Raw genomic sequence first — 47,032 nt, 5'->3', positions numbered from 1 at the left:
GCATCAACGGTCAATGCTGAATCGTGGATCAATTACCCCACTCAAACCGAAACACAAACCGCCGCCTAATCCCTCAAACAGGTTGACATGTTCCGGGACCCGACAATTCACGACACTTCAGTTCTGGACCCGACAAGTCACGGCGCCACGGAGCCCGAAGGACCGCGATAGGGCGACAATCCGCCCCTTTCCTGCCCCGGGCCCGTTCTGCGAGACTGCAGGTAATTCTGCGGCCGGAAGGAGTGCTGATGTCGCGATGGCGGGCCCGGGCGACATCCGCCACCACCACGACATCCACCCCCACCACCACGACATCCACCCCCACCCCCACCACCCCGACATCCATCCCCACCTCCAGCACCCCGACATCCACCACCGCCACCGCCACCGCACGCACCGACACCCGCGTCGACGGACTCTTCTTCCTGCTCGGCGGCGTAGCGGCGGTGTGGCTGTCCTACCTGCTGTTCCGCGAAAGCTTCTCGCTCGGGTGGGGGCAGGTGTGGTTCTCGATTGTCTACTGGGGGCTCCTCGCCTACCTCGTGCTGCCGCGGCTGCACCGCATCCTTACCTCCATCTACGTGCCGCCGTACTTCATCGGACGCGCGCGCACCAGCGACGGGCTGCTCGGCGACCCTGTCAACGTGGCCTTTCTCGGCTCGGAGGAGCACGTCCACGAGGCAATGACCCGCGCCGGGTGGGTCAGGGCCGACGACCTGGCTCTGGCAACCGGCGGGCGGATCGTGCGCGCCACCCTGACGCGGCGCAGCTACGCCGAAGCGCCGGTGAGTCCGTTGACGCTGTTCGACCGGAGGCAGGACTTCGCCTATCAACAAGAAGTTGACGGCACTCCGGGCAAGCGCCACCACGTTCGGTTCTGGCGCTGCCCGGCAGGGTGGAAACTTCCGGGTGGGCGCAGCACCGACTGGCTCGCGGCCGGAACCTACGACCGCAGCGTCGGCCTGTCGCTGTTCACCCTCCAAGTGACCCACAAGATCGAAGCCCGCACCGACACCGAACGCGACCATATTGTTGCCACCATCACCGCCGCCATCCCCTCCGTTCGGGTAGATACCATCGAGGACTTCTCCACCGGTTATCACGCGCGCAACGGCGGGGGTGATTCCATCCAGACAGACGGTGACCTCCCCGTGGTTGACCTTGCCCACATCCCCGTGGATCCGGCGAATACCCTCCCGATCCCCACGGACAGCAGGGACGTGCGCCCCGCCCAGACCGTCGTCGCCGCTATCCTCGTCGGCGCTCGGGCGATCGTCGCCCTCTCCACCGTCGCGGTTGTTCTGCTGTCGTGGAACTCGGTGCTTCCTGGCGTCGAATGGGACCCTGAGGCGGATGTCGGCGCCGCCACTTCCTCCGGACAAGCCACCCTCTGGGTGGTGACAGCAGCAATCGCGGCGTTCGGTCTCGCCGAAGCAGTCATCGCGTGGCGGGTGTACCTCGGCGCCAACTGGGCGCGGGTGGTGGCCATGACTTTGAGCACGGTGTCGATCGCCGCACAGGCGGCAGGCCAGGCGGTAGGCCAGGCGGCAGGGGCGGCGGCGCTCACCCTCGACACGACGATTACCGGGCTATCGCTCGACGTGCTGCTCTTACTCGCGCTCTCGAGCGACCGCGCCCGTGAATATGCGCGGCGTCCCCACAAGGCGAAGAAGCGAGTCTCCGGGCGGCGCTAGAAAGCGCACTCGAACTCGGAGCCTCCGGTCCACCGGGCGGGTCTCGACCTACCGGGCGGGTGGCTGCGTCAGAACGATGTTGAGGCTTCTGTCGATCACCGCGGCAGCGACCACCGACAGCGGTGTTTGGGTCGAGCGGGAATGGTGTCGGAGCAGCCGGAAGGCGGCGGCCATGTCGAGACGATGGGTTGGAATAGGACGCCGCCTGGCCCAGCCTCGCCCGCCCTGGCCGGGCCTCGCCGGGCCTGGCCGGGCCTGGCCGGGCCTGGCCGGGCCTGGCCGGGCCTGGCACCGGCCGGGCCTGGCCGGGCCTCGCGCGAATGTCTTTTGAGAACTTGCGGCAGGAGCGGAACGGCCCCAAATCTAGTGCACGGCCACCCCAGACCTTAGGCAGCCGGGCATCCCCGAAATGACCGTGCTCCGCCCCGCTCGCCAGCCAGCCGTCGATATTTCCATGTTCCCGCAATCGCCCAGCCAGAGACAGGACGCGGCAGAGGCGATGCACTGAACCACGTTCTCGGCGCTGCCCGTTGGGGCCTTGCACGGAGCAGTGCGGCCTGGCGTTGTTCCCCGTTAGCGGACGGTCTCGAGGCCCAGTTCGATCAGCTCGTCGATGAGCTCGGGGTAGCTCATGCCGCTTGCCAACCAGCACTTGGGAAACATCGAGATCGGCGTGAAGCCGGGCATCGTGTTGACCTCGTTGAGCACGAATCCGGCATCGGTCAGGAAGAAGTCCGCGCGCGCGAGACCCGCTCCGCCGATCGCGTCGAAAGCGAGTGCCGCGAGCCGCTGGAGCTCGGCCAGCTGTTCCGGGGTGATGTTGGCCGGGCACACCAGGCCGATTCCGGGAGCGTCGAGGTACTTGGCCGCGAAGTCGTAGAACCCACGACCGGTCACCTCGATCTCCCCGGGCAGCGACACCCGCGGCGCAGCTCCGGCGCGGCCACTGAGCACGCCGCACTCGATCTCCCGGCCGACGACGGCCGTTTCGATGAGCACCTTGGAGTCCTCGGCCAGCGCGATGTCCATGGCGCCCGACAGCTCAGCAAGCGACGCCACGCGGGTGACTCCGACGCTGGAGCCGGCGCGGGCCGGCTTCACGAAGACAGGCCAGCCAAGGGCGGATGCCGCGGTCTCGACGGACGCGGGATCGGTGAGCCAATCGCGGGCGGTGACCGTGGTGCCAGGCGCGACGGGAATGCCCGCGGCGGCAAACACGATCTTGGCGTAGTGCTTGTCCATTCCCAGGGCGGAGGCGAGAACGCCGTCGCCCACGTAGGGCAGGCCGATCAGCTCGAGCATGCCCTGCACGGTGCCGTCCTCGCCGAACGGCCCGTGGAGGATCGGAAAGACGATGTCGACGTCACCGAGGCTGTGGGTGTTGCCCGCGGCGTCGGTGTACGACAGCTCCCGGGTGGCCGCGGACGACGGCCAGTTCACCCGCGTGCCGTTGTCCAGAACTTGGGGCATCGCCTCCGGGTTCAAGGTGAACTTCTCGGCGCGGTCCTCCTCGAGCACGAACGCGCCGTCCGCCGTGATCCCTACGGGAATGACGGTGTACTTGGCGCGGTCGATGGCCTCGAGCACCCCGCCGGCGGTTGCGCAGCTAATGGTGTGCTCTGACGAGCGACCGCCGAATAGAAGAACGACGGTCTGTGTGGGCACGGGTGCTACTCCCCCTGGGGCATCGGATCGGTGGTCAGGTGCGGAGCGATGTCCCGCGGGTTCAGCGTACCGGCCAGCACCTCGCCGACCTGCCGCACGATCGGCATGTCGACGCCCTTGGCCCGGGCGAGCTCCAGAATGGGTGCCACCGACGCCAGCCCCTCCGCGGTCTGGTTCATCTGCTTGATCACGTCAGAGAAGCTGTAGCCCTGGCCGAGCAGGCGTCCCGCGGTGTTGTTCCGGGACAGCGGTGACTCGCAGGTCGCGATCAGGTCGCCCAGTCCCGCCAACCCCGACAGTGTCTCGGCCCGCGCGCCGTACGCCACCGCAAAGTCGGTCATCTCGACCAGCCCGCGCGTGATGATCGAAGCCTTGGTGTTCTCGCCGTACCCGACGCCGTCGACGATGCCGATCGCCACAGCAATGAGATTCTTCAGCACTCCGCCGAACTCAGTGCCGATCACGTCGGTGTTCACGAACGAGCGAAAGTAGGGGTTGGTCGCCGTCAGCGCGACCGCGGTCGCCGTGTCCAGGCTGGCAGACGAGATGACGGCGGCGGTCGGCTGTTCCTTTGCGATTTCCAGGGCCAAGTTGGGTCCGGATGCCACGGCAATACGGTCCACGCCAATCCCCAGTTCCTGCTCGATGACCTGGCTCATCCGCGCGCCGCTGCTCTTCTCGACGCCTTTCATCAGCGACACGACAACGGCGTCTGCGGGGATCAGGTCGCCGAACTGGCGGAGGTTCTCGCGCAGGCTCTGGCTGGGCACGGACACGAAGACCTGCGTGGCGCCGTCGAGCACCTCCGCGAGGTGCGAGCTGGCACGCAGAGACCGGGGAAGGTTGATTCCCGGGAGGTAGTCGCTGTTGCGCTTGGACTCGGCGATCTCGCGGGCAAGTTCAGGGCGCCGGGCCCAGACGCTCACGTCGGCGCCGCCGTCCGCGACGATCTTCGCGAACGTCGTTCCCCAGGAGCCCGCACCGAGCACGGCGACGCGGGTCACAGCGACACCCCGCCGAATGGAACGTGTGCGGCCCGTGTGTTGTCGATGGTGAGGGTGGGGTGGATGGTGCGTCGGTTACTCAAAGCGTCCCGTTTCGGTTTGCTGATGTTTGGCTGGATCCCAGCGCACGGCCGGCGCGGGCTCTCCGCGAAGCTCTGCCACGAGCGCCGTGACTGCCTGCATCACCACCTCCGTTGCCTCGGTGAGGGTCTTGGTGTCGAGACCCCGGCCGGCGAACGCCGAGAGGTCTACCGGATCACCGAAGCTGATGTGAACGGTCTTCCGCGGAAAAAGGCTGATCCGCTTGGCGTAGCGGGGCATCACCAGCTGCGTTCCCCAGTGGGCTGCGGGGATGATCGGGATGCCTTCCTGCAAAGCAATGCGCACCGCCCCGGTCTTTCCCCGCATGGGCCAGAGGTCGGGGTCGCGGGTCAGCGTGCCCTCGGGGTACACCACCACGGCGAGGCCCTCGTGCGCGATCTTGCGCGCGGCCGTCAGCGGGTCGCTGCCGCGAGTGCCGGCGCGCTCGACGGGGATCTGCCCAGCCCGGCGCAGCAGCCACCCCGCCACGGGGATCTTGAACAGCGACGCCTTAGCCAGGTAGCGCGGCATCCGCCCCACCCTCCACATCGCCAGCCCGATCACAACTGGGTCGATCTCGCTGAAGTGATTGGGCGCAAGCACGAAGGCCCCGCTCTTCGGCACCCTTTCGGGGTTGTGGATGACGTAGCGCGCAAGCACGTTCATCAGCGGCAACAGCAGCATCGCCAGGAACCGGAAGATCGGCGTCTTCTCCGAGCGGGCAGGCTTCATCGCCGACGCAGGGGGCATTGTCGGGCTATCCCTCGTAAATGAAGTCGGCTCCGAGCATCCTGAGCTTGTCGACGAAGTGCTCGTACCCGCGGCTGATGATGCCTACGTTGCTGATCGTCGACTGGCCCTCCGCGGTCAGTGCCGCGATCAGGTGACTGAATCCCCCACGCAGGTCGGGAACCCGGATGTCGGCACCGTGCAGCTTCGTCGGACCGGTGATCACGGCCGCCTGCTCCAGCGGACGCTGGGGAACGCGGCGGGTGATGGCGGCGAGGCCGTCCTTATGCACGACGATGTCAGCGCCCATCTCGATGAGAGCGTCGGTGAAGCCGAACCGGTTCTCGTACACCGTCTCGTGCACCACCGAGACGCCGTGCGCCTTGGTGAGCGCGACAATGAGCGGCTGCTGCCAGTCGGTCATGAAGCCGGGGTGAACGTCGGTCTCCACCACGACGGGCTTGAGCTCGCCGCCGGGGTGGTAGAAGCGGATGCCGTCTTCGTGAATGTCGAACGCGCCGCCGACCTTACGGAAGATATTGAGGAAGGTCATCAGTTCCTGCTGCTTGGCGCCGCCGACGAAGATGTCGCCCTCGGTGGCGAGAGCGGCGGAGGCCCAGCTTGCGGCCTCGTTGCGGTCGAAGAGCGCGCGGTGGTTGTAGCCGTAGAGCTTCTCGACGCCCTCGATGAAGATGACGCGGTTGGGCTCCACGTTGATGATCGCCCCCATCTTCTGGAGGATGGCGATGAGGTCCATAATCTCGGGCTCGATCGCGGCGTTCTTCAGCTCGGTGACGCCCTCGGCGCGGACCGCGGTGAGCAGAACCTGCTCGGTGGCGCCGACGCTCGGGTAGGGGAGCTCAATGTTGGCGCCCTTGAGACCGTTGGGGGCGGTGAGGCGGATGCCCTCGTAGCTCTTGTCGACGACAGCACCGAAGGCGCGGAGCGCGTCCATGTGGAAGTCGATCGGACGGTCACCGATGCGGCAGCCCCCAAGGTCAGGGATCAGCGCTTCACCGAGACGGTGCAGCAGCGGGCCACAGAACAGGATGGGGATGCGGCTGGAGCCGGCCAACGCGTCGATCTCGGCGAAATGCGCCTTCTCCACGTTGGTGGGATCCAGCAGCAGCTCGCCGGGCGCGGTGCTCGTCACCGAGACACCGTAGGCGCCCAGCATTCCGGTCACTACGCCGACGTCGCTAATGTCCGGAACATCCTTGAGAACACTCGGGGTCTCACCCAGCAGGGCCGCAACCATGGCCTTGGTCGCCAGGTTCTTCGCCCCGCGCACCTCGATGCGCCCGCGCAGCGGCTTGCCGCCGTTGATGATGATGCTGTCGGACGTCAAACCAACCCGCTTTGCGGCCCTTTGGGCGTCTTCGAGGAGCGAACTCACTTATTTCACCGGCAATGTTTTGGGCCGCCAGGACTGGCGGCGAGATTCAAATTCTGTAATGTGCGCTTCGTCACGCATTGTTAACCCGATGTCATCCAGGCCTTCAAGCAAACGCCACCTAGTGTAATCATCGATCTCGAATGGCACGGTCAGGTTGCCGATGGTGGCGTTTCGCGCCACCAGGTCTACCGAGATCGTTATCCCGGGGTTTTCCCCGATGATTGCCCAGATTCGCTCGGCGTCTTCTTCCGTGATCTGAGCCGCCAAAAGGCCCTGTTTGCCCGAGTTGCCCCGGAAGATGTCTCCAAACCTGGGGCTCAGAACCGCGTTGAAACCGAAGTCACGCAGCGCCCAGACGGCGTGTTCGCGGCTGGATCCGGTGCCGAAATCTGCTCCGGCAACGAGCACCCCGCCGTGGGAGTACGCGGGTTGGTTGATGACAAAATCGGGCTCCTGGCGCCACGAGTAAAACAGGGCGTCATCGAAGCCGGTTTTGGTGACCCGCTTGAGGAACTGCGCGGGGATGATCTGGTCGGTATCGACGTTGGAACGCTGCAGGGGCACCGCGACGCCGGTGACCACGGAAATCTTGTCCATCAGGCGTCCACCTTCACGGTTGTCGAAGTATCAGTCATGCCGTCCTCGTTGCGCTGCCCGGCGATCAGGTCCCACGGACTCGACAGGGTGCCGCGGATCGCGGTCGCGGCGGCAACCAGCGGCGACACCAGGTGGGTGCGCCCTCCCTTGCCCTGGCGACCCTCGAAGTTGCGGTTCGAGGTCGAGGCGCAGCGCTCCCCCGGTGCGAGCTGGTCGGGGTTCATCCCGAGGCACATCGAACATCCTGCAAATCGCCACTCTGCTCCGAAGTCCTCGACGATCTTGTTTATTCCTTCGGCTTCGGCCTCGATGCGCACCCGGGCGCTGCCGGGAACGACCATGACCCGAACGCCGTCGGCTTTCTTCTGCCCCTTGATAATGGAGGCGAAGGCGCGAAGGTCTTCGATGCGACTGTTGGTGCAGGAGCCCATGAAGACGGCATCCACGCGAATGTCCTTCATCGGGGTGCCCGCGGTGATGTCCATGTACTCGAGGGCACGCTCGGCGGCCGAACGTTCGTTCGCGTCGGCGATCACCGACGGGTCCGGGACGGGCTCACTGAGAGAGACACCCTGTCCGGGGTTTGTTCCCCACGTGACGAAGGGCTCGAGTGTGTTCGCATCGAGGAAGACCTCGGCGTCGAACACTGCGTCGGCGTCGGTGGGCAGGGTGTCCCAGTAGGCGACGGCCTCATCCCAGTCCGTGCCCTCGGGTGCGTGTGGCCGACCCTTGAGGTAGTCGTAGGTGGTCTGATCGGGCGCGACCATTCCGGCCCGGGCGCCCGCCTCGATCGACATATTGCAGATGGTCATACGGCCATCCATCGAGAGAGCCCTGATGGCACTTCCGCGGTACTCCAGCACGTATCCCTGACCGCCGCCGGTGCCGATCTTGGCGATGACAGCGAGGATGATGTCCTTGGCGGTCACGCCGGGACGCAGTTCGCCCTCGACCGTGATGGCCATGGTCTTGAACGGTTTCAGCGGCAGGGTCTGGGTGGCGAGCACGTGCTCGACCTCGCTGGTGCCGATGCCGAACGCCATCGCGCCGAAGGCGCCGTGGGTGGACGTGTGCGAGTCGCCGCAGACGACGGTGATGCCCGGCATGGTCAGGCCGAGCTGCGGACCAACCACGTGCACGATTCCCTGCTCGATGTCGCCGAGCGAGTGCAGGCGCACGCCGAATTCGGCGGCGTTGTTGCGCAGGGTCTGGATCTGGGTGCGGCTGGTCAGGTCGGCGATCGGCTTATCGATCTGCAGCGTCGGGGTGTTGTGATCCTCGGTCGCAATGGTCAGGTCGGGGCGACGCACAGGGCGGCCCGCCATCCGCAGTCCATCGAAGGCCTGGGGGCTGGTGACTTCATGCACGAGGTGCAGGTCGATGTAGAGCAGGTCGGGGCTGCCGTCTTCACCCTTGACGACGAGGTGATCGTCCCAGACCTTCTCGGCGAGAGTGCGTGGCCGTACGTCGGGCGCAGCGCTGCTTTCAGTGGATTGCATGTTCATGGGAGCGGTCCTTCTTCAATTCTCGAGGGTAAGCCAACGACAAACTCCGCGACGAGGGAGGCCAGAAGGTTAGGACTCGTCGCGGCGAAGAAGGAGAAGCCGCTCGAACTGCATGGCCCCAGAATACCACCGACTGCCCCGGGCGTGTCTGACTGCCACGCCCGGCATCACGCTGCTGTGATCGCCATGCGAGCACGCGCGGTGCTGGCGACGGCTGGCCCGCGTCGGGCCCAGCTCACACGGCGATGAGCAGCAGCACTATCGCGATCAGCGGCAGAGTGCCCTGGGTAAGCGCGGAGCGCAGGCGGCCGGGACCCGCCGTGGTCAGGACGACGGCGGCGAGCACCATTGAGCCGAGGCCGAAAAACATCAGCGCCGCGCCAGCGTCGCGCGGGCCCGCGAAGAAAAGCGCGATCCCGACAGCGGTGCCAATCGCGAGAAAGAGATTGTAGAACCCCTGGTTGTACGCCAGCACACGCGTTGTCTCCGCCTCGGACTGGCTGGCGAGCCCGAATCGCTTCCAGATCGCGGGCCTGGTCCACCAGGCGCTTTCCATAACGAAGATGTAGACGTGGAGGAGGGCGGCGAGGGCGGCAACCACCGCGGCGAAAATGCTCATGCCTCGAGCCTAGATGCGGTGCGGCCTGCCGCTGATGACGGTCGTTCGCTGCTGGCCTGCTCGGACTACTTGCCCCAGCCGCTCGGCTTATCGGTGGGGTTGCCAATACACGGCGAGTACACCGTCATCTTGAGGGTGGTGCCGCCGTTGCCGTCGTCTCCTCGGCTGACCGAAAGCCCGAAGTCTTCTGGGCTACGGAGAGTCTGCACGTAGGTGCTTTCTGGGTCTTGTTCCTCCCCGAGATCTTCCTCGAGGCTGCTAGCGCGATCCCACCCCTCAGCGACATAGGTCTCGCGGATATCGTCGATGAGGGCGATCTCATCGGTACCGTCCACGAGGTAGTAGCGCACGATGTTCGTGTACTGGCTTGTGGTGTCGCTGCAGCTCATTCGGTGGCGGTCGGTCTCGAGGTCAACGACCGTGGGCTCGACCTTGACGATCACGGACTCGGGGACGAACTCTTCTGCGGCGTCAGCAACGACTTGCTCCGCAGCATCCACAACAACCTGATAGTCCTCGGAAGTCGCACCGCTCTGCGGCAGCTGCGGATCGTCAGCCGGGGCCGCGATGAACCCAACGCACGACGTGAGGGTGAGGGTGAGCGTAACGGCGCTGGCGAGCAGCACGAGGGGCAGTTTTCTCATGAGTACCTAGAGTCCAGTCAGGTCGGGTGGCATTGTTCCACCCTGTTCGCGGGCATGGTGACGAGCGCGTCGCCACCAGGGCAGACGAATCGCGCCAACGACGGCGGCGGCGATGCTCGCGAGGATCAGCAGCACACCGACAGCGACGAGGGCGATGAGCTCCACCAAGTTGGAGGCGGCGAGGATTGAAGACAGAATGCCGAGCCCGCAGAGTGTGCCGACCGCAGCGATCCCGAACATGATCCACGGGTTGTTGGTGCGCATCACCATCGCATTGCCGAAGGCGAGATCCGCGGGGCGCAGCGGCTCGCGGCCGACCACTCGAATGATTTCTTCCATCCGCACCAGTTCCTGGATGCGCTCGGCATCCCAGGGACTGAACCGTTCGAGGCGAAACCATCCGCGCCCGCGTGCGGGGTCGTTGTAGAGAAAGACGCCAGCATCCTTTGTCTGGGACGGGTTGAGCGGGCGCAGGAATTCCATTGCGTCGGAACCCAGCGTGTTTGCCGTGCGGTGATGGATTACCGTTACGAACTGGGCCACCTCGGGAACGCCCGCGGCATTGTGCGACTGGAAGATCCGCACGGTATTGAGTTCCGGCTCTATTCCGGACCCGTACACATCCGACGGTTTCTGACTATTACTCATTGCTCAATGTACCAGCTGGATCGGGAATTCGCCGAGGATCACCGTGTCACCGGGGGCGACCGGGGCTGGGCTCCCGACATCCACCAGCACCTCAGTGTCGCCAGCGCCGCCAACGCCGCCAGCGCCGAGCACGCGCACGCGCACACCGTTTGTCGAGTGCAGGTCGGACACCCGCACTTCACCATCGACCACGGTGAGTGCGGCGTGCGTTTTGGACACCGACCGTTCCGGGTCGTGCACTCGGAGAAGGGTTGCCGCCTCCCACCCTGCCAGCGCCGCGGGAGCGCGCCCGATCAGGACCGATCCAACGAGCGGATGCCGGGTGCCGTCCGGCAGCACGAGTGCGACGCCCCGCGGCTCCTGGGCGGACTCGGGCCTTGGTTCGGGCGCAGCATGCCCACGCGACCCTGGCGCCAGCGCGGGCGGCTCCGGCGCGGGATGCTCCGGCGCGGGCTGCTCCGGCGCAGGCGCAGGCGGCTCGGCCGTCTCCAGCGCGGGTGCCTGTGGCGCAGCCGAAGTAGCGGGCGCGAGGAACGCAAGCGGGGGCGGGAGGGGAAGACCGGCGGGTGGGTTCGGGACGGGCAGTGCGGGCGGGGCGGAGGCGCCGCCGGGCACCGCGGCACCGACTGGCGGCGCTGCACCGACGCCCGGCGGCGGCCCGATGAGGTCCCGCGCGGGTGGCGGGTTCGACTCTTCCGGCGCCGGCTCGGATCCGGGGCTCAGTCCCGGCGGCAGCTTGATGAGCGGGCGGATACCGTCGTTCTCGCTCACGGCTTCTCCTTCGACTTCGCTGACGCCGCCGAGCGCGCGACCCGGGCGGCCCAGGCACGCGCGGCGCTGACCCGGAACCGGCTCGCAAACCGTCGCGAGCGTCCCACAGCCGCGCGGGCGATCGCGACGGAGGCCAGCGCTTCCGTCCAGACCCGCTCCGTCTCCTCCGGTGACACATCGCGACCGCCGAATACGGCATCGTCGGTGTGGGCGGCAAGAACGGTGAGGCCCGTCGTCTCGGTGACACCCCGGTCGAGCACCTGGTCCTGAAGTCCCGCAGCAACGTGGCGTCGGGTGGTGCGCTGGGGAACGTCGAACCCAAGCTCCGAATACTGGTCAAGCGCCTCGTCCCACGCTCCGGCAGCAGCGAGATCGCCCGCGCCCGCGTTGCGGCGGCGCCGCAGGCGGCGCTTCTTCAGCGCGCCGATGACCAGGAGCGGGATGAGCAGCAGCACGATCGGGATCGCCAGCACGATGCCGGCGATATACACCCAGGTCGGAAGCACGAACGGCGTCTTTTCCTCATCGTCACTGTCGTCGATCTCTACGGCGGTGACGAGGTCGTCGGGCTCGCTGTCTGTGCGCGGCGGCTGTCTCACCTGCGGCTGCGGTTCAGTTTTTGGCTTGGGAACCTGGTCCTGCGGGACATCCGTTTCATCAGGGGTTGGGAAGAACGGCAGCCAGCCCACGCCGTCAAAGGCAACCTCGATCCAGGCGGTGACGTCGTCGCCGGTCACCGAAACCTGACCGCCGCCGACGGCCTCGGGGGCGAAGCCCATCACGACCCGCACCGGGTAATTGAGGCTGCGCGCCATCAGGGCGAACAGGGACGCGTATTGCTCCTCGTCGCCGACCATGGTCGGAAGGGTGACCATGTCGAACATGCGGTCGGCGCCGTGTCCGGCACGCGAGGGCGCCTGGTCGGATGCGGTTCCGTGACTGAGGTAGCCGGTGGTGATCATCCACTGCTCGAGCGCCTGAAGTTTCGCGTACGGAGTGCTTGCCGTATTGGCGATTTCCGCGGCCTTGGCGATCACCGGGTCGGGAATACGACTGACCGCGGACGGTGCGATTGCAGCGACGGGGACATCGGCCAGCGCCTCCGCTGCGGGAAGATCCTGCTGGAGCGCGCCGATCGAGTAACTGTCCCCGGAGGCCAGGCCGCTGGTGAGCACTGCGGTGCCGGTGGCTTCGTTGTAGCGCACGTCTTCGTCTGCGGCGCCCTGCGCTTGCGACAGCGTGATCGCCTCTGCGTAGCCAGTGCTGGGGATCCACACATCGTCGTATCCCGCGATCGTGACGTCGAGGCTGCTTTCGGTGTTCGAGGTGACGAGGGGCGGCTCGGGGATGGTGCGTCCGACGAGGCGGAACTGCCCGGAACTGTCGGAAGACTCCGCGGCGCCGGCAACGCCCCAGCTGACACCGTCATAGGTGTCCATCGTGGCGAGACGGATTCGTTCGCCCGTCTGCAGTCCGGTAACCGTCATCAGGGTCGTGTCGACGTAGTCCTTGGTGTATTCGCGGAACCCAGCGAGTGGGCTGGGGTAGACGAGTTGCTCGAAAGGCGGATCGATGTTTTCCCGGAGCACGAACCGGTCTTCCTCCGGAGGCACCACCAGGTTTCCCACCAGCGTGCCGACAACCGCAGCCGACACCACAACCGCGGCCGTACCGACCACTTTGCGCCGCAGCATCTGGCGGCCTCCCGCGATGGCCACCTGGGCAGAGTCGCGTCGGCGCCAGCCCAGCCAGATGAGCGCGATGCAGGCGAACGTGACGCCACGCACGGCGGCGAAGTAAGCCTCATCGGTGCCGAGCAGTACGCCCGCGGTGTACAGCAGGGTGGGACCGATGAGGAGAAGGCCCGACCGCCAGGGCGTGCGCGTGCGGTTCGGAAGCCAGCGGGTGGCAAGCGTGATGCTCACGACGGCAACCAGCCAGCCGGCGAGGTACGGCACGGCGGTCACGTAATCGGGCAGGCTGACGGGAGCCCGGAGCGTCAGGATGTCGGCCCAGCCGAAGACGGCCCCGATGGTGAGGCTCGCGAGGGTGTCCGGGGTGGGCAGAAATCCGAAGAGCGCATCGCGCGGGAGGGCAAAGACGGATCCGAGCACGAAGTATGCACCGATGGCGACCGCGATCGTCGGCAGGGTGCCCAAGCGGAAGCGCTGGGCGGCGAGGGCGGCAAGCGTGCCGACCACAAGGCCCCCGAGGCCCGCGAGGAGATAGTCGATCGAGTCGAAGGCACTCCCGAGGCCGACCATTGCAATGGTTGCGAGGGTCAGCAGGGTCGCGACATCTACCCAGGTCGTTGTAGACAGGCGCGGCAGGGGTGATCGCAGGGCGCTCACGAGGCTCTCCTCACCAGGCGCGGCAGGTCGGTGAGGGCACCGACCGTTGCGACGCGGAGGCTGTTGATCGAGGTCAGCTGGGGGGCGGCACCGAACTCGGCGCGGAATCCGACGGTGACGGTGTCCAGTCCGAACAGGCGTTCGACGGCGCGGAAGTCGCCGATCGGCAACCGCGAACCAGACACCACCATCACCACGCTGGGGCTCGGCAGGCGGAGCGTCGCGGTGCGCGCAAACTCCCGGGTCGTGCGGTACGGGCTCGATACGGGCTCGAGGCGGCAGCTCTCGTCCAGCAACGATGTCACGGTACGGGTGCGCAGCTCGACGCGTTCGCTGACCACGGCGACCTTGGTGCCGTCGCGCATCACCTGCACACCGAGTGACGCAAGAACAGACACGGCGAGTTCGAACTCATCCTCGGACTCATAGTGCGCCTTATCCGCGACGAACACGATGATGAGCTGCGAGCGACGGGTCTCCTCGAACTGGCGCACCATCAACTGGCCGGTGCGTGCCGAGGTGCGCCAGTGCACATAACGGCGGTCGTCGCCGGGCTGGTACGCGCGCAGGGCGTGGAACGAAATGTCATTGTTTGTGATGGTTTTGGTGACCTCACCCTCGAGGTCGCGCACCAACCCCGCAGCGGACGGAGCCAGCGGCGTCGTTACCGGGTGCACAAACAGCTCGATGGGCTCGGCCCACTTCACGGTGCGGCGCAGCAGACCGAGCTCGTCGCCTCGAACAGACACCGCCGGTCCCGCCACGATGACGGCGCGGCGCGTGGTGGGCACGGCGAACAGTTCCACGTGCTCCTCGCGCGGCTCGAGCGCCGGGATCACAAAGTCCGCAACACCGGCCCCCACGGGCAGTTCCATCCGGGAGGCGCTGGAGCGCCGCGGGCGAATGTTTCTGACCAGCAGCCGACCAAGGGCGCGCTCCCCCGCGACCACTCGGCGCGGGCTCAGTTCGATCTCGACCGTGTACGCGGATCGGCCGAAGATAAAGCCGGTGGCGACGATCATTCCCGCGACCAGGGTGATCGCGAGGTAAACGAATTCCTGCCATCCGAGCAGGTACCCGGTCACGGCGATCGCCACGGCGGAACCAAGCACGATCCAGCCGAGGGGGCTGATGACCGCGAGCAGGGGTCGAATCGCCGTCCAGGCGCGCCGCGGTGGCAGTGCGGCCACCTGAAGCAGGGTCTTCGTCGTGACCCCGGCCCGCGACATCCCGCTGCCTAATTTGCCCCGGGCGCGGCGCAACCGCACCGACCGCGCCGGGACCTGCTCGGTCACGCTGCTCATGCCGCGCGGTACGCCGGCGGTTCGACATCCAGGAGGATGCGCTGGATGATGTCCTCCGCGGTCACGCCGGCGAAGTCCGACTCCGGGTCGACGATCACGCGGTGGGCGAGCACGGGCACGGCGAGGTCCCGCACGTCGTCGGGGGTGACAAAGGTACGACCGGACGCGATCGCCCAAGTCTTCGTGGCGCGCGCCAGGGCCATCGCTCCCCGCATGCTCACGCCGAGCTGAACATCCTTGTGGGTGCGGGTGGCGGTCACGAGGCGGCTGACGTAGTCCATCACCGATTCGTCGGCGTACACCTGCGAGGCGAGCTGCGCCATCGTGGTGACCGAGTCTGACGCGATGATCGGAGACACTTTGGACGCGCGGGCCCGGTTCGCCGAGTCCATCAGCAGCACCACGGCGGTCTTGTGGTCGGGGTAGCCGAGGGAGGTCTTGAACAGGAAGCGGTCAAGCTGCGCCTCGGGCAGGGTGTAGGTTCCGGCCTGCTCGACCGGGTTCTGGGTCGCGATCACCATAAACGGGCTGCCGACCGAGTGCCCCACACCATCGACGGTGACCACGCCCTCCTCCATGACCTCGAGCAGCGCGCTCTGGGTCTTCGGGCTCGCCCGGTTGATCTCGTCGGCCAGCACGATCGACGCGAAGATCGGTCCCTGGTGGAACTCGAAGATGCCCTTGCCCTGGTCGTAGATCGTGACGCCGGTGACGTCGGACGGGAGCAGGTCGGGGGTGAACTGAATGCGCGAGTTCGTTCCGTCTAGCGTGTTCGCCAGCGCCTTCGCGAGAACCGTCTTTCCCGTGCCAGGAAAGTCCTCGAGCAGCACGTGGCCGTCGGACAGCATCGCGGTAAGCACGAGCCGGATGACGTGGCTCTTACCGAGGATCGCCTTGTCGACGTTGCCAACGAGTTTCTCGAACGCGTCAGCGAACCAGGTCGCCTGTTCCTGGGTTACGGGCATGCTGTGTCCTTCGTGGTGTGTGCGGAAAAAGGGTGAATCAGGTGGATGTCGGGAGCGCGCAGCGAGCGCGCTACCCCATCGCATTCCACTGCGCGCCGGTAATTTCATCGGACCAGAGCACGCCGCCCGGGCCCGTGAGGCGCAGTTGGATCGATGCGTCATTGCGGATGCCGAGCGAGTTTCTGATGATCAACGAACCACTGGGGGCCAGCATCGCGTATGAACTCTCGGTCAATCCAGCGTGAGCACCGTTGATGAAGGTCGTAATCGCGTAGTACCCGGGCACGTAGTTTTGGTAGGTGACGCCGACCGAACGGCAGCACGGAGCGTCCGGGGATACCCCGCCCTTGTAAATAGTTGCCGAGGCGACAGCAACCGGGTCGACATCGACAGGGGAGGCCGAGTTGGACGTGGTCACTCCACCGATGACTCCGTTGGCAACCGCGCGAACTCCGAAGGACGTTGCCTGACCGAACTCGCCGGCGTGGGTGTGACTGGTCGCCCCACCCATGTTCGTCCAGCCGCCACCGTTGATCGAGATCTCGTATTGCGGGGAGGCACCGTCGGAACGGGCCGCGCCCCACGTCAGCTGCACGTTCCTGTCACCCTTTGCGCCAGCCGTGGCGGTGGCGCCGGCAGGTGCACCCGGCGTCGGCGTCTGCGATGCGGACGAGCCACTCGGCGCCCCAGCCAGGCCCGTCGGACCGAATGCCGTCACCGTGAAGGTGTGGGCGGTACCGACCGGAACCGTCGTCGACGCCGTGCGGGTTGTACCCGAAACTTCGCCGCTCGTGCCGTTCGCGAGAGTCCACACGTACCTGGACACCCCGCGGCCGTTACCGTTCGCCTCGCCCCAGCTCATCGAGAGGCTGCCACTGCCGTTGGACGACCCGGTGAGCGTTACCGACGGCGGCGCCCCGGGGGCTCCGAACGGACGCGCGACCGCGCTGGGGTCGGAAATGGTGCTCTCGCCGAGCACGTTGCGCGTCTTCACCCGGAAGGTGTAGCTCGAACCATTGGCCAGTCCGGTCGCGGTGAACTGCGACGCGCCGCTCGGCAGGGTGGCTACGCCACTCTCCCACGTGATCGTGTAGCCGAGGATGGGCTCCCCGTTCGTGGCGGGTGTGGTCCAGGAGACGGTGACCTCCTGGTCTCCCTCTGAGCGGATGACGGGTGCCGGGGCGATCTGGCTCGGTACATCCCGCACCGTCACCAGAAAGCGCCCCTGTACCGTGCGAGTGGCATCTCCCGTGGCGTCCTCGACCGTGTACACGATGCTGACGACACCGATGAAGGAGGCATCCGGCACAACGTTGACGGTGCCATCCGCGGTGAACGAGACGGAGGCGGACGTCTCGGCGGCGTTGTCCACCCGCGCGTCGGTCAGCACGAGCGGCTCGCCATCCTGCGCGAACGGGTTGAAGTCGTTCGCGAGCACGTTGAGGCTCGTCGCCTTCGTGCGCTGGCCCTTCAACTCGTCGATGGTGGCCTGGGCGAGGGGTCTGGTCGACGGAACCGTGTGCACGGTCACCGTCGCCGGAACCACAAAGTCGCGGTAGGTGATCGTGAGCTGCAGCGTCGTTGTCGCGCCGGGGTTCACGTCGCGCGGCGCGGACACGGTCAGTTGCGAGCCGCTGAGCGACGCAACGATCCCCGCGCTCGCGCCGGAGAGATCGCCGTAGCGGAACTCGGGCAGCAGCGCACGGTTCTGGTGCGAGGTCGAGTCCTGCAGGTTGACGGTGAGCGCCTCCTCGCCGGCCTCGATGGACAGGTCAAGGGCGGTGAAGGTCGGCGCGGTGTCCTCGAAGTTGGGGTCACCGACCGTGACCGGCAGGGTGAGCAGCACGGTATTGCCGTTGAGGTCGTCGGCGGATGATCCGTCGGTCACTTCAAAGGCGATATCAGTCTGTCCGCGGAAGTCCGTCGCGGCGGAGAAGCGCAGCGTGTTGTTGTCTACAAACAGCGGCGAACCGTCACTGTAGTTCGCGCTGACCTTGGCGGTGTCCGTCAAGATCGCCGGCCGTCCAGAGGGAACCACGAGGATGTCGGCAAGGTCCCACTCCATCTCACCGTTCATCTCGATGATCTGCTGGTCGAGGTCGGGGCGCAGGTACGGCGGGGGCGAGTAGCTTGCGCTGACTTCAGGGGGCACAACGATGAAGGCGGTCGCCGTCAGGGTCGGGTCGAGCGGGTCGGTGACGCGGTAGGCCACGGCGATGCGGGTCTCCCCCGGTGCGACGGTAACCCGGCCGGTCGCCTGGTCGACGCTCGCGACCGACGCGTTCGGTCCTTCGACCGAGAGGAGCAGGTCGGAGTCGAGCCCGTTGGGGTTGTTGATCAGCTCGCGAATGTCGACGGCGACGGACTCCGCGTCCACGACGTCATCGACGGGAACGTAGTAGTCAATTGCCGAGGGGTACAGCGTCGCGGCATCCTTCGTCACCTTCACGGAAATGAACGCGTAGTCGACCCCGCCCTCGCCGTTGCCGATCTGGTAGCGCAGGCTGAAAGCGCCCTCGGTTTCGGGGGCCTCGATGATGACCTTGCTTCCGTCGGTGCGGGCGACGATCCCCTCGTCCACCTCCACGAGATCCTCGACCAGGCTCAGGGCGAACCCGTTGGGGTCGGAGTCGTTGAGCAGCGGCTCGACCGAGACCGTTTTGCCGGGCTTCACTTCGACGGCATCGTCGACCGCGTTTGGCGGGGAGGTTGTGTCGGCCCGCGGGATGACACCGACCGTGATGACTCCGATCGCGCGAGCACCGTAGGTGTCCTGCACCTCGTAGCTGAATGTGTCAGTGCCCGCCGAGCCCGCGTATGCCTCGTAGATGAAGTGGTCACTCGCGCTGGTGACGATGCGTCCCTTTTCCGGACGCACGGTGTAGCCGGTGAGCACCACCGAGTCGCCGTTCGGGTCGATACTGTCGAGCGGCACATCGATGCGCACGGTCGCGCCGGCGAAGGTGCGGGCGGTCTGCGGCGTCGGAACCGGGGGCTGGTTTGTGTCGAGATCCAGCGGGGTGACGACGAACGTGACGGTTGCGGTGGCGCTTTCGCCGAACTGGTCCTGCACGCGGTACACGGCTCGGTACTCGCCCGCTTCCTTGGGTGCCTGGTAGCGAACTTCGGCCCCGCTGGTGAAGAGCAGGCCGGTGCCCGCGGCCGAGACATCCGCAAATTCGGGCGTGAGAAGGAGCTGCGCCTGGTCGGGGTGGAAGTCATTGGCGAGCACGGGAACGCTCACGAAGTCGCCGGCGCGCACACTCACCCGGTCGTCGACGGCCACGGGCGGCTGGCGGTTGACGATCGGCGGCACCGGAACGATGGTGACGCCGGCGGTTGCCGTGCGGACCCCGTCGGAGATGGTGTAGCTAAACTGGGTCTGTTCGGTGAGAGCGGATGATGCGCTCACCCGCACGATCGTGTTGTTCAGAACCTCGACCGACACGGCCGCATTGGTGGTGGAAATGTCCACAGACTGCACCGCGAGCACACTGCCGTCCGGGGACACGTCGTTGTTCAGCACCTCGACGCTGGTGGCCTCACCCTGTCGCAAAAAGGCGATGTCTTTGACGGCGACCGGCGGAAGCGGCTCGCCGAGGTCCTCGCGGAACTCGACCCGGATCAGCCCGATCGAGGTATTCGCGCCCGCGCCGAGGGAGTACTTCAGGTAGATCGTGCCGACGTCGGCCGAGCTCACGGCGACCGTGCCCCGGTCGAGGTTCGGGCTGACCGTCGCGTTGGCCGGGACTTCCTCGACGCCGAGCAGCGTGAGCTGCGCGCCGGACGGAGAGAGGTCGTTCTTCAGCGGCTCGACGACAACGGTGTCACCGGCGAAGGCTTGTGCATAGTCGGGGGTGCCAACGGGGCTGAGGCCTCCCGCAGCGACGACCTCGACGACGAGTTCGCCGGTGCCGGACAGAGCTCCATCGGAGACCACAAACGGCACGCTCTTCTGGCCGAGCTCGCCGCCCCGGTGCTGGAAGGTCACAAAGCCGTCGGGTGTGAAGCGCACCTCGTCGCCGCTGGCGGCGGTGGCGCCGTCGAGGAAGATGTCGTCGCCGTCGGGGTCGGTCCAGTCGGAGAGCACGTTGTAGCCGATGGACTGCCCCGACTCGACCTTCGCCGTCGCCCCCCGTTTCTGCTCGGGCGGCCGGTTCGTCTCGAGGGGAACGATGTTGATGTTGACGCTGGCCTCGGCGACGCCGCCCGGCCGGCCATCACTGACGGTGTAGCGGAACGAGGTGCCACCGACGGTGCTCGCCGCGGGCGTGAACTGCAGCGCGCGACCGCCGTCGATCGCGTCGAGCTTGCCCACGCTTTCGTCGAGAGCCGTGAACTTGGTGATGACGAGCACGTCGCCGTCCGGGTCCGTGTCGTTGTCGAGCACCGGCAGGATCGTGGTGCGGTTCGGGCGCACGCCGAACTCGTCGTCGCGGGCCACCGGCGGTCGGTTCTGGTCGGTGCGCTCGGCGAGGGTGTCCTCGAAGGACTGCTCGGCGGACTTCTCGTCGCCCTCCTCGGTGTCCTCCTGCTCGGGAGGAGTCACTTCCTCCCAGTTGTCGACCAGGCGAAGCGCTTCCTTTACGATCCAGGCGTTGCCGTTGTTGACGTTGTTAAGGGCAATCACGTTCTTATTGACGCGAAAAACGAGTTCGGCGCCAACCGTGGGCTGCTCGATTGTGATCGGGTTCGGTGTGTCGCCGTCGCAGGCCTGGAGGTATCGCTGCTCCCCGGCCCACGCGCCGTGCGCACAACCGTCGAGCCAGACCGGCGCGGTTACCGCGGCGGGACCCACCACCGGAACGATGTCGGCCACTACCTCGGTCACCTCGCCACCGTCGAGGGGCACCTGAAGCAGGCCGGTTGCGCCGGCCACCAACGCGTAAGAGTTCTCCAGCGACGGCTGCTGCAGTTTGAGGCCATCGCTACCGAGATCCACCGTCTCGCCGTCGGCGAAGATCACCGTGTCGGCTTCGTCGTCGAGGATGACGGCCGTGTCTCCCACCGCCGAGAGCTGATGCGATTCCGGCACACTCAGGCTGGTCTCGACCGGGTCGTTGCCCCACCCGTCGATCGTGTAGAGCACGCCGTCGTCTGGCGAGGTCGCGAAGATCGTGCCATCCGCGGTGACCGTCGCGTGACCACCCTCGCCGAGCTCCAGGTCGGGATCAACGGTGGTCGGGTTGAAGTTGAGTTCGTTCGCGACATCCACGATCCACAGGTTGCCGGAGGCGGGATCCACGACGGACAGGGTGGTTCCGCCCAGGATGACCTCGGAGTCGAGCGGAATTTCGGCGCGCTCCAGCAGCGTGGTATAGGCCGGGTCGATGCGTTCGAGGGTGCTCTGGGTGCGGTCGTGCAGGAAGATCTGGTCGCCGTTTTGCAAGACATCGATGTTGTCCGTCGCCGTTTGGACGGACGCGTCGAGCTCTTCGATCTGGCGGTTCAGGCGCCCGGCGAGGAACGCGGGTCCATTGGTGACCCACACGCTCTGCACCTCGAGCTCGACATCGGTGATCGGGAAGCCCTCGTGGAGGACGGCAAACGTGATCGGGACGCCGGCCAGAACGGCGATGATCGTCGCCGATGACACTGTTTTGCGCCACCCTGGACGTGAGCTTAGAAACCCCACCTGGTGCACCCCGCCCGAGTTCTAGCTCTTCATCAAGTTGAAGAATATTTGTCAGCTGTCACAAACGTAACAGACCGTTCCAGTCCTCGATATAGGGCCACCCACTCCGAGCGTGGTTACTCCGGGTTGCAGCTTTCGAGGGGCACACCCGAAGTGCGACCGGCGCGCAGCACGTACACCGTGACGCAGACGCGTGCCCCCGCGCTCGGACGGGCGACGGTGACCGTCGGCTCGGTCGTGGGAGTGAGCTTGCCCGGTTGTTCCGCGAGCGCCCAGGTGTAACGGTCACCGTCTTCCGGCTCGGGATTGGACCAGGTGAAGGTGACCGACTCGTCGTCCACGCTGGCCACCGCGGACACGATCGTCGGAGTGGGAACCGCGCCGCCCACAATTGCGCTTCCTCCGCCGTTGGTTGCCTCCGCGCTCGGACGGGACTCCTCGCGAACGGAGCCGCCTGCCACGACAAGGGAGGTGATGACACCGGCTGCCACAACCGCCGCCACCAGGCCGGCAACGATGCCCAGCCGGCGGCGCGAGCGCCCGCTGGCGCCGTCGATTGCGCGGTCCGTTGATGCGACCGCCCCGGGTACGGCGGGGTCGGTGGGCTGCGCGGGCGCAGCGTGGACGCCCTCGACACTGGTGCGTTGGCGGCGCGGACGGACGACCGTGTCGTTGTCGACGTCGCCGTCGGCAGCACCGGCAGACCACGGGGTGGCCGGAGCCGTCATCGCCGAACGCACGATTGTGCCCTCTTCCGCGAGGGATGCAGGTGAAGACGCGGGCGGCTCGCCGATCACGGTGAAGGAGCGCGCACGCGTCTCGTCCTCCGAGCCGGGCGCCGGAGAGCCGGGCGCCGGAGTGCCGGGCGCCGGTGTGCCGGGCGCCGGATCTCGCGGAGGTTGCGCCGCGATGGTGGACACCGATCTGACCCGGGTCTCATCTTCACCGCCAGCGTCGGCGTGATCGTCGCGGTCGCGCACGACCAGGTTGGGAACCTCAATGGAGGTCGGCGAGTATCCGAGCTCGAGCTCAATGCGCTGAAGCGCCCGTGCGAATTCGATCGCGGAAGCGTACCGCTCGTCGCGGCGGGTGGCCATACCCTTCTGCAACACGGCCGACAGGGAGCGCGGCACCTCGTCACGCCCGATCGGGGTGATCACACCCCGCTCGATGCGGCCGACAAGATCGAGCGTTCCGTTCGAACGCCCCGGGATCTCGAAGGGTGTGCGACCGGCCAACAGGGTATGAATCGTGGCGGCGAGCGAGAATACGTCGGAGCGCACATCGGGCCGGGGAACATCCTCGAACATCTCTGGCGGCGACCACGGCACACTCATCCCAACGGACTGGCTCGCGGTCGATCCACCGCTGTCCTGTAGCTGACCCGCGTCGCCGAGAGCCTGCATGGGCAACTCGTCGACGGCGGACGAGATCCCGAAGTCGGTCAGCGCCGGCCAACCGAAGTCGTTGGTGAGCACGTTGGCGGGTTTGATGTCGCGGTGCAGGATCCCCGCGGCGTGCGCGGTCGCGATCGCACCCGACAACCGCACGCCCGTGCGGAGGGCGTCGGCGACGGAGAAGGTCTCTTTTTTGTACAACTCCGACAGGCTGGGACCAGAGCAGTACTCCATAACAAAGTACGGCCGGTCATCGGCGGCGACGTCGGCGTGAAAGATGGTGACGATGTAGGGATGCGCGGACAGCTGCGCCATCACGTTCGCCTCGTCGACGAACGCCTCTCGCGCCGCGGTGTTGAGACTGTCCGTGAGCAGCACCTTCACCGCTACGCGCCGCCGCGGCAGCTGCTGCTCGTAGAGAAACACGTCCGAAAATCCACCGGTGCCCAGCAGACGGCGAAACTCGAGGCCCGGAATCGTCGGGGCCTCAGACGGCGCGCGCCTCATGCCTGTTCCGCCACGGTCACCGTGATTCCGCCGCCGAGGTCAACCACGGTGTCGACGAGCACCGCGGTCGGCTCGCCCTGGCGCAGCTTCTGAGGTGCCTTTCCCGGCAGAATGACGGATGTCCCGTTGCGCGAGTGCAGGTCGGTGACCACCACCGTGTCCCCCTCTATAGCAAACTCCGCATGACTGCGGGAGATGTCCTGGTCGCCGGGGATCGTCACCAGGCGTGGCACCCGCCCGCTGGACACCTTGCTCACGCTCGGCGCGCGGCCCACGATGATCGTCTCGGTGAGGGGCTCGCGTGCTCCGGTGGAGAGAACGAGAACGAGATCACGCCCCCTGGGCACGCGCGGTGCGCTGTCTCCCCCGCGCCGGCGCGAACGCATACCAGCAAGGTCGCCGCTCATGATCGTTTCACCGTCGTGGTCGCCTTCCCGCGGCGGTAGCTCCTGGCCGCCGACGCCCACGTCCTCAAGGGTGCGCACCATGGTTTCCTCGGAAACGGCATCATTCTCGACTGGCGATGACTCGGGCTCCGGCGCTGGGGCTGGCACTGGCACTGGCGCTGGCACTGGCACTGGCGCTGGCGCTGGCTCGATAGTGGGCATCGCCTCGGTCGGCGGCAGCTCCTCAATCAGAGGTGCCTTCGCGACAGGCGATGCTTTCTCGACAGGTGGCAGCGATCTGCTCGCCGACGCCACCCCCATCGCAAAGGCCGAGGCCCAGGCGGCACCGGATGCCAGCGGCAATGCGCTGGCCGTGGATCCGCCCAGCGCGGACATCCCGACCCGGACACCCCGGGCGCCCGGGATGACCCGCTCTACCCAGGTAGAGACGACACCCCCGTCGACATTCTCACTGCCGGATGTCGTCTCGACGACAACGTCACTGATCCCCCGCACGAGCAGCTGCAACGTCTGGTTCTCGCCCCAACTCGCAAGCACAAACGACGGCACGTCCCGAAGCCCCGTGGCGGTGAGTAGGTCGAGAACGGCCCTCGTCGCCCCGGTGGACTCGACGGCGGCGAAGAGATCGCTGACGACATCCGCCATCGCACCCGACGTCGGCGCCGAAAGATCGATCATCAATGCGGTGTCGGCGGCCGCGAGAACAAGCCAGCTCTCGCCCGGGGTACTGCCGTCAGACTGACCCGCCTGCGGGGCGAGCACGGGGGCCGGAAGATAGTGAATCATGATGAGCCTGTCCCTGGTTGCGGCTAGAGCCGAGGTCGAGTGTCGTCGTGGATAGCGGAAGCACCGGCGCGCTCGCTGGTTCGGTCGTCTGGCGACGCACCCGTCACTTCGCAGTTCAGCACCACGGCGGTGATGTTGTCGCCACCGCCGGCGATGTTCGCGGCGTCGACGAGCGCGTCAGCAACCGAGAGTTGCGTGCCGCCCACTCCGTACTCGGCGAGGACGCGCGCGATGTCCTCGTCTTCGAGGTCCCGGGTGAGGCCGTCCGAACAGATGAGAAATGACTGGGGTCCGTCAGCCGGGAGGAGCCAAATATCTGCCTCAACGCTGTCCTCGGCGCCCACCGCACGAGTGATGATGTTGCGATTCGGATGCCGTCGCGCTCCGTCATTGGTGAGCTCGCCAGCATCCACCATCTCCTGCACGGCCGAGTGGTCCACACTCAGCTGCACCAGGCTGCGGCCGTCCCAGCTGTAAATACGGGAATCTCCGACGTTGAACACCATCCAGTGGAGTCCGGTCACGTCGTCCCGCCCCACCAGGCAGACGCCGGCAAGGGTCGATCCAGACATCAGTCGGCGGCCGTGCTCGTCGCCGAGCGCCCGAACGGCGTCGTTCGCAGAGGAGAGGGCCTCGACCACGGCGGCGGACGTGGGGATCGAACCCTTCGGAAGCAGGCCGTCGAGCGTTGCGATGATGGCCTGGCTCGCCCGGTCGCCGCGCTCGTGCCCGCCCATGCCGTCCGCGACGACAAATAACGGGCTTCGCGCGAGGTAGCTGTCCTCGTTCACCCGGCGCACCATACCCACGACGCTCTGGGCCGAGGCACTCAAGCGCGCCTCACCGTTGGCAACCAGCACAACGCTCGTTGTCTGCATGTGGTCCCCCGGAACGATTGGCGCGCGGCTCGACCCGCCGCGCGTCTCAACGGTACCAAGTCGGCGCGAGACCGTGAGCCGTTGTCGTGTTAGCACCCGCGGGAGTCAGTCCCGGAGCTCGCGGTCGTCGACGGTGCGGTCGAGGGTCGCGTTGGCGTCGGCCGCCGCCGAGCGCTTGGCGTCTGAACGGATCTTCACGAGGCTCGCCACGACCGCGACGGCCATCGACAGCACGATGACCGCGAGCGAGGTGAGGGTACTGATCTCGGGCGCCCACTCGACGTGCTCGCCGCCGTTGATGAAGAAGACCTCGTTCTCGTGAAGCGCATGGAAAAACAACTTCACTCCGATAAACGCGAGGATGAAGGCGATGCCGTACTTCAGGTACACCAAACGGTCGATGAGGTCGCCAAGAAGGAAGTACAGCTGGCGCAGCCCCATCAGCGCGAACACGTTTGCGCAGAAGACGATGAAGGCGCTCTGCGTGATGCCGAAGATTGCGGGGATCGAGTCGAGGGCGAACACAAGGTCGGTGGTGCCGAGCGCGACAAACACGATGACGATCGGCGTCAGCACTTTTCTGCCATCGACCACGGTGCGAATCTTCGCGCCGTCGTAGTCGTCAGTGATCGCGACGTGCCTGCGCAGGAACTTGATGAGCCGGCTTTCAGACTCCATCTCGTCGTCGTGATTTCCGAAGGCCTGGTTGATTGCCGTGTAGAGCAAAAACGCTCCGAAGAGATAGAAGATCCAGCTGAACGTTTCGATCAGTTGCGCACCGAGGAGGATGAATATCCCACGAAAGATAAGGGCGAGGATGATGCCCACCATCAGCACTTCCTGCTGATACTTTCGCGGCACCTTGAAGCGCGCCATGATGATGACGAACACGAACAGGTTGTCGACAGACAGGCTGTATTCGGTCAGCCACCCGGCAATGAACTGCCCGGCGTGTTCGCTGCCGCCGACGAAGAACATGATCACCGCGAAGATCAGCGCCAGTCCTACGTAGAAGCCGACCCACAAGGATGATTCCCGGGTCGAGGGAACGTGCGGGCGACGGTAGGCCAGGATCAGGTCGATGACGATGATCGCGGTGAGCACGGCAATCGAGGTGATTTCGAACGCGAGCGGCAGCGGAAGCTCCATGGGGTCCTTCGGGCAGAAATGGATGCAGTGGGCCAGAACGTCGCGCCATTACAAACAAGACTGGAGACTCCAGTATGAAACTCCCCGGCCGCCAAGACAGCCCGTGCCGCGAAATTGCCCGGTAGCTACTCCTGGGTAGCGTCTTCGGATTCCTGGCGAATCTTCATGACCCATTCGTACAGGTCGCCCTCACCGCAGGCGCCCTGCCCCTCGAGGTACATCGCCTGTTCGGCAAGACCATAGCGGAGCACATGAGACGGATCAGTGGTGGATGTCGCGACGATCACCTTGTACGGTCCCACGTCGTTCCTCGCTTCCGTCGTGAAGCCCATTCCTTCCCACAGCTGCGCGACCGCGGCAAGGCTTTCCTCGCCCGCGGTGTCGTTCGAGTATCGTGTGCCCGTGAAGGTCACCCCCTCGGTGCTGTTCAGGGTGCAGCCCATGGGGCTGGAGTCGTCGGAGTTGTCCCATTCCCCGCCGACCAGCGCCTGCGCCGCGTCGAGTTGGGCATAGAGGTCGGTTCGTGCCTGCGCTGGATCGATCATTTCTGTCTCCTGGGAAGAGGTCGGCGACGTCTCGGGCGTTGTCTGGCCGGAACAACTGGTCAGCGTTACCAGAACGACGACCGCGACCGCCATGCTGAGCTTTGTTGCTAGGTGTTGGTGCATGGTGCGCTCTCTAATTGGGTGGAACGGGCCGAGGGGTGCGCACCGGGGTTGGAGGCTCAGGAACGGAAACCAAATCCGGGCGGTCGATTGTGATTGCTGCCATATTGTGCAGCGACGCGGTGTCTTTCACCAGATAGCCGGAGTGTCCGGACGCGTCAATCACATACTCGCGTGTTTTCGTGCGTGGGTTGTACCAGGATCCGCCCTCGGCATCCAGCGGCTGTGAATCGGGATCAAGGAATGGGGACGGTCGTCCACCCAGCAACTGCCCGACGCGCGCCCACGGGTCGTCCCAGATCTGGGTTTGATACCAGCCATCGGTGAGAACCGGGTTCGACCCGATCACTTCTCCGGCGGAACCATAGGTCACCAGGGTGTCGACTCCCCGGTCTCTTGACAGGGCAAGCATCGCGGTTGTGGAACCGTAGGAGTGGGCAATTACTCCCAGGCGTCCGTTCGGATTGTGGAGATCCCGCTGCGCCTGGGTTCCCGCGATCGAGGCGTCGAGCTTCGCCGCGCCGTTATACGCTTCGATTTCAGAGCTGACCGTCAGCGGGTTCGGGGTGTCGTACCCGATCCACGCGACCACCGCGACTTCCTTCTTGGCGTCAGCTTTGTCCATTCCTCCGGCGATAAGAAGTTGAACCTGCTTGGCATAGAAGGTATTGGAATCGTCGGTCCAGCCGCTCATGTTGTCGGCAGTGGTGTCCATACCGGGCACGTTGTAAGAGGCATATTCCGCGTTGTCGAGGTCACCCAGAACAATAGAGCCGAGGATCTTGTCACTGGTGTCGAGTGAGTGAATGGTACGCGGTGGCTTCGCGCCGAGTCCGTCACCGACGGCCGTTTGGATGCCGCGGAGCGTTACGAGGCGACTCTCGTAGTAGTCGGAATCACGGTTGCCGCCGTTGGCGAAAAGCCTCTCAGCCTCCTCGATCTCCGCGGTGAGAACAAGCTGGTTGGCGATCCCGCGGTCCCACGAAGACGCGCCCTCCAGGTTTCCCACAACGCGAGGATTTTCCCTTGCCACCTCGGTGCCACCGGCGCCGAGCGCCAGCCAGAGTGCGGCGACCTCCGCGGCGTTGTCAGGATTGCCGTCCTCCAGCAGATTGACGGCAGAAGAGTGACTGTTCAGGAACAGGGCAGCTTCGGTTGGCGACATGGTCGCCAGCAGAGCAAACAATTCCTCCTGGGTAATGGACGAATCCATTGTGATGGCGCCGAATGGACCCGTGGCAGAACCCCCGAGCAGCGCGTCAGCGCATGCCTGGTCGGCCGCAGCCCTGTCGGCGACCAACGCCTCCAGTGCCGCCCGCGCCGCGGCAATTGTTTCTCGGCCTTCTTCGACGTAACCGTCCAGCAGCACAGCGCGCCGCCAGTCGTCCTCGTCGTACGTTCCGGCGGGCGCCCCGACGGGGGCTTCGTACTCGCGCGGGGTGTACTGGCCAATACCGTCGATGGCCGCGCGCTGGGCGCGCGAATCCGCCACATCGCTCGTCGCCTGGTTGTACACCGCTGCTTGCGCCTCGGCCTCTATTTTGATTCGATCGACCTCGGCGGCATAGGTCGTCAGAGCCGACGCGTGCGCCTCGTACGACGCCCGCAGGGTGGTCAGGTCGGGAACCAGGGCAAGTGTGGCATTGAGATTGGTGTCGGCCGCGAGCCCGGTCCAGTGGGCGGACAGGTCTGAGGAAATGCTCCTCACGCTCGCGATCGCCGTATCGATACTCTTCACGAGTGCGGTTCGCGACGCCGCGATGGCCCGCAGATTGTCGACGTCGCCGGCGCCAGGATCGGGAACCTCAAAGACGAGGCTCCAGCTCGAGGTCGACGGCGGGAATGGGTCCCAGCTCATAGGTCCCCCGCGGATCGGGCAAGGCTCGCCTCGAGCGCCTCGACTTCGACGCTGGTTGTCCCTGCATGCACACTGAGGGCGGTCGCGTTGCCCGCAGCGATCGCCGCCCGCGAATCCTGCACGGAAACGAGGTAATTGCCCGCGGATGCCACGATCTCCGAACCACACGAACTGTGATCCACCGCGGCACCGTCTTCGGGTGACACCAGAGCGGCGAGCGTGGTGAAGCTCGCGCGCAAAGAGTCGAGGTAATCCCCCGATATCTGCAAATCCGCCACTGTGCCCCCTCAGACCGTTTGGTCTACCCTACCGTCCGCTGAGGAAAGTTCGAGTAAACAGGTGGGATTGGTGCCCGCGCGGTGATATTTGTGCGCCGACCAAACAGCTAATGTGATCCATGTCCATCAGCAATGGACCGGGATCGGGAGAGGACGGCGATGGAGCACACGCGCACCACGTCAGGTCTCCCTACACTCGGGCGGCGTCTCGTCACGGCGGGCAACAAGCTCGTCACGGCGTCCCCCGCACTTCTCGCCCTCGTCGTTATCCTGATGGTCGTCCTGCTTTTCGCCGGACTGCTCAGTCTTCCCATCTCAGCCGCGAACGGCGAATCCACCCCACCGTACGACGCGATATTCACCGCCGCGTCCGCCGTAACCGTGACCGGGCTCACCACCGTGAACACGGCAGAACACTGGTCGTTCTTCGGCCAGGTTGTCATTCTCCTGGGCATCCAGATCGGCGGCCTCGGCATTGTGACGATCGCCCTTTTGCTCTCGCGTGCGGTGACCAGGCACCTCGGCGTGCGCGGTCGGATTCTCGCGCAGCAAGGCATCGGCACCACCCGCCTCGGCGAGGTGCAATCGCTGCTGCGGATCGTCATCGTCACCTCGCTCGCCCTGGAGCTCGCTCTCGCGGTCATCCTCGTGCCGCGCTTCATCATCGTCGAAGAGTCGTTTCTGACGGGACTCTGGCACGGAATCTTCTACGCCATCTCCGCCTTCAACAACGCCGGCTTTGTCGTCCACCCCGACGGTCTGCTCGGATTCGAGGGGGACTTGTGGATCCTCGTGCCGATCATGGTCGGGGTCTTCATCGGCAGCTTCGGCTTCCCCATCTTCCTCGTGCTGATGGTGGTGAAATGGCAGTGGCGCAGGTGGACCCTGCACACCAAACTGACGCTCAGCACGACGACCATCCTCCTCGTCGCCGGCGCAGCGCTCTGGGGCCTGCTCGAATGGTCGAACGTGAAGACCATCGGTGACATGAGCGTCGCCGACAAGCTCTTCCACGCCCTGTTCGCCTCCACGATGATGCGCTCCGGCGGCTTCTCCCTGGTAGACCCGTCTGACTCGAACGCGATCACCCTGCTCGCGACCGACGCGCTGATGTTCGTTGGGGGTGGATCGGCCTCCACCGCGGGAGGAATCAAGGTGACCACCATCGCGGTGCTCTTTCTCGCCATTCTCGCTGAGGCCAAGGGTGACAAGCACCTGATGATCTTCGGACGAAACATCCCAGAAGACGCCCTCCGCGTGGCCATCAGTGTGACGTTCCTCGGAGCCACCCTGGTGCTCGGCGCGACCGGCCTCATCATGCTCGTCAGCGACGCGCCGCTCGACCGCATCCTGTTCGAGGTGATCTCCGGCTTCGCCACCTGCGGACTCAGCGTGGGGTTGAGCGAAGAGCTGCCCCCCGCGGGCAAGTACGTGCTCGCGGCGCTGATGTTCGCCGGACGGGTGGGTCCGATCGGACTGGCATCCGCCCTCGCAATCCGCCGGCGCAACCTGCTCTTCCGTTATCCGGAGGAACGCCCGATCATCGGCTGACCATCACCCGGTGTCACCCCAAGTCGCCGCTGTCTCGTCGGCGGTCACATCGCGCCGAGCGCCACCAGCGCATTCTGGATCGAGGGGGCCACCCGCGCCGAGTACGCACTCGTCATGTGCACGGTGTCGTACTTGGTCGGAAGGGTCCCGGCGAACGCGGGGCACAGCCCGTTCGCGCAGCTGAAGCCGAGCGACGAGATGAACCGGTCACCACTGGCCGCCGCCGCCGCACTGGTCGCCTCGGCGAATTCGTTCCATGTCTTGCCCACCGGCGCATTGCAGCTCTGCGGACTCAGCAGGGGCGAGTAGCACGTGCTGAGCTCCATGCCGAGCGGCGGTGGCGCGAGGTACACGATTTTGCCGGCGGCGTTGTACTTCGCGGCCTCCGCTGACGTCGATGTGACGATGGATGCCACGGACAAAGATCCGCCCTGTGCGCTGTTTCCCAGCGCGTAGGCGTTCGCTACCACGACCAGTTGCGGCGCGTCAGCGCCGATGCGTTCGGCGATGTCCTGCTTACGCTGCGGGCACGCCTCGGTCACGCCCGCGCCATCGTTCTGGATCTGCACCTCCGTGAAGCGGCAGCCATAAAGACCGATCGTCGTGATTTTCCACTGGCCACCGCTCGACTCGGCGATGGTTTTGAACGCCGGCGCGTACGAGAGCGCCTCGGAGTCCCCCACGAGGTACATGTGGTTCGGCGCGTCGCCACTGCCCCAGGTGCAGCGATCAAAGCTCGGGGTGTCACCGATGTCGAAGCAGGCACGCGCGGGGTTGTTGCTCGACGTCGAACGGATCGCGTCGTCGAGCGACGGAGAAAGATTTGTGGGCCAGGCGGATGCCGCGACCGCAGCGGCGAGATCGGCCTGTAGCGCGAGCTCCAGGTTTTGACTGGCGGCCGGGTCCACAGCGGGTTCCGTCATCGGCGTGAACCCGCGGGGCGACACCCCGACCACGAAGGCGATGACGGTGGCGACGACGATCAGCCCCGTCAGCGACAGGATGAACTGTGAGCCGAACGTGTCGCGCCAGGCCTGCCAGTCGACCGTGCGGTCGCCGGGGCGATCGCGGTAGGACCGCAGCCACGGCGACCGGTGCAGCGGCTGCTCGATGAGCGAGTACATCAGGATTGAGACGACCAGGATCGCACCCAGCACCATCAGGGTGCCGACGAGGTCCCGATCGGGCATGAGCAGGAAGAGGAACACCGAGATCGGAAAATGCCAGAGATAGAGCGAGTATGAAATGTTGCCGACGTAGACGCTCACGGGATTGGTGAGCAGAACCAGCGACCGTTGAGGGCCGCCGATGCCCGCGGCGATGACCAGCAGGGTAGCGGCCACCGGGATTGCCGCGGTCGGTCCGGGAAACGGGAGGCTCGTGTCGATCAGCACAATCGCGGCGACGATGCCCGCCAGGCCGATCCAGGCAACCACCGCGCGCAGCGCCGCCGGCCAGCGCAGAAACAGCGGTGCCGCCACCGCGAGGAGCGCGCCCGCTCCGAGTTCCCAGGCCCGGGTGAACGTCGAGAAATACGCGATCGTGGGGCTGGCGGCCGTTTCAAGCAGCGCGTGCCAGAAGGACGCGGCCACGATGACAGCCATGACCACACCGACGAAGAGCCGCGGCACGCTTCGTTTGCGAGGGGAGGTGCGGAACAGTGCCGTCGCGATGGCGAGGCCGGCGATCAGGATCCAGGGCCAGAGCAGGTAAAACTGTTCCTCTACCGCGAGGGACCAGTAGTGCTGCAGCGGCGAGGCCGAGCCCGCGGTGGTGAAGTAGTCGGTACCCGAATCGGCGAAGTGCCAATTGGCAGCGAAGAAGAAGGCGTAGCCCGCGTCCCAGAAGGTCGACAGGGCGGTCGCCTTGTTGAAGAGGAAGTTCGCCGCTACGGCGGTCGCCGCCAGCACCGCGACAGCACTCGGGAGGATGCGACGGATGCGGCGCGCGTAAAACCGCGACATCGAGACCCGTCCGGTCACCTCGTACTCACGGAGCAGCAGGTCGGTGATCAGGAAGCCGGACAGGACAAAAAAGATGTCCACCCCGACGAAACCGCCCGTCGGGGTGCGCAGCACGTGCTCGAGCACAACAGCCACCACGGCGATCGCCCGCAGGCCCTGAAGATCGGGACGAAACCGGGGCGGGGTGCTCGTAGGGGGTGCGATCTCGTCAGAAGCGAGGTCGCGCGCGACGACGGATACCACTGGCCCCCCAAAGTGTCAGGATGAGCCTCGGTGAGAACGCTCTCACCGAGGGTACCGCCAGATCTGGCGGTACCCGACATCCACTCCATCTGGCGGCAATCGCGGGCGGGCTATCCCCCGATGTACGACATCTCGATGCGCTTCTTGCCGTTGAGGCGCAGCTCGCGCGTCGTGGAACTGCGCAACTCGGAGTAACGGTCGGTGCGATCGCGCCAGATGTGCGCCATCACGGTCGCCAGCTGGTCGTCGGTGCACCCGTTGCGCATCAATTCGCGGAGGTCGTGGCCGTCCGTCGCGAACAGGCAGGTGAATAGCTTGCCGTCGGTCGACACGCGCGCGCGCGAGCAGGAGTGGCAGAACGACTGGGTGACGCTGGAGATCACCCCGATCTCACCCGCCCCGTCTGCGTAGAGCCAGCGTTGCGACGTCTCGCCGTTGTAGGTGGGTGCCACCGGCTCGAGCGGAAACCGCTCGCTGATGCGCGCGACGATCTCGGCCGAGGGAACAACGGCGGCCATGTCCCAACCGTTGCTCATGCCGACATCCATAAATTCGATAAAGCGCAGCACGAACGGCGTGCCCCTGAAGTGTTCGGCCATCGCCACGACGTCGTGGTCGTTCTGGCCGCGCTTGACCACCATGTTGATCTTGACCGGTCCGAGTCCCGCGTCGTGCGCCACGTCGAGCCCCTGCAAGACCCGGGCGACGGGAAAGTTGACGTCGTTCATCGTGCGGAAGGTGGCGTCGTCGAGGGAATCGAGGGACACGGTCACCCGCCGCAGACCCGCCTCTTTGAGCGCCTGGGCCTTGATCGCCAGCGCGGAGCCGTTGGTGGTCAGCGCGATGTCGATCTGCCGCCCGTCGGGGGTGCGGAGGGCGGCGAGCATGCCGACGAGTTCCTCGAGCCCCTTGCGCAGCAGTGGCTCCCCGCCGGTGAGCCGGATTTTCTCGACACCGTGGGCGATGGAAATGCGGGCGAGGCGGGTGATTTCCTCGAAGGAGAGCATTTCGCTTCGCTCCATAAAGGCGAAGTCCTTGCCGAACACCTCTTTGGGCATGCAGTACACGCAGCGGAAGTTGCACCGGTCGGTCACGGAGATGCGCAGGTCGTGGAACGCTCGATTGCGGCTGTCCGTGAGCACTCCGGTCGGGGCGATGACATCAGCCGGAACATCCGCCATACCGCGGTAGAAACCGGGGGCGGTGTCGAGGGATTCGGCACTGGTCATCCTTCGACACTAACCCTCGCACGCGTGTCGCGCCTGTTTGCGGTGTCTTCTGGGCACGACGGAGCTGCACCGGGCGCGGGTAGTCTGAGCGCATGTCTGAGCGCATGAACCGGGACCCCGCGGGATGACACGAGACGACGACTGCGCGCCGTCAGCCCGGGTGTACTCACGAACTGTGGCGGAACACCTGGCCATCGTGTTGGACGCGGTGCCGGTGCTCGGTGCGGAGCGACGCTCGCTCGATGCCGCCCGCGGGCTCGTTGCGGCCGAGGACGTGCGCTCGGCCACGGCCACTCCCCCGTTCGACAACTCCGCGATGGACGGGTACGCCGTTCACAGCGCTGACCTCCGTGGCGTGAGCGAATCTGCTCCGGTCGCCTTGGTCGTCGTCGCAGACCTGCCGGCGGGCAGCGCGGACAACCCGACCATTGACTTCGGCCAGGCCGCCCGGATCATGACCGGCGCGCCCATTCCGGACGGCATCGACGCTGTCGTGCCGATCGAGCACACCGACGAGGGCACCGCGACCGTGCTGGTGTTTCGCCCTCCGCGGGCCGGAGCGCACCTGCGGCGCGCGGGAGAGGATGCCGCCGCCGGTGACCGGGTGGTCAGCGCGGGGTCGGTGATGTGGCCCACCCGGCTGGCCGCCGCGGCCAGCGCGGGAGCCGACGCGATTCTGGTCCATCCTGCTCCGCGAGTGGCGGTGATCTCGACAGGGAGCGAACTCGTTGCCCCGGGGCATCCGCTGCGCCGCGGCCAGATTCCGGACTCGAATTCGTTCCTGTTGTCTGCCGCCGTGACCGAAGCGGGCGGGGTCGCCACCCGCATTGGTGCCGTGCCCGATGACCCGGATGCGCTTCGCGAGGTGCTCGCCCGCATCGCCCCCACGGTCGATGCAATGGTGCTCTCCGGCGGCGTCAGCGTCGGAGCGTTCGACGTCGTCAAGGCGGTGCTTGCTCCGCTGGACACGATGTTCTTCGGCCCGATTCTTATGCAGCCGGGCAAGCCGCAGGGATTCGGGCGGCTTCCGCAGGGCCCCGTGGTGTTCGCCCTGCCGGGCAATCCGGTGAGCGCTTATGTTTCGTTCGAGGCGTTTGTGCGGCCCGCGTTGTTGCGCATGGCCGGGCACACCTCTCTGCACCGCAGGACCATCACCGCGGTGGCGGACGACGCGTGGACCTGCCCTGCGGGACGGATGCAGTACATGCCGGTTGTGGTGGAGGGTGAACCAGGTCGGGAGCGGGTGAAGCGGGCAACCTCGGGCGGATCCAGCTCCCATCTGATCGCAGGTCTTGGCCGTTCAACCGGACTCGCGGTCATCCCAGAGCAGCTCGATCGGGTGGAGGCGGGCGACCGGCTAACGGTGATGGTCACCACCTCGCCGTGACCGATGCCACGTGAAATGATGCTGGCAGGTTGACGAACGTTAGGACATCGCATGAGTGCTGAAGCATTACCCCCCGAGGCCCTCGATGAGTGGGTGAAGGCCCTCGCAGCCCGGCTCGGGCTCGATCCGTCCGAAGTGCCGATCGGGGTGCTGCTCGATGTGACGCGGGATGTCGCGCACAACGTCACCCGCCCCGCTGGCCCGTTGAGTACCTACCTCATCGGCATGGCCGCGGCTCGAAGCGGAGGTACCGCCGCCGACGCAGAACGCGCTTCCGCCATCGCCACCGAACTCGCGCTGGGATGGACCGGCGGCACGCCGTAGGAGGTGTCGTCGGAGGTGGTGTCGTCGGAGGTGCAGACCCTACGGGCGCTCGAACACTGCGGCCAATCCTTGTCCGCCGCCGATACACATCGTTTCGAGAAGATAGCGGCCGCTCGTGCGGTGCAGGTGCCGGCTCGCGGTCACCAAGACACGCGCGCCCGTCGCGCCCACCGGATGTCCGAGCGAGATCCCTGACCCCAACGGGTTGACCCGTTCCCAGTCCGATTCCGTGAGCGCCCATTCTCGGCCGACCGCCAGAACCTGGGCGGCGAAAGCCTCATTGAGTTCGATGATGTCGAGATCCGCGAAGGATATCCCCGCGCGTTTGAGTGCGACGGCGGTCGCGGGGATCGGCCCCAACCCCATGTGCGAGGGCAGTACACCCGACCGGGCCCACCCGATCAGGCGGACGAGGGGCTTTAGGCCAAGCCGCTTCGCCATGTCTGGCGTGGTGACCACCATCGCGGCCGCCGCATCATTTTGGCCGCTGGCATTGCCCGCGGTCACGGTCGAATCCGGGTCCTTCGCGGCGAGGATCGGGGGCAGCGCGGCGAGCGCCTCCAGCGTGGAGTTCCGCGGAGTTTCGTCGCGGTCGACAAGCGAGGCGCCCTTTTTCCCGCGAACTGTCACCGGCACGATCTCTTCGTCGAACAAGCCCGCGCTCACTGCGGCGAGCGCGCGCTCGTGCGACCTCAGTGCGAGTTCGTCCTGCTCGCGGCGCGGAATCGCGTAGTCACGGCGAAGGTTCTCGGCCGTTTCGAGCATGCCGTCCGGGACGGGATAGTTTTGTCCCCCGGCGGTCTCGCGGCCCCGCCCCAGGGCGTCGAAGAGACGAAGGCCCGCGGTTCCGCCGATCCCGAAGCGCGCGCTCGTGGAGTAGATCGGCGCCTGACTCATGGAGTCGACACCACCGGCAATCACCACGTCACTGATCGACGTCTGCACCTGCATGGCAGCGTCGAGAATGGCCTGCAGTCCAGATCCGCAACGCCGATCGAGTTGCACTCCTCCGACCGTTACCGGGAGTCCCGCATCGAGTGCGGCGACGCGCGCCACGGGCGGTGCCTCGGCTGTCGGATATGCCTGCCCGAAGATGACATCGTCGACCACGTCGCCGTCAATGCCCGATCGGCTGACAAGCTCGGCGATCACGGTGGCGGCCAACTCCGCAGGGGTGACATCCCGAAGGGCTCCGCCGAGTCGCCCGATCGGAGTACGCAGGGGTTCACAGATGACGACCTCTCTCACCGGAGCACCGCCCCCGTCGCTGCGCGCACGTCATCCTCGGAGACCCCTGGGGCCACTTCCACGAGCACCAGGCCGTCCCGCGTCACATCGATGACGGCAAGGTCGGTGATGATGCGGTCGACAACCTGCTTCCCCGTGAGCGGCAGGGTGCAGTTCTCGACGATCTTGTACTCCCCCGTTTTCGTTACGTGTTCCATCAGCACGACGATCCTCTTGGCCCCATGAACCAGGTCCATCGCACCTCCCATGCCCTTGATGAGTTTGCCCGGCACCGCCCAATTTGCGATGTCACCGCGGGTGGACACCTGCATCGCGCCAAGTACGGCCACATCCAGAACCCCGCCCCGGATCATCCCGAAGCTCTGGGCGGAGTCGAAAAAGGCGGCGCCGGGCAACACCGTCACGGTCTCTTTGCCCGCGTTGATGAGCTTCGGGTCTTGTTCGCCCTCCCATGGATAGGGTCCGACGCCGAGAATGCCGTTTTCGGAGTGCAGGATGACCGTGATGTCGGAGGGGATGTGGTTGGGGATCAGCGTGGGCAGCCCGATCCCGAGGTTGACGTAGCTGCCGTCGGGCAATTCCTGGGCTGCGCGCGCGGCCATCTCATCTCTACTGAGAGCCATTCAGCGCTCCTCCTGTGCAACGGGGTTGCGTGGTCTGGTTGTGACCATCTCGATGGGCAGGTCGGCGGCGTCATCGGCGTCGAGCTGCACGATGCGATTGACATAGATACCGGCGAGGTGAACGTCGTCGGGGTCGATCATGCCGGGCTCTACGAGCTCGTCGACTTCTGCGATGGTGATGCGGCCAGCCATCCCCGCGACCGGGTTGAAGTTGCGGGCGGACTTTTCGAAAACCAGGTTGCCGTGTCGATCACCCCGGGCCGCCCGCACGAGGGCGTAGTCCGTCACAATCGCTTCCTCCAGCACGTACTTTTTTTCGGCACCGAGCGAACCGAACTTTCTGGTCTCTTTAGGCGGGGACGCAATCCTCACCGACCCGTCCGCGTTATACCGCCACGGGAGCCCCCCTTCGGAGACCATCGTTCCCACCCCGCTCGCGGTGAAGAACGCGGGGATACCGGCGCCGCCCGCCCGCATCCGTTCGGCCAGTGTGCCCTGCGGGGTGAGTTCAACCTCAAGCGCACCGCTCAGGTACTTGCGGGCGAAGTCCTTGTTCTGCCCGATGTAGCTAGCTGTGACGCGACTGATGCGCCCCTCGCTGAGAAGCTCGCCGAGGCCCCACCCATCGAGTCCGCAATTGTTCGACACCACGTGGAGATCAGTGGTTCCCTGCCGCAGCAGGGCCCGGATGAGCACGATCGGAACACCCACGAGCCCGAATCCCCCGACAGCGATTGAGGCGCCATCGGGGATGTCCGCGACGGCCGCTGCCGGGTCGGCAAAGCTCTTGTCCATCAGGATTCCTGTTCTGCGAAGACGCGTTTTGCAACATCGAACGCCGAGTTCGCGGCCGGAACCCCCGCGTAGATGGCGGTGTGCATGATCGCCTCACTGATCTCGGCAGGATCGAGGCCATTGGTGAGGGCCGCGCGCACGTGCATCGCGAGCTCGTTGTGGTGGCCCCCGGTGATCAACGCGGCGAGGGTGAGCAGGCTGCGCTCCCGGCGCGGCAACCCGGGCCGCGCCCAGATCTCTCCCCAGGCGTAGCGGGTGATGAAGCGCTGGAAGTCGGCGGATTCCGGGGTGACGCTGGCGAGGGCCCCGTCGACGTGCGCATCGCCGAGCACCTCACGGCGAACACGCATTCCCGCGATCCGCGACCGGATCAGTGCGGCAACCGTCGCGGGTTGTTCCGCCGCGGGGAGGTGCCCGACACCATCGATAAGCGTATATCGCGCGCCCGGGATGGCGGCGGCGATTTCTTCGAGTTGGGTGGGCGGGGTGGCGTGGTCGAACTCCCCCGCCACGCACAGGGTCGGAACCCCGACTTCGCCGAGGGAATCCCGCAGGTCGAAGTCGGCCAGCGCCTCACAGCACAGCGCATAAGACTCATCGTCGACGTCGACCAGCTGGCTAAGCGACCGGGCGACCAGACCGGGGGCCCTGTCCACGAATCCCGGCGCATACCAGCGCTCGGTGCTGAGCGTGACCAGCGAGGCCGTACCACTCAGCCGACTCCTCGCCGCGCGTTCAGCCCAGCTCTCGGCGGTGCCGAACCTGGCGGAGGAACAGATCGCGATGAGGCTGTCCAGCCGGTCGCCGTGGCGAATGGCCAGTTCGAGCCCTATCGCGCCGCCCGCAGAGATTCCGGCGTAAGTGAACGTGCCTCCCCCGATGGAATCGACGAGCTCGATCACGGCGTCCGCGAGCTCGGCGAAGGTGAACGGTTGGACGGTCGCGGGGCTCGCTCCGTGGCCGGGAAGGTCAAATCGCAGCACCCGAACGTCTGCGGACAGGTCTGACGCGACCGAATCCCACAGCGCCGTCGTTGTACCGAGCGACGGCCCGAGCACGACGAGCTCGGCATGGGAGCTGTGGGACCGCACGGCCGTAATGGTGCCCACCAACAGCGGCCCGGTCACGATGGTGCCGATCGTGCCGATCGTGCCGCTCGTGCCGGGTCCACCGCGCGAAACGCCTCCACAACACGATCGATTGCGGCGAGTGCGTAGTCCCCGGAGCCGGCGCCGACGTAGCCGCGCCCATGAGAAGGGAGCAGTGCGGCGAGCGCGCTGTCGTCCGGTTGACCCGATGCCTCTTCGACCCGCGCGAACGCTGCCCGCCGCCCCATAGACGCCGCGAGCACGGTCGCGATTCGTTCGCTCTCGATTCGACCGCCGGTGAGTTCGAGGTTCGCCGACATCCGTTTCTCATCGACGACGAGGTGACTGACCAGCGCGGCCGCCGCGGACGCACTGGCGACTGCGGTGCGCTCAAGATCGCGAAGCGGAAGCCACTCGGCATGCCACGCACCCATGGGGCGCTGGTCCTCAGAGAGGGCGGATGCGTAGAGCGACCCGAGAAGGTGGGGAGACCGGCGCGCGGCTGCGCTGATGAGGACGGCTGCAACGGGGTTATTTTTGTGGGGCATGGCGGATGATCCGCCCTCCCCCGACCCCGTGCCCGACCTCCCCTCCGCCAGTTCCGCGATCTCCGTGCGCGCCAGTACGCCGACGTCGATAGCGATGACTCCGATCGCCGCCATAGCACCGGCGAGCGCCGATGCCATCGCCAGCACAGGGGCTCGGGTGGTGTGCCAGGAGATGGGCGGCAGCCGAAGCCCCAGGCGGGCGGCGAACGCGGCAGCGATCGACGGTGCGGTTCCACCGCGGGCGGAAGTCCACTGTTCGAGTGCGTCGAGGGTGCCGACGGAACCGCCGTATTGCAGGGGCAGCATGTGATTCGTCCGGTCGAGCGCGGTGATGGCACCGGTCACCCCGTCCAGCCACCCCGCAACGACGAAGCCGAAGGTGGTAGGCGAAGCATGCTGGCCAAGAGTCCGCCCGGCCATAGGCGTGGCCCGGTGCGTCTGCGCGAGTGCTGCAAGCGCGGCGCCCACCTGCCGCAGCTGGGCGAGAACCTCCTCGCACACGGCTCGCGCCGTCAGCATGGCCGCGGTGTCGAGGATGTCCTGACTGGTGGCACCGACATGGAGGTAGTCGGATGCACCGTCTCGAAGCTGTTCCGCGACCGCCGAGAGGTGCCGTAGGAGCGGGATCACCGGATTGCCCCCACCGCGCGACTCCTCGGCGAGCTTCTCGAGGTCCAGCCCCGCGGACCCCGCATCCGCGAGACCCGCGCACACCTCCCGCATCCATTCCGGAGCAAGTCCCGCATCGACCAGCGCACCCGTCAGGGCCACCTCGGTCTCGACCATCGCAGACACAAACGCGGCATCGCTCGTGAGTTCCCGCGCGCGCGTGCCCTGCGCGAGCGGGTCCAGCAATCCGGCGTCGATCACGAATACTCCAGGAACACTGTCTCGCCGTCACCCTGCAGACGAACATCGAAACGGAACGACCGGTCTCCGTCCGGCATAGCGAGGAGGGTCGAGCGACGGGACGGCGGCAGCGACGCCAACAGGCTGTCAGAGGCGCCGCCGCCCGTGCCGTCATCGAAGTACGCCCGCGTAAACAGGTGGTGGCTGAGTCCCCGCGCGAACACCGCGACGGTGACGAACCCGGTGCCGGGTCGCACAGTCGTGAACGCGTACTCGCCGCCGAGGTTCGTCGCCGCCCTGCCGAAGCCCGTGAACGCGAACTCGTTGCGGAGCAGGCTGCCCCGCTCCCGACTGACCAGCCCCGCGGCATCCGTCTGCCAGATTTCGAGGAGAGCATCGGGTACCGGGGCTTGCCCGCCATCGAACACCGTGCCGTGCAGACGAATGGCGCCGGGATAGTGCCCGGGCACCACCTGCGCCGACCCGTCGTACTCGAGCCCGAAATGGAAAAACGGCCCCACCGTCTGGGACGGCGTCTGCACGCGGTCACCCATCAGCGTGCTCCGGCTCAAGCCAGGTGGAACGCGGGCCCGTCAGCACGATGTCCCACCGGTATCCGAGCGACACGTCGGGCACGCTGGTGTCGTGGTCGTAGGTTCCGATGAGCCGTGCGCGGGCGGCCGGATCCACGATGGACTGGTAGATCGGGTCGAGCGCAAACAGCGGGTCACCCGGAAAGTACATCTGCGTCACCAGCCGCTGTGTGAACTGCGACCCGAACAGCGAAAAGTGAACGTGCGCCGGGCGCCACGCATTGGTGTGGTTCTTCCACGGGTAGGGGCCGGGCTTGATCGTGCGGAACCGGTAGGACCCGTCCTCACCGGTGATGACCCGGCCAACTCCCGTGAAGTTCGGGTCGAGTGGGGCCGGGTGCTGGTCGCGTTTGTGCACGTAGCGTCCCGCCGAATTCGCCTGCCACAGCTCGATGAGCTGGCCGCGCACCGGACGCCCGTCGCCGTCGACGACCCGTCCCGTCACGGTGATGCGCTCGCCCAGCGGCTCGCCGCGGTGCGCGATCGTGAGGTCCGACTCGAGAGGGCTCACGTCCCAATGCCCGAACGCCGGTGAGTATCTTTCGACCTCTTCCGGGTCGACTTTGACCAAATTCTGGGTGGGATGCCGCAGCGCCGAGCTTCGGTACGGCGGGTAATCGCGGCGCGGGTGCACCTCGGGTGACTGCCCGCCTTGTACTCGCGCCGCGGCATCCGTCTCGATCCGGCGTATCTCCTCCGTGATCACCTGCTGGGTCGCCATCTCAGGCACCCCGGGCACGCATTGCGGCCGCGGCGGATAGCTCGGCTGCGAACACGATGGCCTCCTAGCTCCGACGACAGGTGTGATCCCAGTGTGACGGCAGGTTTTCCACCCGGGGAGGAGTGTTCCACTCAGTGGACGCGATTCGCTCATTGCCCCCGCGACAGGGCCGACATCGCGCTGAGTCTGCCAAGGTGAAGCGCCGCCATGTGCACGGCCGGCCCAACGCGCTGGGGATCGAACCGCCCGATGCGACCCGAGACAGACAGTGCGGCGACCGCACGAGAATCGAACGTCAGGATCGGGCTCGCCGCTCCCGCGACCCCGGGGCCCGCCTCGGCCGTCGAATACGCCAATCCGGTGCGACGAATCGACTCCAGCTCGCGCAGAAGCGCCCGCGAGTTCGTGATGGTGCCCGGCTGGTAAGCCACGAAGCCGCGCTCGATGACCCGCTCGACAACAGCGGGCTCAGAAAACGCGAGCAGCGCCTTGCCCGCTCCCGTGGCGTACGCCGGGAGCCTGCCGCCCACGCGGGACAGGAGCGCGGAGGAATCACGCCCCGGCAGGATGCCGATGTACACCACGTCCGTGCCCTCGAGCACCGAGAGGTGAACGGTCTGCATGGTGGCGCTGCGCAGGTCGGCCATCGTGGGCAACGCGAGCGAGCGCAGTTCGTTCGGCTGTCCCGCACGCTTGCCCAGCTCGAATAGCTTGAGGCCGACGCAGACCTGGTGGCCCTCCCGCGCGAGGTACCCGTGGCGCACCAAGCTCGAGACGAGGCGCGAGGTGGTGGATTTCGGCAGACCCGCGCGCCGGGCGATCTCGTTGACGCCCATCCGCGGGTGGGTCGCCGAGAAGGCGCCCAGCACGGCGGTCATGCGCTCGATGATGGTGACGGCAGGGGTCGGCTCCGACATGTGCACGTCACCGCCTTTGGCTTTCGTGGATGCCGCAGCCGCCCCTCCCGGACGCCACTATCCATATTGTGGATACACCATCTACAATATGAGTACAGCATGGCCCGAACCGTCTGCGCCGTCAACGCCGCGGGCAAGGTTTCGCCGTAAATTGCTGGCGAAGGGAAGCGGTCGTGGGCGCAGTCAAGGTCGACATGGTGAGCAAGGCCCTGTCACTCCTCGTACTGCTGGGTGACTCGGCGCAGGGAGCGTCGGCCACAGAGCTGGCGGGGCAGGCGGAGCTACCGTTCAGCACCGCTCATCGCCTGCTGCAGTCGCTCGCCGGTCAGGGATTCGTGGCGTTCGATCCCGTGTCGAAACGGTACACGCTGGGCATTCGCGTGTTCCAGCTCGGCCAACGGGTATCGAACGCAAACGGACTGACGGGGTCGGCTCTACCCGCCCTGCGCTCGCTCACCGCCCACACCCGCGAAGCCAGCATCATGGGAATTCTCGACGGCGACCACGTTCTGACGGTGAGCAAGGTCGATGGTCCGCAGGCCTTCCGGGTGACAAGTGACCCCGGAACCCACAGTCCCCTGCATGCGACCGCACTCGGAAAGGTGCTCGTCGCCTTTTCAGACAGGACGGACGCACTTGTCGAGGATCTCGAGCTGTATGCCCGCACGGAGAAGACAATCTCCGACCGGTCGGTGTTCCGGCGCGAGATCGCCCGGGTGCGCGAGCAAGGCTATGGCACCATGCGGGAGGAAAACGAGGTGGGAATGCACGCCCTCGCGGCGCCGGTGTTTTCGGCGGGCGACCAGCTGGTTGCCGCGGTCGCCATTGCGGCGCCGGTGTTCAGGTTGCCGTTCAAGGACCTCCTCGCGCACCTCCCGGCGTTGAAAACCGCAGCGGCGGAGCTGTCTGCCCGCCTGCCTGCTCCGTGAGCACAGCGTCAGGGTTTGAAGTCCACGCGTGCCTGATCACGGCGCAGCCACGATCGGGCGGCGGCTGTGCTGGGCGGCGAGTCGCACCGGAGCGTTCGTGGCGCCGTAACCGCGATACCCGCCCCTGCGTTCCACGATTTCAAAAAACACGCTCCCGAGGGACTCGGTGTAGAAGTGAAGGAACTCGCCGCGCTCGTCCCGGTCGTACATTAGCTGTAGCTCGCGAATCTCCTCGAGAAACTCCGGCTTCAGGTCAAACCTCGAGTCGAGGTCCTCGTAGTAGTTTTCGCCGATCGGCAGAAACGCCAGTCCGCGCTCCCGGGCCCGGCGGGCCGCGCCGATCGCGTCGGTCGAGGCGAACGCCACGTGCTGGGCGGTGTCCGCGCTGCCGGTGGGTGACAGGTTGAGCACAAGCCGCACAATTCCGTCGGCTGTGCTCATCACCTGGCTACGCACGAGTCCGGTAGGTGCGGCGACGTCGAGTGAGGGCTGCGGATCGAGGGCGAGAACGCTGGTGCAGAAGAGCACCGCGGCGTCGAAGTACTCCCAGGACTGGGCGAGGTTCACATGGTCTACCCGCGTGACGAGTGGATCGGTCGTGACCTCCGTGCTGCCACCGAATTCGGACACCCAGGCGGGCACTCCCCCACGTCCCACCCTGCCGAAAAATATCTCCGACGAATCGGGCGCACGCACGCCGAGCAGCTGTTCATCGCCCGCACCCCGGTCCCGCGGCACCGGCGGCGCCAGCAGGCGCCCCGCCCGTTCTGCCGCCAACTCAGGGTCGAGCACGTCGAAGCCCAGCGCGGCGACCGCGGGTGACCCCGCTGTGGAGTCGCCTCGGTTGATGATCACGCGGGCTCCACCCTGCGACCACAGTTCCACCGGTTTCGAATGATGGTTGCCTGCGTCGGTGAAGCCGAGCTGATGAAGTGTCGTGCGCACCTGGTCAAGCCGGTGGTCGTCTGCACGGATCTCCACGAAGTTGAACCCGACCGGGGCCACCATTGTTGGCAGCGGTGACAACTCCATGCGCGATCCCTCTCGGCCGTCGCGTTCGAGCGCCTGGCACGCCAACTCCTGCAGCCACTCCAACGAGCGCATCGCGTCGACCGCAGTGCGGAACGGATCGGTGCGGCGGAAGGTGTCGTTGAAGATCTCCAGAGACATCGGCCCGTCATACCCGGCGCGCAACAGGTGGCCCATAAAGTCGGCGAGGTCGAAGCCTCCCTCACCGGGAAATACACGGTGATGGCGGCTCCAGGACAACAGATCCATCGTGAGGCCCGGGGCATCCGCCATCTGCACGAAAAAGATCTTGTCAGCGGGAATGGTCTCAATGGCCGCCGGATCCCACCCGCGGGAGAGAATGTGGAAGCTGTCGAGGCAGTGGCCGATCGCGGGATGGTCGACGGCTCGAACAATGGCCGCGGCGTGCTCATAGTCGTTGACGTACCGCCCCCAGGCGAGGGCCTCGTAGGCGACCCGCACGCCATAGCTCTCCGCTAGGTCGCCGAGCCGGCCGAGCTGGTCGACCGCAAGCGCGTCGTCGGCGCTGACCGCGGTGCCCACATTGCTGCACAGCAGAATCGTAGAGATCCCCAGACGATTCATGAGGTCAAACTTGGCCGCGGCGCGTCTCAGGTTTTGGCGCAGCTTCTCCTGTCCTACCCCCTCGAAGTCACGGAACGGCTGGTAAAGGTCGAGTGTCAGGCCGAGGTCGCGAGCGGTGGATGCCACGAGCTCGGGTGAGAGCGACGAGGCGACGAAATCGGGTTCGAAGATTTCCACCCCGTCGAAGCCAGCCGCGGCGCTCGCCTTCAACTTCTCTTCGAGAGTTCCACTGAGGCACACCGTCGCGATGGAGGTCTTCATGGCACACCGCCTGTTCGTGGTTGGTGGCCTCAGTGTCGGGCGCGGCGAGTGTCGGCCGCAATCGTCGCGCCCACCCAGTGGAACATCAGTGGACGCACGATCAAGCGCCGTGCTGACAATGGCACTTCGAATATCACAGTGCGGTCAAATATCACAGTGCAGTCAAAGGAGAACGCTCATGAGTGCAACCCGCCCCAGCATCCTCGTGGTGAACGGCCCCAACCTCAACCTGCTCGGGCTCCGCGAGCCGGCCATCTACGGTTCGGACACCCTCGCCGACGCCGAAGCACTCGCGCGCGAAACCGCGACGGCCGCCGGTTACGACCTCGATTTCTTCCAAAGCAATTGGGAAGGCGCGATCATCGACCGCCTCCACGCGGCGCGAGGCGCCGCGAGCGGCCTCATCGTGAACCCGGCTGGGCTGACCTCGGTGTCGATTGCGCTGCTGGACACGCTGCTCGCCGTTGAGATACCCGTTGTCGAGGTGCACGTGTCGAACATTCACCGACGGGAGCAGTTTCGCCATCTGTCGTATGTCTCGACAATGGCGGACGCCGTCATCGCGGGGTGTGGGATCGCCGGGTATCGCTACGCCGTTGACTTTCTGGTCGGGCA

39 protein-coding genes (1 of these 39 cut by a window edge) are annotated in these 47,032 nt (G+C 66.2%); 6 read left to right on the top strand and 33 right to left on the bottom strand.

Going from position 1 to position 47,032, the window contains the following annotated elements; genetic code table 11:
• Nucleotides 1-248 precede the first annotated feature (248 nt).
• Nucleotides 249-1,694 carry an LssY C-terminal domain-containing protein gene (locus tag B0I08_RS08050; RefSeq protein WP_106211563.1) on the top strand — a complete coding sequence of 482 codons (1,446 nt, stop codon included), beginning with the start codon at nucleotides 249-251 and terminating at the stop codon, nucleotides 1,692-1,694.
• Between the two features lie 48 nt (nucleotides 1,695-1,742).
• Here the strand turns inward: B0I08_RS08050 and B0I08_RS17555 are convergent, their stop codons facing one another.
• From B0I08_RS17555 to B0I08_RS07945, 22 genes are all read right to left on the bottom strand, one after another.
• Complete coding sequence (locus B0I08_RS17555; RefSeq protein ID WP_281260202.1) at nucleotides 1,743-1,889, bottom strand: ANTAR domain-containing protein; 147 nt, start codon at nucleotides 1,887-1,889, stop codon at nucleotides 1,743-1,745.
• A gap of 378 nt (nucleotides 1,890-2,267) precedes the next feature.
• On the bottom strand, nucleotides 2,268-3,359 hold the full coding sequence (locus B0I08_RS08045) for a D-alanine--D-alanine ligase family protein (RefSeq protein WP_106211561.1): 1,092 nt from the start codon (nucleotides 3,357-3,359) through the stop codon (nucleotides 2,268-2,270).
• 5 nt (nucleotides 3,360-3,364) lie between these two features.
• Nucleotides 3,365-4,363, bottom strand: coding sequence for an NAD(P)H-dependent glycerol-3-phosphate dehydrogenase (locus B0I08_RS08040; RefSeq protein ID WP_245884695.1), 999 nt, complete (start codon nucleotides 4,361-4,363; stop codon nucleotides 3,365-3,367).
• A gap of 75 nt (nucleotides 4,364-4,438) precedes the next feature.
• Entirely contained in the window at nucleotides 4,439-5,194 is a 756-nt protein-coding gene (locus B0I08_RS08035; protein ID WP_106211558.1) for a lysophospholipid acyltransferase family protein, read from the bottom strand.
• 7 nt (nucleotides 5,195-5,201) lie between these two features.
• A complete protein-coding gene (gene murA / locus B0I08_RS08030) occupies nucleotides 5,202-6,569 on the bottom strand; it encodes a UDP-N-acetylglucosamine 1-carboxyvinyltransferase (protein ID WP_106211556.1) in 1,368 nt (455 codons plus the stop codon).
• Nucleotides 6,570-7,166: a 3-isopropylmalate dehydratase small subunit gene (leuD, locus tag B0I08_RS08025; RefSeq protein ID WP_106211554.1), complete on the bottom strand. Its 597-nt coding sequence runs from the start codon at nucleotides 7,164-7,166 to the stop codon at nucleotides 6,570-6,572. It lies immediately after the preceding gene.
• Nucleotides 7,166-8,671 (bottom strand): 3-isopropylmalate dehydratase large subunit, encoded by a 1,506-nt coding sequence (gene leuC, locus B0I08_RS08020; protein ID WP_245884694.1) that lies wholly within the window; start codon nucleotides 8,669-8,671, stop codon nucleotides 7,166-7,168. The genes leuD and leuC overlap by 1 nt, the downstream gene beginning before the upstream one ends.
• 235 nt (nucleotides 8,672-8,906) lie before the next feature.
• Nucleotides 8,907-9,290, bottom strand: a complete 384-nt coding sequence (locus B0I08_RS08015) for a DUF1304 domain-containing protein (protein WP_106211552.1) — start codon at nucleotides 9,288-9,290, stop codon at nucleotides 8,907-8,909.
• Between the two features lie 65 nt (nucleotides 9,291-9,355).
• A complete protein-coding gene (locus B0I08_RS08010) occupies nucleotides 9,356-9,934 on the bottom strand; it encodes a hypothetical protein (RefSeq protein ID WP_146134355.1) in 579 nt (192 codons plus the stop codon).
• Between the two features lie 6 nt (nucleotides 9,935-9,940).
• Nucleotides 9,941-10,582 (bottom strand): hypothetical protein, encoded by a 642-nt coding sequence (locus B0I08_RS08005; protein WP_146134354.1) that lies wholly within the window; start codon nucleotides 10,580-10,582, stop codon nucleotides 9,941-9,943.
• Nucleotides 10,583-10,585: 3 nt separating this feature from the next.
• Nucleotides 10,586-11,353 (bottom strand): FHA domain-containing protein, encoded by a 768-nt coding sequence (locus B0I08_RS08000; protein WP_106211546.1) that lies wholly within the window; start codon nucleotides 11,351-11,353, stop codon nucleotides 10,586-10,588.
• Nucleotides 11,350-13,704 carry a transglutaminase TgpA family protein gene (locus B0I08_RS07995; protein WP_106211544.1) on the bottom strand — a complete coding sequence of 785 codons (2,355 nt, stop codon included), beginning with the start codon at nucleotides 13,702-13,704 and terminating at the stop codon, nucleotides 11,350-11,352. Before B0I08_RS07995 ends, B0I08_RS08000 begins: the two co-directional genes overlap by 4 nt.
• On the bottom strand, nucleotides 13,701-14,999 hold the full coding sequence (locus tag B0I08_RS07990) for a DUF58 domain-containing protein (protein WP_181243322.1): 1,299 nt from the start codon (nucleotides 14,997-14,999) through the stop codon (nucleotides 13,701-13,703). Before B0I08_RS07990 ends, B0I08_RS07995 begins: the two co-directional genes overlap by 4 nt.
• Before the next feature lie 5 nt (nucleotides 15,000-15,004).
• A complete protein-coding gene (locus tag B0I08_RS07985) occupies nucleotides 15,005-15,973 on the bottom strand; it encodes an AAA family ATPase (RefSeq protein WP_106211540.1) in 969 nt (322 codons plus the stop codon).
• 70 nt (nucleotides 15,974-16,043) lie between these two features.
• The gene (locus B0I08_RS07980) at nucleotides 16,044-21,569 is read right to left on the bottom strand and encodes an Ig-like domain-containing protein (RefSeq protein ID WP_106211538.1); all 5,526 of its coding nucleotides are present in this window, start codon (nucleotides 21,567-21,569) and stop codon (nucleotides 16,044-16,046) included.
• A 155-nt stretch (nucleotides 21,570-21,724) separates the two neighbouring features.
• The gene (locus B0I08_RS07975; protein WP_106211536.1) at nucleotides 21,725-23,512 is read right to left on the bottom strand and encodes a serine/threonine-protein kinase; all 1,788 of its coding nucleotides are present in this window, start codon (nucleotides 23,510-23,512) and stop codon (nucleotides 21,725-21,727) included.
• Nucleotides 23,509-24,705, bottom strand: a complete 1,197-nt coding sequence (locus B0I08_RS07970; RefSeq protein ID WP_106211534.1) for an FHA domain-containing protein — start codon at nucleotides 24,703-24,705, stop codon at nucleotides 23,509-23,511. The genes B0I08_RS07975 and B0I08_RS07970 overlap by 4 nt, the downstream gene beginning before the upstream one ends.
• Before the next feature lie 23 nt (nucleotides 24,706-24,728).
• The gene (locus B0I08_RS07965) at nucleotides 24,729-25,583 is read right to left on the bottom strand and encodes a PP2C family protein-serine/threonine phosphatase (protein WP_106211532.1); all 855 of its coding nucleotides are present in this window, start codon (nucleotides 25,581-25,583) and stop codon (nucleotides 24,729-24,731) included.
• 105 nt (nucleotides 25,584-25,688) lie between these two features.
• The gene (locus B0I08_RS07960) at nucleotides 25,689-26,732 is read right to left on the bottom strand and encodes a TerC family protein (RefSeq protein WP_106211531.1); all 1,044 of its coding nucleotides are present in this window, start codon (nucleotides 26,730-26,732) and stop codon (nucleotides 25,689-25,691) included.
• Nucleotides 26,733-26,857: 125 nt separating this feature from the next.
• The gene (locus tag B0I08_RS07955) at nucleotides 26,858-27,400 is read right to left on the bottom strand and encodes a hypothetical protein (RefSeq protein WP_146134353.1); all 543 of its coding nucleotides are present in this window, start codon (nucleotides 27,398-27,400) and stop codon (nucleotides 26,858-26,860) included.
• A gap of 10 nt (nucleotides 27,401-27,410) precedes the next feature.
• On the bottom strand, nucleotides 27,411-29,255 hold the full coding sequence (locus B0I08_RS07950; RefSeq protein ID WP_106211527.1) for an alpha/beta hydrolase: 1,845 nt from the start codon (nucleotides 29,253-29,255) through the stop codon (nucleotides 27,411-27,413).
• Nucleotides 29,252-29,533 (bottom strand): hypothetical protein, encoded by a 282-nt coding sequence (locus B0I08_RS07945; protein WP_106211525.1) that lies wholly within the window; start codon nucleotides 29,531-29,533, stop codon nucleotides 29,252-29,254. Before B0I08_RS07945 ends, B0I08_RS07950 begins: the two co-directional genes overlap by 4 nt.
• 159 nt (nucleotides 29,534-29,692) lie before the next feature.
• Between B0I08_RS07945 and B0I08_RS07940 the strand changes: the two genes are divergently transcribed.
• Nucleotides 29,693-31,084, top strand: a complete 1,392-nt coding sequence (locus tag B0I08_RS07940) for a TrkH family potassium uptake protein (protein WP_106211523.1) — start codon at nucleotides 29,693-29,695, stop codon at nucleotides 31,082-31,084.
• 44 nt (nucleotides 31,085-31,128) lie between these two features.
• On the opposite strand, the gene B0I08_RS07935 is transcribed toward B0I08_RS07940, so the two are convergent.
• Together B0I08_RS07935 and moaA are read right to left on the bottom strand one after the other, a co-directional pair.
• A complete protein-coding gene (locus tag B0I08_RS07935) occupies nucleotides 31,129-33,291 on the bottom strand; it encodes an acyltransferase family protein (RefSeq protein WP_106211521.1) in 2,163 nt (720 codons plus the stop codon).
• 110 nt (nucleotides 33,292-33,401) lie between these two features.
• On the bottom strand, nucleotides 33,402-34,520 hold the full coding sequence (gene moaA, locus B0I08_RS07930; RefSeq protein ID WP_106211519.1) for a GTP 3',8-cyclase MoaA: 1,119 nt from the start codon (nucleotides 34,518-34,520) through the stop codon (nucleotides 33,402-33,404).
• A gap of 175 nt (nucleotides 34,521-34,695) precedes the next feature.
• On the opposite strand from moaA, the gene B0I08_RS07925 reads away from it, so the two are divergent.
• Both B0I08_RS07925 and B0I08_RS07920 read left to right on the top strand, forming a co-directional pair.
• Nucleotides 34,696-35,907, top strand: coding sequence for a molybdopterin molybdotransferase MoeA (locus B0I08_RS07925; RefSeq protein WP_245884692.1), 1,212 nt, complete (start codon nucleotides 34,696-34,698; stop codon nucleotides 35,905-35,907).
• Nucleotides 35,908-35,958: 51 nt separating this feature from the next.
• Complete coding sequence (locus B0I08_RS07920; protein WP_106211515.1) at nucleotides 35,959-36,231, top strand: DUF6457 domain-containing protein; 273 nt, start codon at nucleotides 35,959-35,961, stop codon at nucleotides 36,229-36,231.
• Between the two features lie 39 nt (nucleotides 36,232-36,270).
• Here the strand turns inward: B0I08_RS07920 and B0I08_RS07915 are convergent, their stop codons facing one another.
• The 8 genes from B0I08_RS07915 to B0I08_RS07880 form a co-directional block, all read right to left on the bottom strand.
• Nucleotides 36,271-37,479, bottom strand: a complete 1,209-nt coding sequence (locus B0I08_RS07915; protein ID WP_106211513.1) for an acetyl-CoA C-acetyltransferase — start codon at nucleotides 37,477-37,479, stop codon at nucleotides 36,271-36,273.
• Complete coding sequence (locus B0I08_RS07910) at nucleotides 37,476-38,102, bottom strand: CoA transferase subunit B (protein ID WP_106211511.1); 627 nt, start codon at nucleotides 38,100-38,102, stop codon at nucleotides 37,476-37,478. The genes B0I08_RS07915 and B0I08_RS07910 overlap by 4 nt, the downstream gene beginning before the upstream one ends.
• Nucleotides 38,103-38,897, bottom strand: a complete 795-nt coding sequence (locus tag B0I08_RS07905) for a CoA transferase subunit A (protein ID WP_106211509.1) — start codon at nucleotides 38,895-38,897, stop codon at nucleotides 38,103-38,105.
• The gene (gene pcaDC / locus B0I08_RS07900; RefSeq protein WP_245884689.1) at nucleotides 38,897-40,024 is read right to left on the bottom strand and encodes a bifunctional 3-oxoadipate enol-lactonase/4-carboxymuconolactone decarboxylase PcaDC; all 1,128 of its coding nucleotides are present in this window, start codon (nucleotides 40,022-40,024) and stop codon (nucleotides 38,897-38,899) included. The genes B0I08_RS07905 and pcaDC overlap by 1 nt, the downstream gene beginning before the upstream one ends.
• The gene (locus B0I08_RS07895) at nucleotides 40,021-41,403 is read right to left on the bottom strand and encodes a lyase family protein (protein ID WP_106211507.1); all 1,383 of its coding nucleotides are present in this window, start codon (nucleotides 41,401-41,403) and stop codon (nucleotides 40,021-40,023) included. The genes pcaDC and B0I08_RS07895 overlap by 4 nt, the downstream gene beginning before the upstream one ends.
• Nucleotides 41,400-41,936: a protocatechuate 3,4-dioxygenase subunit alpha gene (gene pcaG / locus B0I08_RS07890; RefSeq protein WP_106211505.1), complete on the bottom strand. Its 537-nt coding sequence runs from the start codon at nucleotides 41,934-41,936 to the stop codon at nucleotides 41,400-41,402. Before pcaG ends, B0I08_RS07895 begins: the two co-directional genes overlap by 4 nt.
• Nucleotides 41,929-42,696 carry a protocatechuate 3,4-dioxygenase subunit beta gene (gene pcaH, locus B0I08_RS07885; protein WP_106211503.1) on the bottom strand — a complete coding sequence of 256 codons (768 nt, stop codon included), beginning with the start codon at nucleotides 42,694-42,696 and terminating at the stop codon, nucleotides 41,929-41,931. The genes pcaG and pcaH overlap by 8 nt, the downstream gene beginning before the upstream one ends.
• A 149-nt stretch (nucleotides 42,697-42,845) precedes the next feature.
• On the bottom strand, nucleotides 42,846-43,613 hold the full coding sequence (locus B0I08_RS07880) for an IclR family transcriptional regulator (RefSeq protein WP_106211501.1): 768 nt from the start codon (nucleotides 43,611-43,613) through the stop codon (nucleotides 42,846-42,848).
• A gap of 173 nt (nucleotides 43,614-43,786) precedes the next feature.
• On the opposite strand from B0I08_RS07880, the gene B0I08_RS07875 reads away from it, so the two are divergent.
• Nucleotides 43,787-44,542 carry an IclR family transcriptional regulator gene (locus tag B0I08_RS07875; protein ID WP_245884687.1) on the top strand — a complete coding sequence of 252 codons (756 nt, stop codon included), beginning with the start codon at nucleotides 43,787-43,789 and terminating at the stop codon, nucleotides 44,540-44,542.
• A gap of 36 nt (nucleotides 44,543-44,578) precedes the next feature.
• Here the strand turns inward: B0I08_RS07875 and B0I08_RS07870 are convergent, their stop codons facing one another.
• Nucleotides 44,579-46,417, bottom strand: coding sequence for a bifunctional sugar phosphate isomerase/epimerase/4-hydroxyphenylpyruvate dioxygenase family protein (locus B0I08_RS07870; RefSeq protein ID WP_106211499.1), 1,839 nt, complete (start codon nucleotides 46,415-46,417; stop codon nucleotides 44,579-44,581).
• A gap of 178 nt (nucleotides 46,418-46,595) precedes the next feature.
• Here B0I08_RS07870 and B0I08_RS07865 point away from each other — a divergent pair, with 178 nt between their 5' ends.
• Nucleotides 46,596-47,032 carry the 5' portion of a type II 3-dehydroquinate dehydratase gene (locus B0I08_RS07865; protein ID WP_106211497.1) on the top strand. 37 nt of this gene lie beyond the right edge of the window, so only the first 437 of its 474 coding nucleotides appear in the window; its start codon is at nucleotides 46,596-46,598; its stop codon lies beyond the right edge, outside the window.

Source organism: Glaciihabitans tibetensis (assembly GCF_003003265.1).
Lineage (GTDB): Bacteria > Actinomycetota > Actinomycetes > Actinomycetales > Microbacteriaceae > Glaciihabitans > Glaciihabitans tibetensis.
Note: the sequence above shows the minus strand (reverse complement) of the source record. Positions and strands in the feature narration are given on the sequence as shown.

What these genes read in the sequence shown, in the direction of transcription:
- B0I08_RS07975 (WP_106211536.1), bottom strand. Translation starts at nt 23,512, where the DNA reads ATGAGGCGCGCGCCGTCTGAGGCCCCGACGATTCCGGGCCTCGAGTTT.
- pcaH (WP_106211503.1), bottom strand. Translation starts at nt 42,696, where the DNA reads ATGGCGACCCAGCAGGTGATCACGGAGGAGATACGCCGGATCGAGACG.
- B0I08_RS07960 (WP_106211531.1), bottom strand. Translation starts at nt 26,732, where the DNA reads ATGGAGCTTCCGCTGCCGCTCGCGTTCGAAATCACCTCGATTGCCGTG.
- B0I08_RS07965 (WP_106211532.1), bottom strand. Translation starts at nt 25,583, where the DNA reads ATGCAGACAACGAGCGTTGTGCTGGTTGCCAACGGTGAGGCGCGCTTG.
- B0I08_RS07950 (WP_106211527.1), bottom strand. Translation starts at nt 29,255, where the DNA reads ATGAGCTGGGACCCATTCCCGCCGTCGACCTCGAGCTGGAGCCTCGTC.
- B0I08_RS07905 (WP_106211509.1), bottom strand. Translation starts at nt 38,897, where the DNA reads ATGGACAAGAGCTTTGCCGACCCGGCAGCGGCCGTCGCGGACATCCCC.
- B0I08_RS07880 (WP_106211501.1), bottom strand. Translation starts at nt 43,613, where the DNA reads ATGTCGGAGCCGACCCCTGCCGTCACCATCATCGAGCGCATGACCGCC.
- moaA (WP_106211519.1), bottom strand. Translation starts at nt 34,520, where the DNA reads ATGACCAGTGCCGAATCCCTCGACACCGCCCCCGGTTTCTACCGCGGT.
- B0I08_RS08050 (WP_106211563.1), top strand. Translation starts at nt 249, where the DNA reads ATGTCGCGATGGCGGGCCCGGGCGACATCCGCCACCACCACGACATCC.
- B0I08_RS07955 (WP_146134353.1), bottom strand. Translation starts at nt 27,400, where the DNA reads ATGCACCAACACCTAGCAACAAAGCTCAGCATGGCGGTCGCGGTCGTC.
- B0I08_RS07870 (WP_106211499.1), bottom strand. Translation starts at nt 46,417, where the DNA reads ATGAAGACCTCCATCGCGACGGTGTGCCTCAGTGGAACTCTCGAAGAG.
- B0I08_RS07920 (WP_106211515.1), top strand. Translation starts at nt 35,959, where the DNA reads ATGAGTGCTGAAGCATTACCCCCCGAGGCCCTCGATGAGTGGGTGAAG.
- B0I08_RS07970 (WP_106211534.1), bottom strand. Translation starts at nt 24,705, where the DNA reads ATGATTCACTATCTTCCGGCCCCCGTGCTCGCCCCGCAGGCGGGTCAG.
- B0I08_RS08015 (WP_106211552.1), bottom strand. Translation starts at nt 9,290, where the DNA reads ATGAGCATTTTCGCCGCGGTGGTTGCCGCCCTCGCCGCCCTCCTCCAC.
- B0I08_RS08005 (WP_146134354.1), bottom strand. Translation starts at nt 10,582, where the DNA reads ATGAGTAATAGTCAGAAACCGTCGGATGTGTACGGGTCCGGAATAGAG.
- B0I08_RS07940 (WP_106211523.1), top strand. Translation starts at nt 29,693, where the DNA reads ATGGAGCACACGCGCACCACGTCAGGTCTCCCTACACTCGGGCGGCGT.
- leuD (WP_106211554.1), bottom strand. Translation starts at nt 7,166, where the DNA reads ATGGACAAGATTTCCGTGGTCACCGGCGTCGCGGTGCCCCTGCAGCGT.
- leuC (WP_245884694.1), bottom strand. Translation starts at nt 8,671, where the DNA reads ATGAACATGCAATCCACTGAAAGCAGCGCTGCGCCCGACGTACGGCCA.
- pcaG (WP_106211505.1), bottom strand. Translation starts at nt 41,936, where the DNA reads ATGGGTGACCGCGTGCAGACGCCGTCCCAGACGGTGGGGCCGTTTTTC.
- B0I08_RS07985 (WP_106211540.1), bottom strand. Translation starts at nt 15,973, where the DNA reads ATGCCCGTAACCCAGGAACAGGCGACCTGGTTCGCTGACGCGTTCGAG.
- B0I08_RS07910 (WP_106211511.1), bottom strand. Translation starts at nt 38,102, where the DNA reads ATGGCTCTCAGTAGAGATGAGATGGCCGCGCGCGCAGCCCAGGAATTG.
- B0I08_RS08035 (WP_106211558.1), bottom strand. Translation starts at nt 5,194, where the DNA reads ATGCCCCCTGCGTCGGCGATGAAGCCTGCCCGCTCGGAGAAGACGCCG.
- B0I08_RS08010 (WP_146134355.1), bottom strand. Translation starts at nt 9,934, where the DNA reads ATGAGAAAACTGCCCCTCGTGCTGCTCGCCAGCGCCGTTACGCTCACC.